The sequence below is a fragment of the Nocardia vinacea NBRC 16497 genome (assembly GCF_000308835.1).
Lineage (GTDB): Bacteria > Actinomycetota > Actinomycetes > Mycobacteriales > Mycobacteriaceae > Nocardia > Nocardia vinacea.
In genome coordinates this window covers 1-57,109 of the sequence record NZ_BAGN01000122.1, presented here as the reverse complement: position 1 = coordinate 57,109, position 57,109 = coordinate 1, and the positions used below count along the sequence as shown (strand labels likewise).

The window sequence follows — 57,109 nt, the reverse complement described above, 5'->3', positions numbered from 1 at the left end:
GTACAAGGTCGCCGACGCGCTGGTGCTGTCGAAACTGCGGGCCGCGCTCGGCCTGGACAACCTCGAGGTCGCCGCCTCCGGCGCCGCCGCGATCCCGGCCGAAACCCTCGAATACTTCCTCGGACTCGGGTTCACCGTCAGCGAGGTGTGGGGTATGTCGGAGACCACCGGCGTGGCCACCTACACCGAATTGGCCAAGCCGCGGCCTGGTTCGGTCGGCCGGGCCGTCGAGGGCCTCGAACTACGGCTCGGCGAGGACGGCGAACTGCTGGTGCGTGGCGCGATCGTCACCCCGGGCTACCGCAAACAGCCCGACAAGACCAAGGAGGCGCTCGACGCCGACGGATGGCTGGCCACCGGTGACGTCGCCACGATCGATGCCGACGGCTATGTGCGCATCGTGGATCGCAAGAAGGAACTGATCATCAACGAGTCGGGGAAGAACATCTCCCCGACCAATATCGAGAACGCGGTCAAGGCGGCGTCCTCGCTGGTCGGTCAGGTGGTGGCTATCGGTGAGGCCAAACCGTTCATCTCCGCGCTGATCGTGCTCGATCCGGACACCGCCGCGATCCGGGCCAAGGAATTCGACGCGCCCGCAGACGATTTGGCCGCGCTGGCCACCCGCAAGGAGATCCTGGACGAGGTGCTCGCGGCGGTCGTCGCGGGTAACCGCAAGCTGTCGCGGGTCGAGCAGATCAAGCGGTTCACCGTGATCGGCCAGCCGTGGGAGCCGGGCGGTGACGAGCTGACCCCGACCATGAAGCTCAAGCGTAACCCGATCGCGGCGAAGTACGCCGAGGAGATCGCCTCGCTGTACACCACGCCGCTGCCCGAATCGGTGGTGAACGTCTCGTAACGATCGGTGGCCCTGAGCAAAAGTTCAGGGCCACAGTCGTTTTCCCGGCAGATGCTAGGCGACCTCGTACTTGGCGACGATGGTGGCGCGGGCCACGGTGTGCGAGAACAGGTTGAAGCCGAGGAAGGCGGGTGTGCCGTTCTCGTCGATCTCCAACCGCTCCACATCCACCGCGTGCACGACGATGAAGTAGCGGTGGTACCCGTGTCCGGCCGGTGGCGCCGCACCGACGAATCCGGGGAACGCGCCGTCATTGCGCAATGTGACCGCACCCTCGGGCAGGACACCACCCTCACTACCGGCTCCGCGTGGCAGCGAGGTGGTGCTCACCGGAATGTTGGCCACCGCCCAGTGCCAGAAACCGGCGGCAGTCGGGGCATCCGGATCGTAGACGGTGACCGCGAAACTCTTTGTCTCCGCGGGGAATCCGGACCAGGACAGCTGCGGCGAGACATCCTTGCCGCCCGCGCCGAAGACGCCGCTGACCTGGTCGTTGCCGAAGCTCTCGCCATCGGCGACATCCTCCGAGGTCACCGTGAAGCTGGGCACCTCGGGCAGCGCGTCGTACGGGTTGTAAGAGTAGTCGGGCACGGTGGGTCCTTTCGATCGTCAGCTGTTCAACAGGAAGTGTTCCAGCACCCGGGTGCCGAATTCGAGTGCCTGCACCGGAACCCGCTCGTCGACACCGTGGAACAGTGCCGTGAAATCCAATTCCGGTGGCAGCTGCAGCGGTGCGAAACCGAAGCAACGAATACCCAAGCGGGCGAAGGCCTTTGCGTCGGTACCGCCGGAGAGCATATAGGGCACGGTCCGACCCTGCGGGTCGTGGGCGAGAATGGCGGCGTTCATCGCGTCGACGAGATGTCCGTCGAATGTCGTTTCGTAGGAATCGAGTTTGGTGATCCACTCGCGCTCGACATCCGGGCCGATCAGCTCGTCCACCTCACGCTCGAATGCGGCCTGTCGCCCCGGCACCACGCGACAGTCGACGACCGCCTCGGCGGTCTGCGGGATCACGTTCGCCTTGTAACCCGCCTGCAGCATGGTCGGATTCGCGGTATCGCGCAATGTCGCGCCGATGATGCGGGAGATCGTGCCCAACTTCGCGAGCTGACCCTCGATATCGGGACTCGACGGATCGAACTCCAAGCCGGTCTCCTCGGCGACCGCGGCCAGGAATTCGGCGACCGAATCCGAAAGCACCAGGGGGAAGGTGTGTTTGCCCAGGCGCGCCACCGCGGCGGCCAGAATCGTGACGGCATTGTCCTCGTGCAGGAACGAACCGTGACCGGCGCGGGCCTTGGCCCGCAACCGCATCCAGCCCAGCCCCTTCTCGGCCGTCTCCACCAGATACAACCGACGGTCGGTGCCGTCCGGGCGCGGCACGGTCAGCGAAAAGCCGCCGACCTCCCCCACCGCTTCGGTGATCCCGTCGAACAGGTCGGGCCGATTCTGCACCAGCCACTGCGAACCCCACTTGCCGCCGTTCTCCTCGTCGGCGAGGAAGGCGAAGACGATATCGCGCGGCGGCACCGTCCCCTCGATCTTGAACTGGCGCGCGATGGCCAGCATCATGCCGACCATATCCTTCATATCGATCGCGCCACGCCCCCACACATAGCCGTCGCGCACCGCACCCGAGAACGGGTGCACACTCCAGTCCGCGGCCTCGGCGGGCACCACATCGAGATGCCCGTGGATCAGCAGCGCGCCGCGGCTCGAATCGGCCCCCTTCAACCGCGCGAACACATTCCCGCGACACGGCGCGCCCGATTCCACGTACTCGGTCGTGTACCCCGCCTGATGCAACTGATCGGCCACCCACTGCGCACATTCGCGCTCGCCCTTGGTGGTCGCCAGATCCCCGGTGTTGGAAGTGTCGAACCGGATCAGCGTACTGACCAATTCGACCACCTCGGACACGGCACGAGATGTGGTGTTCGGACCGGATACTTCGCCAGTTGCAGACACGTACCCTTTCCTACCACCTGACACAGCCGCGGGGTGCCATCGCTGTTCTCGCGCGGCATCCGCCACGGTCTCGAGGTGCGCAATCGCGGGTCGATTCACGCTGATCGCAATCACGGTGCGGTGTGGTCGCGACATTGCGGGGTATGTCTCGGTCGACGCCTTCACCGGAAAGCCGTGCCCATGAAGTTCTCGAACCTGCCATTGCCGCCCATCGACAGCGCGACCGACTGGGTCGCCCGGCAGGTGCGAGCGCGGGTTCCCACGGCGGATATGAGCGACCGAGATCCCGCCTTCATCGCCTACGCCGTCGAACCGTCCTGGCAACTGGTCCGCGCCTACTTCCGCGCCGAGGTGCGCGGAATGGAGCAGATACCCGAAGACGGGCCGATACTGTTGGTCGGCAACCACTCCGGCGGCAACGTCTCGCCCGAGGCCCTCGTGACCACTCTCGCGTTCGCGCACTATTTCGGACCCGAGCGGCCCTTCTACCAACTCGCCCACAATCTGGTGATGGCCGTGCCGGTCCTCGGCTCGTTCCTGTCCCGCTTCGGCACGGTGGCAGCCGATCCCGACAGCGCCAAGGCCGCGCTGCGCAGTGGCGCGGCGGTGCTGGTGTATCCCGGCGGCGACTGGGAGGTACACCGCCCCACCTGGGAGGAGGACCGGCTCGATTTCGCCGGACGCACCGGATTCCTGCGATTGGCCTGGGACGAGCACGTGCCGATCGTGCCGTTCGTGAACTACGGCGCCCAGCAGAACGCTCTCATGCTCACCCGCGGCGACCGGATCGCCCGGCTGCTACGGCTGGATCGGACACTGCGGTTGAAGGTGTTCCCGATTTCGCTGGCGCTGCCGTGGGGGCTGAATATCAGCGACCTCGCCGGGCATATTCCGTTGCCCACGAAAGTGACGGTCGAATTCCTGCCGCCGATCGACCTGCACGAGATATTGGGGCCCGAGTTGGATGTGGATCGCGGCTACGAGTACGTCACCGGGATTATGCAGGAGGCATTGTCGAGGCTGGCCGAGGAACGGACGCTGCCGATCCTGGGATGAGCCCTCACGTGGGCAGGTGCACGCGCCCGGCACCGATCCGGTCGATGCGATCGCGGCCCCACGCGCCCAGCGGCTCCAGCGCCGCATTGAGGGCGATGCCCAATTCGGTCAACCGATATTCGACCTTCGGTGGCACCTCGCGATAGATCTCGCGATCCACGATGGCGTCCTCCTCCAGCTCCCGCAGCTGCTGGATCAGCATCTTCTCCGAGACGCCGGGCAGACCGCGACGCAGTTCACCGAAGCGGCGGACACCGTGGGTCGCCAACTCCCACAGGATCAGCGCCTTCCACTTCCCGCCCACCACATCCATCGCCGCATCGATGCCGCAGAAGTACGGTCCGGATCTCTTGGCACCCATCGTTACCTGTCCCACATGCGTATCGGTAAGTACTAGCTCGAATAGTAGGTACTCGTCGCCAGCTCGGGCAAGGCGAGCCCGCAACACCGAGAATCACCAGCTAAACCCGCGATTTGGTCAACGCCGCCACATCCGATAACCTTGCTGAGCACACCGGTCCGGGTGGCGGAATGGCAGACGCGCTAGCTTGAGGTGCTAGTGCCCTTTATCGGGCGTGGGGGTTCAAGTCCCCCTCCGGACACAGACAGTACGTCACGTCGCCCGCTCTACCTGCGGTTATGCAGAAAGGGAGGGTGACGGCGTCGAGCCGAATTAGTGCAGAACCGCAGGTGGGGGGTCTGTGGGGGTTCAATTCGGGTTCAGCTGAGAGAATCCTAAGAAACCGGCACGTCGGCCCGGTGAATCATGGACTGTCATATCACGGAAGTCTTTCCAGCTCTGCGGATATCGGTCGAGGCCTTCACTCAACTTGGGATATGCCCCGGGGCGCCGCGCCGATCAGAAGGGGGTCTTATCGGGTTCGCCGCCGCCGTGCTCGGACTGCCGGCAGTCGTCGCCCTATCCGCTCGGGTCGCCGCCCGGCGCTGAATCGCTGGCCCTGGCTGCGCTGTCGTATCCGTTCTGGATGTCGGCCCGCCGAGGGCGGTGCACTGTGTGCGGATCAGCGGGCGATCGAGATCGCGAAGGGCGCGAATCCGCTGGACCGAATCACGTGCGGTACGAACAGTATCGCGGCCTCCGTGGCGCGGGCGGTCTGGATCCCGCCGAGATCAGTGATCCACTCCTTGCGCCAGCCGAGGTTGATGAGCAGTTCACTGACGGTCTGCTTGGCCTGCGGGTCGTCGCCGGAGAGGAAGGCGTCGGGCTCCTGGGTGAGCGTGGCTGGCGCGGTCATCACCGGGAAGAGCATGGTGTTGAGTGTCTTGACGACGTGCGTTTCGGGGAGCGCTTGCTGGAGTTGCTCGGCGAGGCTCGAGCCGGGGTAGATCAGGTGGGCAGGCAGTCCGTCCGGTCCGTCGACGGTGGCGTTGGAGACGTCGATGAGGATCTTGTTGCGCAGTTCCTCGCGCAGGGCGACGAGCAGGTCCAGCGAGCCGGCTCCCGGGGTGGCGTTGATGACGATCTGGGCTGTCCAGGCAGCAGCGGCGGGGGCGCCCGGCGCGCGGTCCGCCACGGCCACCTCATGCCCTGCCCGGGTGAGGGCTGTAGCCAGATTGCCGCCGACGCGGCCGTTTCCGAGAACTGCGATCGTGGTCATGATGATCTGGTCCTTCCGTGTGTGCAGGTTGTGGTGCGCAATCAGCGTGAGAGCGTGGCGACGGCCTCGCCGTGGACGCCGGGCGCGGCGTCCAGGAGGCTCTCGCTCTGCGGGGTCCAGGGGCGGCCCTCGGCATCGGAGATCTGTCCGCCGGCCTCGGTGACGAGTAGCGTCCCGGGCAGCAGGTCCGCGCGGGCGCCGGCGAACTGCCAGAAGGCGTCGATCCGGCCGGCGGCCACGTTCAGCAGGTGCAGGGTCGCGGGCACGGCGGTGCGGACGACGAGCGCGTCGAAGAGCATCGCGGTGATCGAGGAGCCGACGCGCCGCACGACCATCTCGTCCTCGTCCGGCCGGGCCTGGCTGGTGGCCACGATGCTCAGGCCGAGGTCCGCGGTCTGGGAGACGTGCAGCGGTCGGCCGTCGAGGTAGGCGCCCGCACCGGTGAGCGCGGTGTAGGTCTCGCCGGTCAACGGCAGGTGGACTGCGGTGAGCACCGGCTGGTTGTCACGAACGAGGGTGGCGGTCACCGCCCACTCCGGCAGGGCGTGCAGGTGGTTGACGTTGCCTTCGGCCGGATCCACGACCCACCATTCGCCGGGCGGCAGCGCCCCGCCGTCGAGCTCGTTCTCCACCCAGCCGGCGTCCGGGCGCAGGCGCGTGAGGCGGGGGCGCAGGATGTCGAGGGAGGTGTTGTCGTTGGCGGCGAGCGCGCGCATCAGCTCTTCGCGGGTCTGGTAGCGGACCACCTCGCCGAAGCGTTCGCGCAGCGCCGAACCGGCCGCGTGCACAGCGATCGTGGTCTGGCCGAGCAGGTCGGCGTCGGAGGCGGCGATGTCAGTGGTCTGAAGCGTTTCGGACATGGTGGTACTCCCGTCTGAGGAGGGGTGATGAGGGGGTCAGGCGAAGCTGTGCGTTCTGTCTTGCGCTTTCGTCTCGAAGGTATGCAGCCTCTGAATTAACTTCAAGTGCATGTCAAGCATGGATAGGATTACTCACATGCAATTGGATTTGAACCTGCTCGCCGCGCTCGACGCGCTGCTGGAGGAGGGAAGTGTGGCCGGGGCGGCCGCGCGCCTGCACGTCACCGCCCCCGCGATGAGCCGGAGTCTGGGCCGAATCCGGCGCACGACCGGGGATCAGATCCTGGTGCGCACCGGCCACACGATGACCCCGACGCCGTATGCGATCGCCGTCCGGGAACAGGTGCACGAGCTGCTCCAGCAGGTCCAGGGGGTGCTGGCACCGAGCCGTGAACTCGATCTGGCAACGTTGGAGCGCACTTTCACACTCCGCTGGCATGATTCCCTGGTCGCCTCGAGCGGTCCCACACTGCTCTCGGCCGTGCGCGGACAGGCGCCGGGCGTGCGATTACGCTTCGTCGCGGAATCGAGCATCGACACCCCCGAGTTGCGGCGCGGCGAGGTCGACCTGGAGGCGAACGCCAACCGGCCGAGCGTCCCGGACATCCGTGCCGAGAACGTGGGCGAGACCCCGCTCGTCATCGTCGTGAGGCAGGGGCACCCCCTCACCCGCGTCAGGACCGTCACCGCGAAGGAGTACGCCGCCGCTGAGCACGTCACCGTCTCGCGACGTGGAAACCTCAGCAATGCCCTCGACGACGCCCTCGCGCGGCTCGGCCTCACCCGCCGCGTGGTGGCGACCGCACCCACGGAAGCGGCCGCGCTGGAGTTCGCGCGCGGCTCCGATCTCCTGATCTGCGTCCCCGAAGCCACCACGCGGTCAGCGGTCGCCGACCTCGGCCTGGTCGTGCTCCCCGTCCCGCTCGAACTGCCGTCGGCACCGATATACCTGTCGTGGCATCAGCGCTACGACACCGACCACGCCCACGCCTGGCTGCGTGGGCTGGCGCGAACCGCGCTGGCCACCGGCATCCCTGGATGACCTCTCTCGCGGCAGGGCGCCCATCACTTGGACCGAACTCCCTCGATGCCACCGAACACGCACTCGCCGCCCTCGATCCCCTCGGCTTCGACATCGACGTCATGATCACCATCGTCGATACGCTGCATGCCTTCGTCCGCGGCTACGCCATGGGCGAGCTCGCCCAGCAGGAAGCCGTCCGACCCTCGGGAGTCGGCATCCAGGAATGGATGGACGCCCACGCGCCCTACCTCGACAAAGTCGTCAGGGCCGGGCGCCATCCACTCCTCGCCCGGGTCATTCGTGATGCCGAACTTCCCCACGCGGCCGACAGCGCCGAGCGCGGTTTCGAACTGGGACTCGAACGACTTCTCGACGGATGGGAGGCCAACCTCCCAGTCCGGCCCTGACATTCGACAGCGCCAACTGGGTTCGTCGGGGAACCCCGCGCCCGGGCGCCGGTCTGTGCTGCGGCATCTCGTCGAACGGGTACGGCAACTCCAACCATCAGGCGCGCTCGGGCATGACGGTGGATGAGCGGTCGTGCCGCCGCCCGAATTTCAAGCGACAGAACGGCAGCTCACACCGCAGATTCGCCTGCCGGAACACACCGTTCCACCGGTCCGGCAACATCGGCATTCCCTGCTCGGTCAACCACAGCCACGCCGGCTCCGGGCCTCTCGGGGCCCGTCACGTACAACCACTGCCGCTTTTCCCGATGACCAACGCCGAATTCTTCCTCGATAGATCGTAAGTGCTTGTGGGTGCCGTGCTGGGTGGGACCGCCATTCCGGCCGGCTCCACCCCAGTTCAGTGTATGGCGTCGTACCACTGCTGCGGAACGGACCAATCCCATTGTTCCGCAGCGGATTTGCTTCGCATGTATTCGGTGTAAGCCTGCGTCCCGCCCTGGACCATACCGAGTGCGACGAATCCAGCCGCGAAGTGCCGCCACAGCGGCCAGCTCTTGATGCGTAAATGCATTACATCTCCTGACAGCCCGATACCGTTGCCGGCAGCGCGGATTCAGTTCGAAACCGTGCCATCGGTGGGCTGGAAACTCCGAACCGCGGCGTGGTCGAGAACCACAATCTCGGTCTCTGCGGGAGCCAGACTCTTCAGCAGGCCGTAATGCAAGTTCTGGTGCACCGGAGCCAGCCCTGCTTGATGAATCGGCACCGCAATACGCGGCGCCACCGCCCGCAAGTAGTCGATGCCCTCACCAATCTTCATCCAGGGGCCACCCGCTGGCAGCAAAAGCACATCGACGGACCCCGACGGGACGTCGAAAGCATCGCCCGGGTGGAAGAGGCTTCCATTGAGGACGTATCCGACGTTCGCCGAGACCGGAAGGTCGGAGTGGATACAGGCATGTTCACCGCCGACGACCTCGATCTCGACACCGCGCAGCGACAGTTTGTCCCCAGGCGCGACCACATGACCTCGAGGATGCCTCGGGATGTCCGGTCGGTCTGGATCAGCCAGGGCGGCGACGCTGTCTTGGCCCAGTACCAACTCGGCATCGAGGTTGTCGTCCAGCAGAGTCGTCAGGCGCTCGGCGTCGAGGTGGTCAGGGTGAGAATGCGTGATCAGGATCAGATCCAAGTCACGCAGGTGTTCGAAATCGCGCGAGTAGGCACCGGGATCGAACAGCACGCGAACTGGGCCTTCGGGCCCGGGGATGTCGGCCAGCACGCATGCGTGACCGTAGTGGGTCAGGTCCATCGTGATCTCCATTCACAGAGCGGCGATGACCGCGGCAATCAGGAAAACCAGCGCCGCGACCGCGACACCGGTGCGAACGAAGTGGAACCGGCGCCAAAACGCGCGTAGCGCTTCGGCACCTTCGGGCGGTGTGCCCTCCGCGAGGCGGCGGAATTTCGAGTTGATCGGTTCCCCCAGCAGGGCCGAACCGACCATGATCACCACAAGACAGGCCAATCCCAGCCAGCCGAGAAGCCGGGAATTACCTGAAGCGTGCGTCGAGAAAAGAACCGCACCGACACCGGACAACGAGACGAAGATGGGCATCATCGGATCGACGTGTTTGAGCGTGCGCCGAAAGTCCGTTGCGTACTCCACTACCGACATCCGATTCCACACCGCGAGCCGGTCGATGGCGATAACCCATATTCCGCCCGTCGCGAGCCCACCGAACAGCAGCATCAGCATCGCGCCCAGGTGGCCGAGAGCCGACATGATCAGCACTCTTCGGTTTCGGCGCGACCAGCAGCCGGGACGGTAGTCAGAATATTCTTCAACAATTTCGAATTACCTTCTCTGACAGACGATTTCGTCGCACGCGAGAAACTGCTCGGCAACTAGTGGGAGCCGAGCAGACGTCACCGACCGCAGGCGACGGTGAGACGGATCGGCGCATGCCGGGCAAGCCAGACCTGCAATGCATCGCAGGCAGGTTCGAGTGCCGTCGAGCCGAACGCACGACCCTGAACCACCTCAATTCCGTTGCATACTGCGGAACAGTGACCCGCTCCGCGCGACCAGATTAGCAAGCATAGCCAATGCCAGCAACCGTTTGCCGCGCCAGTCCGGCCTGTCCTACGCCTGATCCCGATATGGTTCGAGGGCGGCGACATGCTTGGCATCGGCATCGAATTTGACCAACTTCCGCCATTGGATGCGGACGCGATTGTCGTTCCACAAGGCCTCCACCGGGTCGATCCGGAAGAAGACTTGACTGCCCGCTCCGCCGGTTCGCTTGAAGCTCTTGAAGATGTCGGCCTCTTTCAGAAAGTCGAACTGCTCATGGCTGACCTCGATCGCGTGATCCATCTCGGTCGGATCGGTCACCCGGGTGGCGAGACCGCTCATCTGTAGCGCGCGCAGCTCGGTTCGGGCTGCGAACCCGTCCGCGGGGACGTGCTCGAGCGTGTATCCGACGCGGTTGTCCTGTAACAGTGCGGCGTACTTGCGTGTGTAGGTGAACGTGTGGAAGTAGACGGATAGCCCATCGGCGGCGAAATGCATGGTCGATACCAGCGGCGCGCCATCGAGGCCGACTACGGCCAGTGAACCGATCTCCTCGACGCGAAGCAACTCGCGGATCTCGTCCTCGACCTCTGCCGTGGTGGGTTCATTCGACGCCATGGTTTGCGTTTCCTTGTCTCGATTCCGTTGCCCTTCGCAATCGGATGAGACGAGAGCGTATCGGTACCGTGACGACATTTTGCCCGGGTTACCGGAAATGTCCTGAGAAACGATACAGCTCCGTCTCGATCTACCGAGAGGTGAGCAATGGTAGTAGCACCCTGTCGACGTAGCCGACCGCGTCACCCGCGAACGAAATATCTTCGACGAGTAGGCCTTTGACCATATGCCGACCAATCAGCGTCTCGAACAACAGCCGATCCAGTGCGGCATCGGTGATCTCGCCGCGGCCGATCGCCCGCTGGACGACATCTCGGCAGTCGGTCCGTCGCCGCAGCAGCGCATCGCCGCGCACAACCGCGGCGATATCGGGTTCCCGTTGCGCGACGACCAGCAGGCCAGCGAACGCGACCGAGCTCTCCGCCTCGGCGATCGTGTCGAACAGCTCCACCAGCCTGATCAGGTCGGACCGCAAATCCCTTGCATCGGAAGCCAATTCGGGATGAGCTGCGGAGCGAGCACGCAGTGCGGCGATGACAAGTGATGGTTTGTCGGCCCAGCGACGATAAAGAGTCATCTTGCTGGCGCCGGCACGGGCGGCCACGGCTTCGGTGGTGAGCCGGTCATAGCCGACCTCGCCGAGGATTTCCAGGGTGGCACCGAGGATTGCTGCGGTGCGCTCAGCCGCTCGGCCTCCGCCTGTCTGCTCAGCCATAGTGCATGTGACGCTACCGTACCGATCTTGACGGTATCGATGTGGGATAGTTGGGCCGATCGGGCACTTGATGCGCGGCAGTTTGGTATGTATCGGTATCGGGCGGTAACCCCGGAATTCGGCGACCTCCTTGTCGGAGCGGCGCGGCCGATCAAGACTTTCACTGCGACGATAATTTCAATGCTGCGACCGGGCAGCTGAGTACGGCACCTTGGACTAGGACCTTGTCGGACTCCGAGACCTCTGCGGTCCGAATCGTCAGTGCGCCCTCGTCGTCGACCGAAAAGAAACGCGGAGCAGCCGCCTCACACATGGCGTGGCCCTCACAGCGATTTCGATCGACCTCGATCCTCACGAGTCGCCCTCGCCGGTGAGCAGCACCGGCACCGATTCCACCCGCCTGGTAATGGTTCCCTCGCATTTCACCCAGGCGGCGTCCGGTGTCAGGCGCAAATCGGGATATGCGTCCATGAGCGCTGCGATCGCCACCCGGGCCTCGATCCGTGCCAACGGCGAGCCGATACACGCGTGGATTCCCCGTCCGAAGGCGAGATGGCCAGCGGCGTCGGGTCGATCCAACCGGTAGGTTCGCGAATCATCACCCCAACGCTTTTCGTCGTGATTGGCGGACTGGATATTCAGGTACACCTTCTTGCCAGCCGAGATCGGGCATTCAGCGAGTGTGATGTCTTCCAGCACCGTTCGAACCATGAACTGAGCCGGCGAGTCCAGCCGCAGTGATTCCTCGATCGCATTCGGCAGCAACGACCGATCCGCGACGACGGCGTCCCACCGGCTGCGGTTTTCGAGTAGTCGATACAGGCAATTGGCGATGAGCCCGCGAGTGGTGTCGGTGGCGGCAACGATGAGTTGGAAAAGATGCGAAACGACATCGAGTGTCGGCAAATCCGTCTCACCAGGGTCGGCGAAGCACAGATTATCCAGTACATCCTCATGACGGTCCTCGGGACGAGACCGCCGCCGCTCGACCAGTTCTACGAGGAAGGCGATCAGCGAGCCGAATTCGGGCAGGCTGTCGGTAGGCTCCGGGACAGCGCGCACGACAGCGTCGGACCATTCCTGCACATCATGCCACGCGGACTTCGGTACCCCGATCAAGGCGTAGAGGACTGCTGCGGGAATGGCGTGCACGTAGTCCGCGTACAGATCGACGCGGCCCGAATCGGGCAGCGCGTCAAGGGCTTTGCGGACGATGCTCGCCACCTCGGGCGTGAGTCTGCGCAGACGCGTTGGTGCCATATCTTTGAGGAGCCTGGTTCGCAGTGTCGCGTGCTCGATACCGTCAGCCTGGGTCACATTGGTGGCCGGAGTCTTTACGTCTTCTGTTCCCACCGAGAAGTTGCCGCGGCTGGAAAACCGCTTCGTATCGTCGAAGACCTCCCGGACCACATCGTCGGTGTTTGCGACGTAAAGGATTTCGCTCACCCGCCCAACGGGGCATCCTCTTCGAGATGCCTGCATGAGGTCATCGGGGTCTGGAATGTGCGCGGGGTTCAGCGGATTGAAGAACTCATCCGACTCGACCGAGGTTGCCATTGTGCTCCCTTTCCATAACTGCAAGTGTTCAAGATGCAGGCCCATTTGCTCCACGGTTGTGACCGGACGTCGGGCACGTGACCGCGTTGTCCGCGGCCACCCGAGCGGTCAGCGGAAGCCCGAGACCGAAGAGCTCGAGTCGGATTTCGTCGCCGGCGTTGATTTGTCCCACGCCTGCCGGGGTGCCGGTGGTGACGATGTCTCCTGGGTGGAGCGTGGTCACCGACGAGGCGTAGGAAATCAGCTTCGGCACATTCCAGATCAGATCTCTGGTATTGGCTTTCTGACGTAGCTCTCCATTTACCCGGCAACGCAATTCGACATCGCCTGGGTCGCCGAACTCATCGGCTGTGACGAGGACCGGTCCCATCGGGGTGAAGGTGTCGAACGATTTACGAGTCGAGCGATCCTCGCCGCCGCGCATCGTGATATCCAGCAGTCCGGTGTAACCGAATATGTACTCGAGGGCCCGGTGTTCGGCGACGTTGCGCGCAGTGCGGCCGATCACGACTGCGAGTTCGCCCTCCTGATCGAATCGCCGGTCATGGTAGGGCAGCTGAATGGTGCCGCCCGGATCCAGCAATGACGACGGTGCTTTGAGGAAGAATCCCAATGCGCCTACTTGGGCGTCGACCTTCATCTCGAGCTGGTGGTCGCGATAGTTCACGGGCGCGGCGATGATCTTCGATGGATTCGGTACTGGGAGCCGCAAGGCGATGTCGCGCAGCGCGGTGGCGTCATCGGACGCTGGAACCGACAGCGTCCCGTCCTGGGCCCAACGGTCGATGACCGTGCGCATACTGTCGGCGAGCGGGACCACACGGCCGTCTCCGAGCAACTGTCCCGCTCGGCCATCGTTGTACGAAAGCAGCCGCATATTGCGATCTCTCCTGACCAGGAACAAATGTGAATGCGGGGCTCGCCGAGTCGGATCGCGTTCTCGACGAGCCCCGCGCCCGGGGGCGATAGAGCTCCGGGCCCAACGCTGCCGTCTGGGAAGGGTGCGGGTGCCCCGACAACAGCAAAGTAGATCCGTAGCCCGCTTCGTGCACGGCAGTGGAAAGCTGGACTCCCCAGTCCTATTCAGTGATCAGGTGGCAGTGGCCAGCTCGAACTGCACTGCGGAACGTGAGCTGACGAATGGACGGATTCGTTCCACCAGGCTCAGGTGATCGGGATGTTCCAGATACGCGAACAGTGACTGTTCGCTGTCGAATACGGCGCTGACAGCGTAGGACACATTGCCGGGCCGCAGGCCGAGATCGCGACCGTGCCGATACGACACAATGCCGCGCAGCGACGACGACAGGGCATTCAGACCGTCCTCGAGTGCAGTCAGGATCTCAGCCGGAAGATCGTCGCTGAAGCCGAAAGCCACAATGTGCGCAAGCCGCATCGGTTCATCCCTTGGTCGAGTGGGCGCCGGTCATCAGCGCCGCGAGGTCATCGGGCTGCAGGAACGAGGGCGGCGGGGGTGGACCCCACGCATAGAGGCCCTGCAGCCCCTCCAGCACCTTCGGGCTCCACAGTTCGTCCTCTGGGACGGTGTCCATGTCGGAGTAGTACTCGGAGAAGTTGCCAGCAGGATCCTTCAGATACCAGAAGAAGTTCGCCCCGGCGTAGTGCCGCCCGAGGCCCCAGATGTGGCGCTCCGGATGATCTTCGAGCATATCGAAAGCACCGCGGCCGACCTCGTCGATGTCATCAACCTGCCAGCTGGTGTGGTGCATGAAGTTGACCGGAGCGGCCATCACCAGGACATTGTGGTGCTCGATGGAACACCGCATGAACGCAGCCTTGTCACCCATGTAATCGCTGACCTTGAATCCGAGACCGTCGCGGAAGAACCGCATCGTGGTCTCGAGATCAGTGCTACCGATGACGCAATGACCGAGCTTGCGCGGCCGCACTCGTTCAGTGCGAGAGATGAACGGAGCTCTTCCCCACCGGTCGATGCGCCCGGGCCCGTTGTAGGGCGTGGGCGACACCGGCGGTTCGACAACGATCCGTGGCCGGACCGCGACCCGCACGACGGTTCCCGTGACCGGTTCGACGGTCTGCACCGAATCCGTTTCCTGCCGGATCGCAACGCCCAGGGCGGTGAGTTTGCTTGCGACGGAACCGATGTCGTCCGCATCGTCGGCGGCGATCGACAACTCCATCAATCGTCGCAGCGGGGCGTGGACGAGTTCGAGTTGTTCGCCGCCGTTGACGGTGGCGAATCGGCCCCCACCGAGGTGTTCGAGTCCGAACTCGGTGTAGTAGCCGATGTTTTCTTCCAGGTTCGGTACACCGATGGTGAGTTTGCCAAGGCCGTGCAGTGCCATGATTGCGTCCTTACTCCGCAGCGACGAACTTCTGGTGCAACGTGCCGATGCCCTCGATCCAGGTGCTGAGGCTCTCGCCGGGCTGCAGGAACCGCTGGGGATCCCGCCCAACACCGACGCCGGCTGGGGTTCCGGTGAAGACGACGTCGCCCGGGTAGAGCGTCACCATCTGCGATAGACCCGAAATCAACTGCGGCACGGGGAAGATGAGATCGCGGGTACGGCCCTTCTGGACGTCTTCGCCGTCGATCGAGCACCCCAGCGTGAGATCGTCCCGATTCGCGAGCTCGTCCGGTGTGACCAGCCAGGGCCCCTGCGGGGAGAAGCCTGGGAAAGACTTGCCAAGGCCGAATTGTGGTGCAGGACCACGCAGCTGCGATACCCGCTCCGAGATGTCCTGTCCAACAGTGAGGCCCGCCACAGACGTCCAGACATCACCGGGTTCGACGCGGTGCAGCTCCCTCCCGATGATTACGACAAGCTCGACTTCCCAGTCGACGTTGCCACCCGCGGGCAACACAACAGTGGTATCCGGGCCGGTGAAGCTGGATACGTACTTTGTGAAGACCGGTGGAAGATGTTCGGGCGACTCGAATCCGGATTCGGCTGCGTGCGCGTGGTAGTTCAGGCCGACCGCGAACACCTGGCGCGGTGTCGGCGAAGGGGCGCCGAGCAGAGCCCGATCCAGGCCGAAGGCATGGGCTTGTAACGCATCCGCCGAAAGTGTGGTCGCCCAGTCCTTGAACTCGCCCCACTTGGCATAGACCTGGGCGAGGTCGGGACCGAAGCGCCCGTCGGACACGGCCGCGACCGGCGCGGCCTGTTCGGCCGCGTCGCTACCGAAAACAAAGACCGCGCGGCCCTCTAGATTCGCAATACGCATGAAGTGAGTTCTCCTTGAAGTAATTGGTCGAGTTGGAATTCAGGCAGCACCTGTAGCAGGCACTGCCGCTGTGTCGGCCCGCAGGCAGGACGCGTACTCGTCGACGAGTGCGGCGGCCTCATTCACCTGCGGCGCAGCACCATAGATGTAGTGGTCGGGCCGGATCAGCACCGCGGCAACCGAATTGGTTTCGAACCAGCGAGTCCACTCTCCGGTGAAGTCGCGCAGGTCGGGGTCACCGGTGGCGGCAATCGACTTCACGGTGATATCAATTCCCGCGAGGGACTGCCGCGCCAAGGCATCCAGCACCTGCTCGGCAGGCTGGTCGGAAGCCAACAACAGCACTGCGCCGCTCCCCGTCGCGGTGTCGAGCAGTTGCGGCGAGCGCTCGACCTCGACGGCGAACTGCGGGGCAAGGGTGCCGCCCAGGTCGCATCCGGCCAGCACGACTCCACTCCCCAGGACAGGGCGGGCGGTCACCGGAAGCACCTTCGCCGGATCGGCACCACCGGCGATCATGCGCTCATCCCGCTGTGCCGCCTGCTCCGGGTCGAGCACGCAGATCACCTTTCCCAACTCCACAGACATCGCGATCGCGTGCTGTAGGTGCAGGCTGCGCTCACTGGTATAGGTCTCGAGCAACGCGGGTTCGGAGACGCCACGCAGGACCCGATCCAGCTTCCATGTCAGGTTCGCCGCATCCCGCAGACCCGAGCACATGCCCTGTCCTGCGAAGGGAGGCATCTGATGGGCAGCGTCCCCTGCGATCGCGAGTCGGCCACGGCTCCACTTGTCGGCCCAGCGGGCGGCGAAGGTGTACATAGCATGTCGTTCCAGACGCGTGTTTTCCGGAGTTCTTCCCCACGCGCCGAGCAGCTTCCACGCGGTCTCGGTCGTACCGAGTGCGACGGGATCTTCACCGGGCAGGCGCATGAACTCCCAGCGACGCCGTGTGGGGCCGCCGGACACGATGGTGGTCGGCCGAACGGGATCGCAGAGCTGCCAATTCATCGGCGACCACGCCACGCGGTCGACGGGGATGGTGTCCACGATCAGCCAATCGAAGAAGAACCCCTGGTCTTCCATCTCGACACCCATTCGACTGCGCACGAAGCTGTTGGCCCCGTCGCAGCCGATCACGTACCGCGCGGTGAAGGTCCGGCTGACCTGAGTAGTCGCGGCGATTTCGCCTGGCTTCACAACTTCGGTATCGCAAGCCGATACCACGACATGATCCGCGTGCTCCTCGATGTCGATGACGTCCGCACCCCGCACCAACGCGACGCTCGACATGGAATCGAGGGCGCTGGCCAGTACCTGCTCCAGCTGTGGCTGCGAAAAGAAGTTCGCCGTCGGCCATCCATTCGGACCTGTTCCCGACCAGTCGATGCGCAGCAACGCCTCACCTGCGGCGTTGCGCCACTCATAGAAGTCCGGCACGGGTTCGGTGACGGCTTTGATCTCCTCGGTGAGTTCCATCGACTGGAACACCCGGCCGATCTCATCGTCGAAATGCACCGCGCGGGGTAGCGGATATGGCTCGGGCCAGCGCTCGACCACGACCACGTCGTGCCCCTTCTGCCCGAGCATGCGCGCAGTCGCCAAACCGACTGGGCCGGCACCGACAATCACCACGTCGTGATGTGAGTTCTGCATGGATCCTCGCTACGGGAGATACCCGATAGTCAATAATTCAGCCCTATTGAGCATGATTAATAGGGCTAGAATCGCTGGGCTGGTACGTTTTGTCAAGCCATCGGGGGGAATTGATTACGTTTGATTCGGTGAGATGCCGAAGCCGCGCGACAGGAAGCAGGGCGCAGTGACCGACCTAGCCGAGCAGATGACCAAGGGCGGGCGGGGCAGCCGCACCGAACGAGCCACCGAAGTCATCGCCGAGTTGGCTGAAAACGCTTCGGCCGGTGCACATCTGGGCACGAAGGTGGAGCTGCAACAGCGGTGCGGGGTCGCCAAGAGCACCTTCAACGAGGCGCTGCGTATCCTGCAGGCGCGCGGAGTGATCACCGTCCGCTCTGGGCCGGGCGGCGGGGTATTCGCGGCGAAGCCGAATCCTCTTGTAAGGCTCGGAAATTCGCTCTTGTCATTGGATGCCGCAGAGGCAGATGTGGCCGACGCGGTGCGCATCCGCGACGCATTGGACCCGCTGCTGATCGACGATGCCCTGGAATATTGCTCGGCTAGAGACATCGCGAGCATGCGCGCCATCCTTTCGAAAATGCGCCAAGCCGTCATCGACAATCGAGCTATCGACTTCGTACGCGCCAACTGGGCCTTGCATGCGGCGATCGCGCGCGTCAGCCCGCATACGCTCATGCGCTCGATATATCTGTCCCTGCTCGATGTCATCGAGTCACACACCGTGTCGGTGCTGCCGACGACCGCACAGTCCCTGCCCACATATATCGCCGAACGACTGCGGTTGCACGAGGAGTTGGTGGATGCGCTCGCCAGTGGGGACCGATTGCGGGCGAGGCAGCTGATCGATCAGCATCGCACCGCCGCGCCGCAGCCGGGCCTGCCGAAGTGAATCCGGCACTTAGAGCAGCCTTTTCGTTATGAATGGGCTCCGGATTCGGCCAGATTTTTGGCCGACGGCACGATGAACTCTTCCCATCCGAGCGCCTCGAGATCAATCTCCTCGGCCACAGTGCCGCATTCGCGGCAGGTGCGCGCCTCGGTATCGGAGTTGAATCGCGCGCAGGCCGTCGCGTAGACGCGGACGGCTTCGGCGTCGTTGTCGTGCACCCACTCCAGCCGGTGCAGCTCGGCGCCGCACTTCTCGCAGAACCAAGCGGCCCCCTCGAGCCCGAGCCCGAGCGGAACATAGGTCAACATCACGCCTTCCTCGATCGGCTCGATTCGGTGCGGCGTTCCGGCGGGCACGTAGACGTTGTCACCGGTGGTGAGGGTGAAGTAGTTGACGGAGCTGTCGTGCATCCGCACGACCGAACTGCCCGACATCTGCGCGATCACTGTGTCGTGTTCGTATAGGTGGAAGAACGGTTGCTTCAGCCAGTTTCGCGACAATGCGACCTGAGGATCCACATCGAGTGGCAGCACCGCGACATCGGCATAGTTCCCAACCTCTGCTGCGGCCTTGAATGCCGAGAGCATACGACGGCGTCCCATCAGAGCTTCGCCTCCTTCGCGGCATCGGCGAGTGCACGGTGAGCGGCGTTGGCCACCCGGGTCTGGGCGACCATGTTCGCCCACCGCCAGGCCTCGGTGTTGTGTGGCGTACTGACGTGACCACAGTTCTGGCAGGTCCGCCCCGCATCGGAGTTGCGGATATCGGCGAACTCCGCCGAACCGACCATCGTCGAAAACTGCCGGACCGCATCATCTTTCCGGCCGCCGAACTGCTCCGGATCGAAGTCTGGCGCCCCCTCCGGGGCGGCAGAGTAGGCGTGCCGCACGATCTCCTTCTTGCACTTCTGACATTTGGCCACCATCGCCTCCTCCTGCCCGGCTTCCGTCGACTGCAGCTGGGTGACGGTGACGAGGACGAACGCTTCCGGGTTCTTCTCGTCCCGCAAGAACGAGTTGACCCCGTGGAACTTCTGAGTTGCCATGATGGAACCGCTCTCGAGCATCGCCTCGTTCGACCCGAACGTAACCGCGACCTCCGAGACCGTGTTGGCGTGGAAGAAGTGGCCGTGATCCTTGTCCGGACCGCCCCACATGACCGCGCCGCACGGCACGATCGATCCGGCATCGTCGTACGGGAACAGCGGCATCAGTTGGGCGGCGGCTTTGGCCATACGCTCGTAGACACTGACCTTGAGCGGCTCCTTCTTGCCGGTGGGTCCGGGGATGCGCCGAGTCGCACCCAACTCCGGAATACTCACCGCCTCGGCAACTTCAGTCATCGTTTCGACTCCTCATGCTGTTCGAACCCGGGGTTATCGACACCCGGGCGATGATCGGCCACCCAACCGGCAGCCTTGGGACACCCATGCGGGGATGTGATCGACATCAGCACCTCCGTATGTGTCATCATACGTGACGGTGATCCACATCACGGAACAACTGTAGCAGCGAAGCGCAATGCCTTGCAAGAAACTTCCGAGACAGTTTCGGAAAGCAGAACACCCCGAGACGCAATCGCGTCCCGGGGTGTCCGAATACCAGTGTGATCAGCCGAAACTCGCCGCGAGTTGGCTGGCCGTGCGTATTGCCGCCGCCCCCGCGGCTCGCTCCCATTCGGCGCTCGCCCGCGCGCGTGGTGCGGTCACTGAAACGGCTCCTCGCACCCGCCCGTCGCGGTCGCGCACTGCGGCGGCCACCGCGCCGACATCGGGTTCACTCTCTCCGTCATTGACCGCATAGCCGCGCTGACGGATCTCCTCGAGCTGTTCGCGTAGGACGGACTTGCTTTGCAAGGTCGCCGTTGTCGCCGGCTCCAACGCCTCGTCCGGATAGATCTTGTCGACCTCCGCGTCGTCCAACTGGGCGAGCATGGCCTTGCCCGCTGCGGTCGCATGCGAGGGCAGCGTCCAACCGATGCGGCTGCCGGTGCGTACGGTCTGCTGGCTTTCGACACTGTCGATGAACACGACCTCCGCACCGCGCAGCAGGCCGAGATGGACCGTTTCGCCGATTTCGTCACGTAACCGCAGTAGAGCGTTGCGAGCGACGACCCGGATCTCGATGTTCTGCAACACTGCCAAACCGATGTCGATGAGAGCCGGACCCGGCTGATAGGCCCGTGAGAACTCATCCTGTTCCACGAACTGGTGATAGCTCAACGTCGTCAGCATTCGATGCACGGTTGAACGCGACAAGCCCATCGCCCGGCTGGCCTCGTTGACTCGGATCTTCGGACTCTCGTTGAACAGAGCCAGCAGTCGCAGGACATTGTCGACCGCGCCGATCATTCCGGACGGACGCTCCCCGGACCCCTCATCACCAGACTTGTTATTGACCTTCGATAACGCCTCGTCGGCGAAACCGTCGATCCCCTCGACACCCATCGCTATACGGTATCCCACCCGTACCACACCGCCCTTCCCCAATCGTTAGCCGACACCGATAAACAAACCGGTACCGTAGTCTCATGATACGGGCTAGCGATCCTTTCTGCGGAACAGGTTAGCGCTCTAACTTGCATTCGATCAAGTTATCTGCTCGAAATCCGGATCCCGGGCATCAAGCAACTCATGCACACGAGCCTTGATCCGTGACCCACGCCATGGCATGATTCGGAACAGTGTTCCTCAATGTGACACATTCTGAATCCCCTGCCTGATCTCTAAGGAAGACCAATGTCGCTGTTTCTGAGCATCCACCAGGCCCCCGGTATCTCCGAGGAAGAGGTCGCGGCCTACGGCCCGGAAGTCGCCAAGGGAGTACACGCGACGTTCCGCCACCTCTTCGCCAACGGCGACTCCGGCTATATCGTCACGCTCTACGAGGCCGACAGTGAGGCTGCGGTACGCGATGAGTTCGAACGCGTCGGCTTCCCCGTCGATACGGTCACCGAGATCGACATCGAATTCGACGCCGGCCAGCTGCAGCAGGCCACCGCCTGATGACCGCAGCAGTGAGTGCCGAGTCCGCGCAGCCCACCCTGGATCGGCCTGTCCAGCTGCACTTCCGCGGCGATTGGGGTCAGGCCAACATGCACCGCATCTGCGGGTGGATCGCCCAGGAGATGGGCGATCGCTGTCCCGATGGGTCCGGCTTCGCTATCTGGTCGGGCCGGGGTGGAACCGACCAGATCGACGCCCTCCAAGCCGACGAGGCCGACATTGCCGTTATCACGCCGACCGCCGCCGTGCGCGCGGTATGCGATGGCGCGGTGTCGATCGGTGGCCGGTCTGCCCAGTCCAATCTCCGAGCGCTGGGCGTCATCGGCCAACGCGATCGGCTCGTCGTCGCCGTCGATGCTGAGCTGCCGGTGCAGTCGGTAGCAGATCTGGCCTCGATCGCCGACCGCCTCGTCATCGCCACTTCCCAGGACGATGGTGTCAATCTCATCGGCTGGGCGGCTCATCATGGGCTTCGGCTCGCCGGCGCAGATCCGGAATTATTGCGGGTCGGCGGAGCGCAATTCCGCTACTCGGAGCGCCCGTTCCCCGCGATCCATCGCTTCGCCACTGGTGAGGCCAACGTCCTCATTCACGAAGCGATCATGACGCCCGCGTGGCAGCGCGTCGCCAACACCCGCCCCGTGCGCTATCTCGATTGGGGCACAAAGGTATTCGACGGATTCGCCGCCTTCGGATGGCCGACAGCACACATCGAGGCAGGCTACCTGCCCGGGTTGGAACAGCCACTGCGCACGCTGGACTTCTCCGACTTCGCCATCGTGTGCCGCGACGACCTCCCCGACGACGTCGCCTACCTCGCCACCTGGTGCATGATCAAAACCCGGCGCGCACTCGAAGTCCAATACGCCCACTTCCCGGCAGACCACACTCCGGTCACCTACCCCGTCGACCCCACCGCAATGGCCGACACCCCAATCCCCCTACACCCAGGCGCAGCCCGCGCCTACACCGACCTGGCCGGCGACACCGGCGACGGCCAAATCCTCATCTGGAGCTGACCCGGAATGCCCGTCACAGACCTGCTGATCATCGGTGCCGGACCCGCCGGACTGTATGCCTGCTACTACGCGGGCATGCGCGGGCTGTCTGTCACCGTGATCGACAGTCTTCCGCACCTCGGGGGACAGACCGCGGCGCTGTACCCCGAAAAGAACATCTACGACATTGCCGGATTCCCAGCGGTAACCGGTCGCGAACTCATCGCCCGCCTTACCGAGCAGGCCATGACCGCCGATCCCACCGTCCTTCTCGGCGAAGAGGGCCTGAAACTCCAGCAACAGTCCGACGACTCGTTCGTGGTCACCACAGCTGTGGGCGCCGATATCCGCGCCCGAGCCATCCTGCTCACCGCCGGCATCGGCCGCTTCACACCGCGCCCTCTTCCCGCGCTCGCCGGCTACACCGGTGCCGGGATAGAGCACGTCCTCGACGCACCCCACTCGTATGCGGATCACGATGTGGTCATCGTGGGTGGCGGGGACAGCGCGGTGGATTGGGCGAACGCACTCGTTCCGCACTCGCGATCGGTCACGATCGTGCACCGCCGCGCGCGCTTTCGCGCGCACGAAAGCTCCGTCGCCGCCCTGCGCTCCAGCACGGCCCGCGTGCTGATCAACAGTGAGATCAGCCAGGTCCACGGCGACACCACGCTCGAAGCGATCACTATCCACGACTGCGTCGCCGACACCACCGAACGGGTCTCCGCCACTCTCCTGGTGCCGGCCCTGGGCCACATAGCATCGCTCGGCGGCCTCACCTCGTGGGGAATCGATTTCCTCGGAAAGCACATCCCTGTCGGCACCGATATGGCCACCAGCCGTCCCGGCATCTACGCCGCTGGTGACATCACTACCTACCCGGGGAAGGTAGCTCTCATCGCGGTGGGATTCGGCGAGGCCGCTACCGCAGTGAACAACATCGCGGTGGCGTTGCATCCGGACGAGCAACTGTTCCCTGGCCACTCCAGCGACAAACTGCCTGAACCGGTGCAGTGAAAGGACATTCCTATGGCGTATGTAATCGATGAAAAATGCATCAACGAACTCGACGGCTCCTGTGTTGACGCATGTCCGGTCGACTGCATCTACGAGGGTTTGACCAAGCGTTACATCAACCCGCACGAATGCATCGAATGCGGAGCATGTCTGACCGAATGCCCGGTCTCGGCGATCTTGGCGCCCAAGGACATCACCGACCCCACATGGCGCGACGACAACGCGGCGTTCTTTGCGGTGCCCCTGCCGGGCCAGGACGAGGCGCTGGGTGATCCGGGCGGCGCGATGGGACTCGGCCCCGTCGGCGTGGACACCCCAATGGTCGCATCACAAGCTGACCGATAGCGCGGCGCCGCTTCGAAAAGGCAATAGTAGAAAGGGTTTTCAATGATGAGTGTCGTTGCCGACGTCATCCACGCCAGCCACGCCCTCGCGGCCGCGGGTCTGTCCGACATGGTCTGGGGTCATGCCTCGGTCCGCGACCCCGACGGCAAAGGCGCCTGGATGAAGGCATCGGGATACGGTTTCGAAGAGATCGACGCCGACCGCGTAGTGCTGGTCTCTCCGGACGGTGACGTGCTGTGGGGCAATGGCAAACGGCATCTGGAATTCCCGATCCACACCGAGATCCTCTCCCGGCGAACCGATATCGGTGCTGTTGTGCACACGCACGCGCCCGCGCTCAGCGCCTTCTCATCACTGCAGCGCGATCTGCTGCCGATATCCCACGATGCCGTGCCGTTCGCATATCCGCAGCTGCCACGGTTCACCGTCACCGGAGCGCTGATCGCGACCCAAGATCTCGGCCGCGCCCTGGCGGAGGAGCTCGGCGACGCCAATGGCATTCTCATGCCCCACCATGGTGCGGTGACTGTGGGCGCCGACATCGGAACGGCCGTAATGTATGCAGTACTGCTCGAACGTGCCTGCCGCACACAGCTTCTCGCTGACGCCGCCGGGGGCGTGCGTACCGCTTCAGATGAGGCGGAGACCCGCTTCAAGCGCGAACAGATCTGGAATCAGTCTCAGCTCAACGCCGGTTGGGAGTATCTGGTACGCCGCGCCGACACCGAGGCCTGACATGGCTGCGAACCGTCACACCCTGCGCGAGGCGATCGGAGAAGAGCTCGAGCGAATCGACCGGGTGGCGGCGCAGCTCTGGGATGGCGACTGCGATTTCACCGCCGACAGCGGCCACCCGGGCTGGTCCTATGGTCACCTCGCCACCCACATCGCCAGGGGCAGCGACTACTTGTCCGGCACGCTGCTGACCCTGTCCAGCGATGCCGACGCGTTACTGAGGAATGCTCTCGACCGATCGGCACAGATCGACCGCGAGGCCACACGTCCCGGCGCGGTCATCGTCACAGACTTCGAACAGGCAACTCATCGGTTCGTGCACGTCCTCGATGCAGTGCCGAGAGAGAAGTGGTCCAGCACTCTGGTAGCCACCGGCGGACGGTCGGCCTCAGTAGGCGACATCGCCGAATTGTGGCTACAAGAGATGCGAATTCATGTTCCGGCTTTGACGCTCGATCACATTGAGCACAGCGATACGCCCGACAGCCGATGCCTGATCATCGACCTGCTGCCCGAGACCGCGCAGCCGCCCCGGCGTGCCACCAAGCCCTAACTGTTCCGAGTTGCGCCGCGGCGATGTCGACGACCTCGCCGTCGCGTACTGATTTCGTGCCGCCACGTAACCCCGTGGCCGTAGTTGAAATGAGTTTCGTTGTACGACAAGGCTAATCCATTGCTCGCCACCGGCCCCGCTGCGTCCTTCAGTCGACAGGCCCGGATCGTGATAGCGATTTGTTTCCTCGTGCTCGTGCTCGAGACCTACGACCTATCCATGTTCGGTGGCATCGTGCCGGCGCTGCTGGAATACCGGCCATGGTCGCTTACTCCGAACGAGGTATCGAGCATGGCCTCGCTCGGCGTTGCGGGCATGCTGGTCGGGGCGCTGAGCACCGCCGCACTTGCCGACCGCTTCGGTCGCCGCAAGGTCATGATCGGAGCCATCGCCACGTTTTCCGTCGCCATCGGCGTCTCTGCCCTGGCATCTACGCCGGAATTGTTCGGGCTCATGCGGTTCGCGGTCGGCGTCGGGGCCGGCGCGCTGACCCCAACCGCCACTGCGATGTTGATCGAATTCGCGCCAGCCGGACGCCGAAACCTGACAACAGCGTTGGGATTCGCCGGACTGGGCACCGGCGGAATCGTGGCCGGACTATTGGCGGCATGGCTGGTGCCGCACGTCGGATTCCGCGGCATGTGCGTCAGCGGGTTCCTGCCGACCCTGGTGATACTGCCGCTCGTGCTGGGTTTCCTCCCCGAATCCCCTGCCTTCGTAGCGGCCCGCCGCGGAAGCCCACACGTCGAAATCGACACCGGCGCCGCATATTCGGTGCGTTCGAGTTCCCTCCGTGAGCGGGCGCGCGCAGTGTTCGGGGCGGGCAGAACCCCCGCGACTGTGCTGTTCTGGATGACCACCTTCTGCTGCATGCTGGTGGGTTTCGGCGCGAGCACCTGGCTTCCGGCACTGCTGCACTCGGCCGCCTACGGAATCGGCTCATCGCTGATCGTGCTGTCTGCCTTGAATATCGGAACCGTGGCCGGTCCACTGGCTTTGTCGCCGCTGGCGGACCGCTTCGGACCGAAACCTGTAGTGACGGGCGCGTTCTGCGCGGCCGCGCTCGCGCTGGTCGCGCTCTGCGCGCAGCCTCCGATCGCCATGGTCTATGTCCTGGCGGCGATGATCGGCGTCGGAAGCACCGGTAACCAGACCATGATCAACACCTACATCGGCTCGTACTACCCCGGATCCGTTCGGGCCACCGGGCTCGGCTTGGCTATGGGCATCGGGCGCCTCGGCGGGGTGGTCGGTCCGCTGTATCTGAGCACCTTGATCACCGCGGGCGTCGGCTTCAGCGGCAGATTCATCGCTCTCGCCGCACCTTGCCTACTGGCCGCGCTACTGATCCCACTGGTCCCGGCTCGTCCGAGCCGGGACGAGATCCAGCACGCGCCTTCGCTGACGAATTAGAAGGCATACGGGCCGAAGCGTCCCCAGGCTACGAGCGCCGCGAATATCAGCAACACGATATTCAGCCAAATCATCTTCGGCTCGTCGTTTCGGCGGCGATGGACCATCGCGGCACCGCCCATCATGACGGCCAGCCCGAGCGCGGCGACGGGCACCAGAATCGGCGCGATATTCAGTGCCGCAGGCAGAATCAGCCCGATCGCACCGGCGATCTGCAACACGCCGAGCACCTTGATCGCGCCGGGCGAGAAGTCCTCCGCCCAGCCCATCCCCGATGACGCGAGCTTTTGTTTGGATCGAACGATCTTCGTCAGTCCGCTCCCGACGAATACCACTGCGAGCAGACTCGCAACTACCCAAAGAACGACGTTCATAAGTTTCCTCTCACAACCAGGTCGGCGCTGCTGGATCGCCTTCGATTTCGACGTCCACGGCTCCGCGGCCGGTGGCCCAGCGCGCCACGGCGGCCGACGATCCCAACACCCGAGTCGCGATCGACTCGGATTCGTGGATCTCGATGGGCGGTCGACCGTCGATACCGAGGCACACGCCAGCCCCACGGTCCCGGGCACGCCACAACACCACGACATCGGCCAATACACCGTCGAGCACACTGCCGGGGAAGTCACCGAACCGGCCGCCGTTGCCGAGGTCCACCGCGTGGATCCACACCTCACGAGCGCGCATCCACGCCGTCTCGGAGGCGGGAACCGTTCGACCCTGGGCGGTCCGAACGAATGCGTCCCACGCACTGGCAGGCAGGTTCCGCCAGCGCTCGCCGAGGCGAGCGGCAGTGTGCGTGAACACGTTTCGGATTGCGGCCGGAGGTAGTGTGGCTCCCTCTTCGATTTCCCGGCTGCGCTGTTCCGGGGATTCGTACATCGGCGTCTCGACACCGCTTGCCGCCCAATCCAATAGCCGGCACAGCGCAGCCGCGTTGTAACCGACATGGGCTACCAGGTGGCGCCGGGTCCAGCCCGGCAGCAAGGTGCCACCGTCCAACTCGTCATCGGTGAGTTCGGCGAGACGTCGAGCGAAGTAGGCCGTGCCGCGATGGGCGATCAACAGTCGCTCCGCCAACGGTAGTGCGGCGAAATTCGTTTGCTCCGTACTCATTTGATGATGGTCTTGTTCCGGACCGACCCGAGCCCCTCGATGCTGACTTCGATCGTCTGGCCATCCTGGATGTAACGAGCGGGGGTCCGGGCGTGCCCGACTCCGCCGGTGGTACCGGTGCAGATCACGTCGCCTGGCTGCAAGGTCACGATCTGCGATATATAGGCGACGAGCCGTGCGGGCCCGAAGACCAGATCATCGGTCGTCGCCGACTGCATCAATTCGCCTTCCAGACGTGCTTCGATCCGGGTCCCCGGGACGTAGTCGGTGTCGAGCACCGGTCCGAATCCGGTGGTCTTCTCGAACCACTTGCCTTGGTCCCATTGCATCGACCGGTACTGGTAGTCGCGCATGGTGTAGTCGTTGACGACCGAGTAGCCAGCGATGAAATCCGCTGCCTCGTCCTCGGAAACCTGCCGTGCTTGCTTTCCGATGACCACAGCCAGCTCCGCCTCCCAATCCAGCGCCGCAGCGGCGTAAGCCGGGACCACCACGTCGTCGTACGGTCCGGTCAGCGACTCCACGAACTTCGCGAAAAGGGTGGGGTACTCGGGCTTTTCCCTCTTCATTTCGGCGATATGGGAGGCATAGTTGAGGCCGACACAGATGACCTTGCCCGGCCGCGGCACCACCGGCGCGTAGTCCACACCGGCCAGCGCGATGGTGTGCCCGGTCTGGGACGTTCCATCGGCGGCCGCAGCAATGGTCTTCCAGGCCGGGTCGGCGAGCAGGGCCGACAGGTCGGGGAAGCCCGCGATAACGGTGGCTGTCCCGTCGTCACCGATACGCGCGGCGACCGTGGTTCCGTCCAGCCGCAGAGTTGCTAATTTCATAGGTGTCATGCTCCTTCGACGACTAGCGAACGGGCGAGCTGCAAACGCTCCATGATGGGCGCGTCCGAGAACACGAAAAGGTCCAGGGATGACTCCGACTCGATCGACAGTGGAGTCCAGGAGGGCACCGTGACCAGATCGCCTTTGTGGACCGTATGGACGTCCGCACCGAGCTGGATTCGTCCGGTGCCTTCGAAAACCTGATAGACAGCCGAGCCGACGTCGCGACGAGTCCGAGTCCGAGTGCCTTCACGTAGTCGATGGAACTCGGCGCGAATAGTCGGCATGACGTCACCACCGGTCGTCGGGTTGGTATAGCGAACCGCGGCATGGCCGGGCTCGATGGTCGCCGGATATCCTTCGTCTTCGAGCTCGAACTGTTCGGCAAGAGCCCGGTCGGTGTACTCCCAGCGATACGCGGCAATGGGCGAACTAGCGGTTTCGTCCAAACCCACCAGCGGACGCAGGCCCGGGTGCGACCAGAGCCGCTCGGACCGCGAAACATCGGGTGTGGAGTCATCGGTCACCGCATCCGAGCCGAATTCGAAGAAACCGCTGTCCACATAGCGAGCGAACGGGATGTCGAGACCATCGAGCCAAGCCATCGGCTGATCGGTTTCATTGTGATGACCGTGGAAATGCCAGCCCGGAGTCAGCAGGAAGTCGCCGCGGCGCATTGCGACCGGATCACCGTTGACGACGGTCCAGACGCCTTCACCCTCGACGACGAATCGAAATGCGTTCTGACTGTGGCGATGTTCGGGTGCGACTTCTTTCGGCCCCAGGTACTGGATCGCCGCCCATAATGTGGGGGTCACGTAAGGGAGGCCGCCGAGGCCCGGGTTGGCCAGCGCGATCGCGCGTCGCTCCCCGCCTCGGCCGACGGGTACCAGGTCACCAGCCCGGGCCGCCAATGGGTAAAGCCTGGACCAGCGCCAGACGAAGGGCATCGCCTTTGAGGTCGGCGTCATCGGCATCAGGTCGCCGAGCTGCGTCCACAGTGGGTTGAGGTGCTCCTCCGCGAAATCCAGATACAGCCGTTCGAGTTCCAGATCCTTCCAGTCCGTGGACTGCTCGGGCGAGGTCATGTCTGAAGAACTCCTTGCCATCGAGCGGCGGTAGCCGCGAAATACGCCCCCCGTGGTCACGCTATCGGCGCGGGCAACGCATTCGGCAGTTCATTCCGCTCTCCAGAAAGTTCTCAGAATTCGATGTCGGCGATATCGGCCTCAATACTGCGAACCGTGCTCTGCATCTGTGCGATAAGGGGTCCACGCAGACGGTTTTGGTAACGCAGTACCGGGATGGCGACGGAGATGGCACCGAGCGCGTCCCCCGCGTGATTGCGAACAATCATCCCGAACGCGGCGATGCCGACCTCGGTCTGCTGCAGATTGATCGCGAATCCGGCCGTTCGGCAGCCTGCCAGCTCGCGAGTGAAGGCGTCGAATTGCTCGGCTGACATGGTCCGGTCCCCCGGCACGGAGTCGGCCTCGCTCCAGTCGTCAGGCCGCAGGTACAGCTGGGCAAGCACGTCCTTGCGCAGCTCGGCAAGCAGGATTTTGCCTCCTGCCGTGCGCTCGGCATCCAGGACTTGTCCTTGCCGATCGCCGACGCGCAGCATCTCGTTCGATTCGCAGGACAGCAGGAATCGCACCTGTGTACCTACCCGAATCACCAGGTTCACCGTTTCCCCGCAGCGGCTGGCGAGCGCTTCCATATGCGGGCGCGATCGTTCGGTGAACTCCCGTGTCCAGCCACGTCGCGCCGGACCGGCGCCCATGGCGGGCCCAGGGTGATACCGCCGGTTTTCGTCCTGTACAGCGAACCCTCGGTACAACAGCATGGCGAACAGTCGGTGGGCGGTCGATGGCGCGACACCCAATTCGGTAGCGGCCTCGCTCAATCGCACGGCGCCCACGTCGCGCAGTAATTGCACGAGTCGCAATGCGTTGTCGACAGACTCGAGCATGTAGGCCGGTTTTTCGATCATCGGTCGATGACCATGTTTCTGCATACTGGAATTGTATTGTCCATATGCAACCACACCGGCGACGGTGGTGGATGTGGACAGGACTCTATACAACGCGAAAATCGTGGTCGTGGGCGGCGGCATCGGAGGCGTCGCGGCCGCGCTCGCGCTGGCGACCAAGGGCGCCGAGGTAACAGTCCTCGAACAAGCTCCGAAGTTCGGCGAGGTCGGTGCTGGGTTGCAGATCGGACCACATGGTTCGCGAATTCTGTCGAAGTGGGGACTGTTGGAGCCCGCGCTGGCGATGGGCGTACTCCCGAAGAATCTGGTCTTCCGCGACGCCCTGACCGCCGAGTTGCTCACGACCGTCGACCTGGGTGAAGACTTTCGAAACCACTACGGTGGACCGTATTTCGTCATTCACCGCAGCGACCTACACCACCTGCTGGTCGAGGCAGCCCAGACCGCAGGCGCGCAACTCGTCACCGGTGTCACCGTGCAGTCGGCAGTCACCAACGGCGACCACGCCATCGTCAGTAGCACTGATGGGCGAACCTGGCATGCGGAGGTCGTCCTCGGCATGGACGGCCTGAAATCAACACTGCGCCAGAACCTTTCCGACGATGATCCCGTTCCTTCCGGCTATGTCGCCTACCGCGGCACCCTCGCCGTCGACCAGGTGGATCTCGCCTACGATCCCGACGATGTCGTGGGATACATCGGACCCGGCTGTCACTTCATCCAATATCCGTTGCGCGGCGGCACGATACTCAACCAGGTAGGCGTCTTCGAGTCCCCGGCCTTCAAGCGCGGCGCTACTGAGTGGGGCGGTCCGGACGAACTCGCGAACGCCTATACCCACTGTCATCCGAACGTGCGCGAAGGCGTCGAGCATCTCTGGAAAGATCGCTGGTGGCCGATGTTCGACCGCGAGCCGATCGACAACTGGGTCGATGGGCGGCTCATTCTGCTCGGAGACGCGGCGCACCCACCGCTGCAGTACTTGGCCTCGGGCGCGGTCATGGCCATCGAAGACGCCGATTACATCGCGGAGTACGCCGCACGCCGCTGCCCGGAGCTCGGAAACGAAGGCTGGCCCGTCATCCTCGCCGAAGTCAACAAGCACCGAGCACCCCGCTGCAATCGCATCCTGACCACCGGTCGCATGTGGGGCGAACTCTGGCATTTCGACGGAACTGCCCGCCAGGTCCGCAATGAACTGTTCCGGACCAGGGACACAAACAGTTTCAAGTACACCGACTGGCTCTGGGCCTACTCCCCCACCTACAGCTGATCCGGAAGCAACGATGAACACACCGGACAAAGTTGATTCGCCCCGGCCTCAATGGATTCCGACCGATCGTGACATCTCCGAGGCGCGAATCACCGATTTCGCGAAGTTCGCGACAGCCCGAACCGGAGTCGAATTCCCAGATTACGCCGCACTGTGGCAGTGGTCGGTCGAGGATGTTCCCGGCTTCTGGACGACCATCTGGCAATACTTCGACCTGGGCACGTACCCGGGTACGGCTTTGTCGCAGGCGGAAATGCCTGGCGCACAATGGTTTCCGGATGTCCGGCTGAACTATGTGGACCGCATACTCCGGCAGGCGCGAACGGACCGGCCAGCGATCGTATCGATCGATGAAAACGGCACGACGACCCCGATGACCTGGGATGAAATGCTCAGTCGGACATCCGCACTCGCAGCGAAATTGCGGTCGCTCGGAGTCCGTACCGGCGATCGAGTTGTCGGCTACCTGCCGAACATCCCGGAGGCAGTCATCGCCTTCCTTGCGACGTCCAGCGTAGGTGCGGTCTGGAGTGCCTGCGGCCAAGACTATTCAGCGAAGGCGGCGTTGGATCGATTAGGACAGCTCCGTCCTGTCGTATTGGTCACCGCGGACGGGTATCGATACGGCGGCAAGTCGCACAACAAGATCGCCGACATCGCCGAGCTGCGCGCCGGACTGCCGGAACTGCGCGCCACCGTCGTCGTGTCGACTATCGAAGAGACGGTTCCGGATGCTCTGGATTGGCAGGACATCACCCGAAACGGCGGCCGACTCGAAACCGACCAGGTCTCGTTCGACCATCCCCTGTGGATCCTGTATTCGTCCGGAACCACCGGCCTGCCGAAAGGCATCGTGCACGGCCATGGCGGCGTATTACTCGAGCATCTGAAAGCCATTGCCCTGCAGTCGGATATCGGCCCGCAGGATACCTTCTTCTGGTACACCAGCCCGAGCTGGATGATGTGGAACTATCAGATCGCGGGCCTGCTGGTCGGCGCCACCATCGTCTGCTACGCGGGCAGCCCAGCGCATCCGAGGCCGGATGCGCTATGGGAGATGGCGGCCAGCACCCGAGCAACAGTGCTGGGGACGAGTCCGGGATACATACTCGGGTGCATGAAGGCGGGCGTGGCCCCCGGAGAAGACCACGATCTATCGACACTGCGATCGATCGGAATCACGGGCGCCGCGCTGCCTGCGTCGTCATCGATATGGTTGCGCGACAACGTCGGAGCGCGCATCCAAGTCGCCTCCATCAGCGGCGGCACGGATGTGGTTTCGGCGTTCATCGGTGCTGTGCGAACTGTGCCAGTGTGGCCAGGTGAAGTATCCGCCCCCTTCCTGGGCGTGGCGTTGGATGCTTGGGACCAGCACGGTTCTCCTGCGCACGGCGACGTCGGCGAATTGGTCATCAAGAAGCCGATGCCATCGATGCCCGTGGCGTTCTGGAACGACCCCGACGGATCCCGTTATCGCAGCGCATATTTCGAGATGTATCCCACTGTGTGGCGCCACGGCGACTGGATCACCATCACCGACCGCGGCAGCATCATCGTGCACGGCCGCTCCGACTCCACCTTGAACCGCAACGGTATTCGGATGGGAAGCGCGGACATCTATCAGGTGGTCGAACACATCCCCGAGATCAGCGAAGCCCTGGTCATCGGCGCCGAGCAACCCGACGGGGGATATTGGATGCCGCTGTTCGTGGTGCCCGCTCCGGGGTGCGAATTCAGCCCTGATCTGGTCGAGCGGATCAACACCGAGATACGTACGAAACTTTCGCCTCGTCACGTTCCCGACGAAATCATCGCCGCACCCGGCGTTCCGCACACGCGCACCGGCAAGAAACTGGAAGTACCGATCAAAAGGCTGCTGCAAGGTGCCGATCCGGCCCGGGTGGTCGACCGCAGCGCAGTCGACCACCCGACGCTCCTCGATTGGTACGCCCGACTCCACCTGCGCGAGTCAGTGCGCGAGCGTAGATCTCATCCCGTCAAAAGAGCCGAGTAGAACCGTGACCAAAAACTTGAAGTCCGCGCGTTCCACGACTGCGGACACCGACCGTGTCCAAAGCGTTCAGAATACCGTCCGCAGCATCATCACCGACGTTCGCCAACGTGGCGACCTCGCAATACGCGAATACTCCAAGCAGTTCGACAACTGGGCACCGGCGAACTTCGCACTGAACCACGACCAGATCGACGCCATCATCGCCACGGTTCCGGACCAGGTGCTCGCCGACATCCGAACCGTCCAAGATCGGGTACACACCTTTGCTCGGCATCAGCGGAATTCCCTGGCCGACTTCGAGATCGAGACCGAACCGGGAGTATTGCTAGGGCAGAAGTCGATTCCGGTCGGCTCCGTCGGAGCATACGTGCCTGGCGGCCGCTATCCGCTCGTCGCGTCGGCACATATGACGGTGGTGACAGCGAAGGTCGCGGGTGTGGAACGCGTTACCGCGTGCACTCCGCCCATCCGCGGCGAGATCCCTGCGGCGACCGTCGCCGCACTACATCTCGCGGGCGCCGATGAGATTCTTCTGCTCGGTGGCACGCAGGCGGTTGCCGCGATGGCGGTGGGGACGGAGTCCATCGGGAAGGTCGACATGCTCGCAGGACCGGGCAACGCCTACGTCGCCGAGGCCAAGAGACAGCTGTTCGGCACGGTCGGAATCGACTTATTCGCCGGCCCCACCGAGGTCCTCATCATCGCCGACGAACATGCCGACCCGCTCGTGGTGGCAGTCGATCTGCTCAGTCAGGCCGAACACGGACCCGATTCACCCGCCGTCCTCATCACCACGTCCGAAACCCTCGGACAGAGCGTGATCGCATTGATCGAGAAACTCCTGATCGACATGCCCACCGCCGACTTCGCTGCGCCGGCCTGGCGCGACCACGGTGAGATCATCGTCGTCGAAAACCTCGAGGCCGCATACGTTCTCGCCGATAGCTATGCCTGCGAGCATGTCCAGATCCTTACCCGCAATCCACGCGAAGCGTTGGACAAGATGCGCAACTACGGTGCGCTCTTCTTGGGCGAGGGAACCTGTGTTTCTTACGGCGACAAGGTGATCGGCACCAATCACACGCTGCCCACCGGCGGTGCCGCGAATTACACGGGTGGTCTCTGGGTCGGCAAGTACCTCAAGACGGTCACCTACCAGGAAGTCACCGATCCCGCCGCCAGTGCGGCCCTCGGCCAACTGTGCGGCCGCGCCGCACGAGTGGAATCCTTCGAAGGACACGCACGATCCGGCGATATCCGGGCACACAAGTTCGGCGGAGCCTCGCTGTCATGGATCCACTGACCCAGGCGAGTTTCGGCGCTCTCAGCCTTGCTGGTCGGCGTGCGGTGGTCACCGGGGCGGGCAGGGGAATCGGGCGCGCGGTTGCGGAGAAGCTGGCGGCCAGAGGTGCGGAAGTCGTCCTGATTGCCCGCAGCGCTGAGGAGATCGAAGAGCTCGCATCGTTGATCGGTCGAAACGGCGGGAAGGCGTTGGCGGTACCTGTCGACGTCACCGACGACCATGCGCTCGAGAGCAGCTTCCAGGAACTCGGCGCGCTCGACATTCTGGTCAACTCCGCGGGCACGAATCGGCCCAAACCGATGCTCGACGTTACGGTCGATGATTTGGATACGCTGCTGAACCTGAATGTCCGCGCGGTATTTCGTGCCACGCAACTATTCGTCCGCCAGGCTATGGACCGGAACGCAACCGGCGTCATCGTCAACGTATCGAGCCAGATGGGTCATGTGGGAGCTCCGGATCGCACACTCTACTGCGCTACGAAACACGCGGTCGAAGGACTGACAAAGGCGCTTGCCGTCGAACTGGCACCTGCGGGCGTCAGGGTTGTTTCGGTGGCGCCGACCTTTATCGAGACACCGATGACGCGCCCCTTCCTTGACGACCCGCAGAGCCAGAAGACACTTATCGACAAGATCCCGATCGGTCGTATCGGAACAGTCGAGGAAGTTGCAGAAGTAATCGCGTTCGTCGCATCGCCCGCCGCCACCCTGATCACGGGTAGCAGTGTGCTGGCCGACGGTGGATGGACAGCCCAGTAACTCATCCGAGAATAGAAATCCTTTCGTGTTCAAGGAATATCTCGTACTGACCAGCAGAGATCCGCGCAGGAATATCGAATGCCAGGATTATGTGATCGATAGGCACGCAATAGCCGTACTGCGTCACCATGCGTTCGAAGGCGTTTTCCGGAGATACATCATTAACCGGACAGTTCAGCCCGACACGGCTTTCACGCGGCACACTCTCTATGCTCAGCGAACGGAAGTTCCGATGATCGTTGAACACGTCTGCGACGACGCGACGTTGTTCCGCAAGGCGCTTCAGAACGAAGATCACAAGGCGGCGACAAAGCCTGACGAAGAGTACATTGCCAGCGAGTTCCTCAGCGGGCCACCGATGGCGATCGAGATGGACGAACGAGTGGTGCTGTGCGAGTCGCACGTCAGCCGCTATCGCGTGTTCGATTTCCTCGTGCGCCGTCCCGAAGTCGATCGGTCCGAACTTCTCACCTGGATAGACCACGAGGCAGAATTATTGGCCGGCTCGAATGAATTTCGATCAATAGCTTCGAGAAGGGTCCACAACATTGCCGAAAGTGGTGCCGCCCTTTATGCCGAGAGCGGCGGCACCGGCGCGTCGACCGGCCAAGACTATGGCGCGATTGTCGAGACATGGGTCGATTCCTTACAGGATTTCTCGACCGTGCTCCCGTCGATGATGCATCGGTACGATAATTACGTAGATCCTGCGGCGAGCTTTTCGGTCGTGACCACCGAGCACGTATTGATCACCGACCAATCCTAGGCCACGCTGAACGACCGGGGGCCGGGATGTGCCATGAACGAGCACGGTCCGCCCCTCGGCCGGGCGGGGGCAGCGCGCAGGTCAGTCTCACCGACCGGCGCAACCGTTGGGTCAACGCGTGCCGAGATGCCATCGCTGCGGAACCGACCAATCCCACTGCGTCAGTGGAAATTTCGAGCGCTTGTACTCTTCATCGGCATGGGTTGCCCCACAATGGACGGAGCCCAGCGCGACATTCCGCAGTTCAGGTACTGCCACGAGTTCGCGATAATTCGATCCATTTCACACCGATGCGCGGTTACTTCCTGCGTTGGAAACGCTCTGCGGCACGGCATGGTCAAGAATCACAATCTCGGTTTCCGCTGGCGCCAGGTTCCGCAGCAGAGCGCAATGCATGTTCTGGTGGACCGGAGCGAGGCCCGCCTGGTGGATCGGCACGGCTACCCGCGGCGCCAGTGTCCGCAACCAGTCGATGCCCTCGCCGATCTTCATCCAGGGACCACCGATCGGGAGCAGCAGTACGTCCACCGCAGCACGGATTTCATCGAACGCGTCGCCCGGGTGCAGCAAACCGCCGTTGACGATGTAGCCGTTGTTCGGTGTCGTCGGAACCGCGGAATGGATGCAAGCGTGTTCACCGCCTGTCACCTGGATATCGATACCTCGCAGTGACAGCTTTTCACCGGGTGTGACGACATGTATCCGGTCCGCTGCGATTTCGGCTCGATCGGCGAGCGCGGCGTGGCTGGCGGCGCCGAGGACGAGTTCGGCTGTGGGGTTGTCGGACAGAAGTGTGACGAGTCGATCAACGTCCAAATGGTCGGGATGAGCGTGTGTGATCAGTACGAGGTCGATCCCGCGCACGCTTTCGAAGTCCAGTGAATACGTCCCGGGATCGAACAGGACGCGTCGGATGCTGTCCCCGACCGTTATGTCGGCCAGTACACAGGCGTGACCGTAATGTGTGAGATTCATGCTGCTAATGCCTTCATCTGGTGGGTGATCAAGGGTTCACGACAGTCATCCACATGGGATGGTCGCGTTGCTGCATCTGCTGGACCGCCGTGCCCGTGTCGACGAGCGCAAAGCGCTGCGTGATCAGTTCCTCGGCGTCGAGAACGCCGGTCTCGAGTAGTTTCAGCACGTCCAGAGCATCGTTGCGGGTGCAGGCGCGTGTTCCGATGAATCGCCAGCAGTTGACCATCAAACCCAATGGCGGCACCGGAATCGGCGTGGTGTTGCCTCCCATATGGGCGATCACACCCCCGGTTGCCAAGGCGGTCATCGTCTGGCCGGTTGCGGGGCCGGTGGGGATGTAGTCGATCACCGCGTGCGCGCCCTCCGGCGCCAGCCCGCGGAGACGCTGGGTGAGGCCGCCGTTCGATTCCCAGTCCGCTGGAAGTTCTTCGAGCGCAACGGTATCGACGTCGACCCCGCGGGAAAGCCGTGTTACCGAATCCAGCCGGTCTGCGCTGCGCGCCACCAGAATCAGTCGGCCGACACCGAAGTGCTCGGCCAGCTTGATCGTTGCGGTGCCCATGGTGCCGGTCGCCGCGGTAACGATCACGGTCGCGCCCAGTGGGAGATCGGATAGTTTCAGGATGCGCACAGCGTTGGCCAAGTCGTGTACCTTCGCCCCGACATCGAAGCTGACGTTGTCGGGCAGCGGGTCGATCAGCCAGTGCGGCACGCGCACATATTCGGCGAGACCGCCGTTGTGGTATCGCTCGTAGAGCGGCATCGGCACGCTGCTGAACGCGGCGTGGCCGATCATGGCCTGTTGGGCGCACATCATGTCGCGGTCGGTACGGCAGTAGACGCAGTTGCGGCAGTTCAGGTTCGGATGCACCCGGACGCGATCACCGACGGTGATGCCGGTGACCTGAGTACCGAGCGCGGCGATGGTGCCTGCGGCCTCGTGTCCCAGGGTTGTGGGGAGATGCTTGAACGCCCCCATTGCCAGCAGTGACATCATCCCCGGTGCCAATCCCGCGGAGAAGACCTTCACGATCACATCGTCGGGGCCTGGTTCGGGCACCGGAATCTTTTCTACTACAAGGCGGTTCGCGTCGGCGTGGGCTCGTGCCGCGAGCATGCTCATGCTCGGTTCCTTTCGATCGCTGCGGCGAGCCGCTCGGGTGAGAACGAGTCCGCGGTCCGATCGGTCTCGGCGATCTGCGGCAGTTCGAGATGCGATTGCAAGCTAATGTGTGTGGACGACTCGTCGGCGATGCTGGCATGCGCGACGCCGAGCGGGATTCGCACGAAGTCGCCGGGCCGGAGTTCGACGATGCCCCGCTGGGTCAGCAACGTGCGGGTGCCGCGGATCTGATACTGGATCTCGTCGGCGTCGAGCGTGCGCCGGTATCGCCGGATGCCACCCGCCGGATTCACGGTGACGGTTCCCAGACGGACCGTCGACGCGGTGTAGAGCCAGCTGTAGCCGATATCGTCGCTGATCGACAAGACCGTCATCCGGTCGGACTCGGAGTGCACGCGGTCGAGCAACAACGTCTCGTCCGTTGGAAAAACGGCGATGTCGTGTCCGGGTGTCCCCATGCACTGGGTGACCGCCTCGTTGACTTCCCCCGGCTGCCAACCCGCGAACGGCGGCGACATCGGCTGCGAGGTCCGCACCGGTGGGGCCAGCTCCTCGACAGGCGCGGGGATGTAGAACAACAGATGGCTCTCGGTGCGACCGTAGTTGTCGTGGGCCACACCGCGCGTGATCCGGGAGAACTCCCCCGGCCGGTGCTCGACGATGCCGAGTTCAGTCATCAATGTGCGTTCACCGTCGATCTGGTAGGAGATCTCGTCGACATCGCAGTTGCGGTGATAGAACGGCTGCCGATTGTCCATGGTCTGCCATTCGACGCGGACCTGGGCATTCTCGTAGACGCCACGCGGCGGGGCGAAAGGCTGCGCCCGGTACTCCGGTGGGTAGTGCACGACGGGCAGGGGTTCCTGGTCTCGCCATAGCTTGATCGGCATCTTGCTGGGATACGGGGGCGCCAGCAGCAGCTGCTCGTCACGGTCGATGCTGCGCAGCGGCCTATCGGATCCGATGATCATGACGTCTTCGACTACGACGCTCATGGAGACCTCCTCGTCTCGATTGGGGTTGTGCCCCAGAGATATTCAGCTGTCAGTGCGCCCGGATCAGGTTGCGGATCGACCCGACACCGTCGATCTCGACACTGACCTCGTCACCGTCCTTCAGGAACAGCTGCGGGTCGCGCCGATAGCCGACACCGCCCGGAGTGCCCGTCAGGATCAGATCGCCAGGACGCAACGTGGTGAATGTGGAGATGGTGGCGATAAGTCGCGGGATCGAGAAGATGAGCATCGACAGATCCGACTCCTGGACCGTCTCTCCATTCAGGACCGTCCGGATCCCGGCATGATCCAGATCGACCTCACCCGGAGTCACCAGATAGGGGCCGAGGGGAGTGCTGCCATCCCATGCCTTGCCCTGCATCCACTGATGGGTTTTGTACTGGAAGTCGCGCATCGTGATGTCGTTCGCGACGGTGTAGCCCAGTACATGGTCGAGCGCATCGTCTTCGGAAATCCGGCGCCCGCCACGGCCGATCACGACCGTGAGCTCACCTTCATAGTCGACCTGCGACGATTCCGGAGGCAGCACGATGTTGTCGAAAGCGCCGAGCAAGCTGTCGGCGTACTTCGCGAACAGGACCGGATAGGTGGGCAGCTCACGTTTCGACTCGGTGACGTGCTCACGGTAGTTGAGTCCGACACAGAAGATCTTCGACGGGTTCGGCACCACCGGCAACAGCCGCACCGAGTCGATGTCGACGGCGCTGTCGGTCATGCGAGTCGCGGCAGCGAGAACATCCAGGTCAATTGCCGCGCCGATTTCCTCGAGCCCGTTCAACGGCACCAGAGTCGATCCCTGCACCTCGCCGACCTGTCGCTGTCCGCCCTGCTCATAAGTCGCATATGCCATTGCCTATTTTCCTTCGCTGGTGTGACGCCACGAGGCGAGCTGGCCGCCCCAGAGGTTGACGGTGTTGGGGATCGGCTTCCAGCGGCGCGGCACGTAGGTGACGCGGTCGTCGTGGAACTTCTCCATCTCCGCCGACAGTTCGATGTGGTTACCGGCGGGGTCATCGAAGAACACGAACAGGTTGTTGCCCGGACCGTGTCGCCCTGGACCCCATGTGACATCGACGCTTTCGTCGGCCAGGCGATCGCACCACGCCTTGAAGTCGGCCCACTCGAATAGATCGAAAGAGTAGTGGTCGATGTCGCCGCCGCTGCCGACATTCACCACTGCAAGGGTGTGGTGGTCGCGGTCGCTGCGCAGCCAGGCGAAGCGGCCGTCGTCGAGCTGATCGGAGATGCGGAAGCCGACAACGTCAACATAGAACCTGGCCATTGCCTCGACATCATCGGTGCCGAGGGTGATGTGCTGATACTTGATCGGCCTGCGACCGGTATCGGCGGCCATCTCACCTTGTCGCTGGACCGTGGTATGGAAATGGACCTCGGTACCGTGCGGATCGGCGACGGCGATGCCATGCGAGTCGCCGACGGCAGCATCGATATGAACCGAGTCGAGCTCGCTGACGGTGTAACCCGCGGCGGTCAGGCGCTTGGCGATACCTTCGACGCCTTGGGGATCGCGGACCTCGAAACCATAGTGGCGCAACCCTTTCTGCCCCTCGACCAAGTCGATGACATGGTGTCCGGCACCCCATCCGAGCCGCAGTCCACCATGGGCGAGTTCCTCGTGCACCACCAAGCCGAGCACGCGACCGTAGAACTGCGCCGTGGCAGCCACATCCGGTACGGAGAATCCGATGTGCGACACCGCTGTTCGTGTCAGAGTCCCCGCCGCATCACGTTCCGCTAGCACGATTCGCTGTGGTTTATCCATGGCTGAATGCCCTCTCTGTAGAAGAAGTCGCCGCCGATCCGGGTGTCCAAGCCAGGACTCGGGCAGCGATATCGGTCGAGTCCTGCGGTGCCCATGCGGCCGCGACGAAATGGTCCGGCCGGATCAGCACGAACCTGCCCTGGTAGCGGAAGAACTCGCGAACCAGCGCACCGTCGACGTCGATGAGTACGCGTTGAGACGTCCGCGGCAGATTTTCCCGGGTAACCACGAGTGCATGACGAGCAGCCAGTGCCTCGGAGATGGGTTGTATTGCAGCCCAGTCGGATTCGGGGACATCGACACCGATCACAGCCCAGCCGTCGCCGAGTACTTCATCGAGGCGGCGCAGGTCGTGAGCGACCGAGTCGAAGACAAGCGGCTGACCGATCGGTAGTCCCACATCGTCCGACCCGCCGTCAAGAACCACCAGGCCGGCGGTGTAACGCTGTCCAGGCCGGTACCGCATCTGCTCGAGGTAGGCGCGGCCCTCATCGGTCTGCAACGCTCGCCGCACGGCGTCGTCTCGACGGCGGGCCAGCCCGGGCGACGTGGTCATCACCACGCGACCGAGCCGTTCGGACATGCGCACCGTCGCCAGCGCGTGCGGCGCGCGTTCGGTCTGATAGCTGGCCAGCACCGACTCATCGAGCCGACCCGCGAGAACGTCGGCGACCTTCCAGGTCAGATTCGCCGCGTCGCGGATTCCGGAGTTCAGGCCCTGCCCGGCGAAAGGCGGCATCATATGCGCGGCATCGCCCAGCAGAAGAGACCGTCCGATCATCCACTCGTCGGCGACGACAGCGTTGAACCGATAGTTGACCGCACGCTCTACCTGATGCGGCTCGATCAACCGGTAACGCGCGACCAACCGCTGGATGAGCTCGAACGACGGCTGCTCCCCCGCCGCACCCTCGCCGTCGAAAAGCCGGAACTCGTAGCGACACCGCCCATCCAGGCCCGGTACGACGACATACGGCCTTTCCGGATCCCCGTGATGCATCGCGAACCGCTCGGTGTGTGGATCATCGAGAGTGTCGACCACCAGCCACACATCCGAATAGCTGCGGCCCGTCATGTCGATGCCCTGCAGCAATCGAGTCGCCGAACGTCCGCCGTCACAACCGAGCACATAATCGGCGTCGAGGAAGTGCTCCACACCAGCGGATTCCACCCGCATACGCATACGGTCGGGATGCTGCTCGAAACCGGTCACCCGGGTCCCGAAGCGCAACAACACATTTGGTGCTGCCGCCAGGGCGGACACCAGTGCGCGCTCGAGATCGGGCTGGGCAAAGGGATTCTTGAATGGATATCCAAAGCGCAAAGGCTCGGATCCCCGCGCATGAAACAGCACATCGCCGTTGCGGTCGTAGTAGCAGGTTCCGGTGCCCGGGACCACGATCGGCAGGATCTTGTCCACGATCCCGGCCTGCTGGAACACCCGCAGCGATTCGTCGTCGATGCTGATCGCCTTCGGCTCATCGCTGGTGGTTTCGTTCTGCTCGAGCACCATCACGTCGACACCGCGGGCAGCGAGCAGTGCGGCGGCCGTGAGGCCTACCGGCCCCGCGCCACATACCGCGACATCCACTCTGCCCAGCGACTGCGTTGACGCCACGGACTCACCTTTCGACCTCGGAAACCGATACGACCACAGTAGGATGGTGTCCTGTGCAATAAAAACAATGTCCTGATTTACAGGACCTATCTACATTTGGGAGCCTACGTGACACCGGCAGAAAACCGCCCCACCGCCGGATATCGGGAGCGCAATTCGACCGCAGACCGAGCGCTGGACATACTCGGGCTCTTCACCAGCGACAAACCGTCGTGGTCCGGCGCCCAAATCGCCGAACAGCTCGGGGTGGCCCGGTCCACCGGGTATCGCTACCTGCAGAGCCTCGTCGGTCGTGGGTTCCTCGAGGAGGCACCGCACGGCTTCCGGCTGGGCCCTCGCATATTCGAACTCGCTCGCGTGGCCCGTGCCGGGGTCGGTTTGTCAGAGGTATCACTTCCGGTGATGCGCACGCTGTCCGAGCAGGTCAACGAGACGGTGCTGCTCACCCGCCGCTCCGGCCGCTCGGTGGTCTGTCTGGACCTGGTCGAAGCTCGTCGCGCCGTGCGACTCACGTACGAACGTGGCCATGTGCTGCCCATCAACGCAGGTGCCGCGGCGGAAGTTCTGCTGGCGTGGGCCGACCCTGCGGAAGTGTCGGCAGTGCTGAGTTCCGCTCCGCTCGAACGATTCACCGCAAAGACCCTGACGAACCCAGACGATCTCCGGGCGCGCCTCGTCCAGATCCGCAAGCGCGGCGTCGCGGTGTCCCAGGGTGAGCTCGACGAGCACATTCTCGGTGTCGCTGCGCCGATCCGGGATGCGGTCGGCTCCGTCTGCGCCGCCGTCAGCGTGGCCGCATTGGCTGTTCGGGTGCCTCGCGCCGAATTGGATTCGGTGAAGGTCGCGGTCCGCGATGCGGCGGTCGACATCTCACGACGGCTCACCTTGGTTGACGCCTGAGCACCGCTACACCCCCAGGGCATCGACGCTGTAGTCGATGCCTCTTGCCTCGGTCATTAACTCCTCGCGAATAACCTGCGTTTTCTGCAGAGCGGAATACCGTTGCTCGCTCCTTGTGACTGAAACCACAGTCGTGTGTGTGCGGTGATGACCCGCGCGTACGCAGGTCACGGACCACGCACCGATCTGGCCCTGGGCCGCATAAGGGACCAGACCTGCTTCAGCAGCTGGCGAATCCATCAGTGCCGTGGTCACTTAGCGATGCGCGGCAATATCAGGAGTTGTTATGGCGCCGAATGAATTTCACCGTTTGTCCGTCAATATGGATCGCTGCGAGGGCTACGGCATGTGCGAGCAAGTCGCACCAGCACTGATTCATCTCGATGACAACGACGAGCCGGTCATCGACCTTGCTGAGATCTCAGCAGAGCAGAAACCGCTCGCCAATGCCGCAGTGCATGCCTGTCCGGTTGTAGCACTGAGCCTTTCGAGCTCGGTCGAACTTCCGTGACCGCTCGTCGAATTGTCGTCGTCGGCGCGTCACAGGCGGGCTGCGCGACAGCGAGCGCCCTACGCAGGTTCGGGTTCGACGGCGTTATCACCATGCTCGGCGACGAGCACCATCCGCCTTACACCCGGCCGCCACTGTCGAAGGGTGTGCTGACCGGATCCGAAACCGCCGATAGTGTGTTCCTGAGCAGCAACGCCGACATCGAGCTGCATACCGGCGTCGCCGCGGTTGGACTGGATCGAGACAGACAACGAGTGCGGCTCGATGATGGCGAAACCATCGGCTACGACGGCCTTGTCATCGCCACAGGGGCTAAGGCACGTCGGTTATCCGGGCAACCCGCGAGCGAAATCACCCTGCGTACGCTCGACGACGCCGTGTATTTACGCGAGTGCCTCGACAGCGTCTGCAGCGTAGCCGTCGCAGGTGGTGGATTCCTCGGGATGGAGGTGGCATCGTCGGCGGCCACCCTGGGTAAATCGGTCACCGTAGTCGACCAGATCACGCCGCTGGCTGGCCGTCTCGGTCCCCTGTTATCCGACATGTGCCTGACCGCGGCCGCGGAAAAGGGCGTGAAAATTCTCGTGTCCCCTGCCGGGGTGCGCATCGCCAATGACGCCGCGGGTCGACTGCAGGCAACCGATGGCACCACGCTGGCCGAGGCCGACATCATCGTTACCGCGATCGGCGACGTCCCCAATATCGAGTGGCTGCGCGACAGCGAGCTGCCATTGGACAACGGGGTGATCGTCGACCGTGCCTGCCAGGCAGCACCTGGCATCGTCGCGGCTGGCGACGTCGTCAGCCTGCCCGGCGGCCCCGGCAGGCGGCGGGCGCGGAGTCCACATTGGTCGAATGCATTGTCACAAGCCACGATTGCGGCAGCGACGTTACTGGGATGCACACCGGACTCGAAGCTCGGCAGTACTCCCTCGTTCTTCTGGACCGAGGTCTTCGGCCTGCGTATCCGCTTGGCCGGACAGCTGCCACCGGTGGGCGAGCCGACCGTCGCCGACGGCTCGATCGAGGACCGACGAGCGCTGCTGGTGTGGCCGCCGGCCGATCCCGAAACCGCCTTCGGCACCGCAGCGGCGGTGAACTACCCGATTTCGGCACCCAAACTCACGAAACTAGCCCAGCATCCACCCGAGCACTGAGAGATACCGTGACCAATTCCCTTGCCGCCATTCCCATTTCAGATATCGACATCTTCTCCGAAGAAGTGATGTCGAATCCCTATCCGGTATTTCGCACGCTGCGCGACGCGGGGCCGATTGTCTATCTGAGCCGCCACGATGTATTCGCCGTGGCTCGCTACCAGGAAGCCCGCCATGTCCTCGGCGATTGGAAGTCGTTCTCGTCCGCCGATATTGCGTTGAACAAGCAGTTCAACGAGTACATCGGGGAGGGCATTATCCGGGCTGATCCACCGATTCACGATGGTCTCCGCGGCGTGCTGTCGTCCAAGCTGGCTCCTCGCGCGATTCGAAACCTCGCACCAGATATCGCGCAACGGGCAGAAAAGATCGTCGACCAGGTGATAGCTCGAGGCTCTTTCGACGCGGTAAAGGACTTCGCGCGACGGTTTCCTGTCGAGATCGTCGGCGACCTGATCGGACTGCCCCTACGCGGACGAGAGCAATTGCTCGATTTGATCGATGCGAATTTCAACTGCTTCGGCCCGGCGAACGATCGCACCTTCGAATCTCTTCCGAAGCTGCAGCATCTGGCCGAATACGTCATGCTCAACACCGCCCGGGAGGAGTTGGCCGAAGACAGCCTCGGCAGGGCCGTCTATGACGCGGTCGACGCGGGCCAGGTCCCCGCCTCCGCTGCCCCGTGGCTGGTGATGACGTACGTGACCGCGGGGATGGACACCACGGTGCACGCGCTCGGTCACACGATCTGGCTGATGGCCGAACATCCGGAACAGTGGGACGCACTGCGGGCGAACCCGGCACTCATCCCGCAGGCATTCCGGGAGGTCCTGCGTTACGAATCACCGGTTCAGGTATTCGGCCGAACCGCCCGGGTGGACTGGGCCGTCGAGGATTCCACGGTTCCCGCGGGTTCCCGATTGGCAGTCCTCTTCGGTTCGGGCAACCGGGATGAACGCAAATGGACCGACGCCGAACGATTCGACGTCCAGCGCAGCAATATCGACCATCTCGGATTCGGCTACGGCCTGCACGGATGCGCCGGCCAAGCGCTGGCGGCTCTCGAAGGTGAAGCGATCTTGCGCGCAATGGTCGCTCGTGTCGCGCGAATCGAGGTCGGTACACCCGTCCGGCATTTCAACAATATCCTGCGCGGCCTCGAATCGTTGCCAGCGAGGCTGACAGTCGGCTGAGCTGTCCTACTGCGCAAGAGGTTTCGCAGGAAGACGGGTGATGCCCCCCGATCGGGTGGGCATCACCCGTCTTCCTGCGAAACGAGCCGCTGATCCGATGTCATCAATCGGAATATAGGGCCACCCGTCCCACCAGGTCTGTGGCGTTCTCCAGCAGAGCGTGCGCGGCGGCCGCCTCCGACAGCGGGAATCGAGCCGCCACCCGGATGCCGATCAACCCGCGCGCCAGCAGATCCAGCACCACCAACGCATCCTGGTGGCGCGCGCCACGCACGCCGACCATGCTCATCTCCAGTCGGGTGAAGTCGTGCATCGTCAGAGGTATCGGCCCGTCGCCGCGCTGTGCACCGGCCGCCGGGCAAATCTGCCCGCCCAGTCGCAGCGAATCGATGGCCAGCCGGAAAAGTTCGGCATTGCCGCTGTAGTCGACGGCATGGTCGACACCTGCACCGCCACTCCATTCCCGGATCCGGGCGACCGCGACCTCGCGATCATCGCTGACCACGACCTCCTCGGCTCCTATCTCGTGCAACGCATCGATCATTGCCGGAAAGCGGGTCGTAACGGCGACCCGGGCACCTGCCAAGCAGGCGAGCCGAATCGTCGCCTCCCCCATCCCTCCAGACGCACCGCACACCAACACGGTCTCCCCCAACGCCACACGCAGGCGGTCTCGAATCACCCGATGGGCGGTGGCATACGGCCACAGCGTCAGCGCGGCCTGTTCCATGTCGACATGCTCCGGCACAGGCAACCACAGGTCCTGGTCACGGATGAGATATTCAGCGTAGGAGCCGAGTCCGGCATGGCCGGGGACATCGATACCAGTGGACAGGTTGCCCAGCCCCCGGTATGTCTCGGGCGAGCGCGGGTTCTCCGGATGCACAACGCCGACCACGTGCTGACCAGGCCGGAACCCGGATACATCTGCGCCGACAGCAATCACTGTTCCCGATGCCTCCCGGCCCAACTGCTGCGGCATCGGCAGCGCGCGGCGTCCGGGTAGGTTCACACCCTTGACCTGACCGCTGCGGTATCTCAGGTCCCACCCCGATACCGACACCGAATGCACAGCGACCAGCACATCCCGCCGGCCCACTGGTTCGAGCGGAAAGTCGTTATATACGAGGCATTCTGGTCCACCGTGCTCGAATATCCGCACCGCCTTGGTAGTCGTCGGCAGCGCCACGTTCAGCTCGTCAGGCAACGCACACGCCCGGTACAGCGACGCGACGGAGCGCATGGCGAGTGCAGCGGCTCCCGACCGGATAGGCTGCGGTCACCGCGGCGAAGCCCGGGTCCGAGACCGCATCGAACAGGGCCTTGCCGGACTCCCAGACCGCGAGGTTGATCAGCACGCCACTGCCGCTGGTGCCACGATAGAGCTGGGCCTGAATAAACCCCGGCTGCTGCTTCATAAAGGCACCTGTCTGCTGGTAGGCCGCGATCGCCTGCTCGACTGCGCCCTCGGGTGCTATCAGGACATCTAGCAGCATGAAATCGCTTTCAGTGGAAGCGAGTTGGCTGGCGACGGGCAATTCCGGGGTCAGCTCGAAGAACTCGATGGCCGGGCCGGCTGAGTCACCGGGCTCCTGAAAGCCCGCGGCTGCAGTATCCCATGGCGCACCCAGGCAGATCCCCGGCACCGCGACAGGGCGCACCAGGTGCGGATACGCCACGGAGCCATCTGGATACGCGGGCAGCAGGCCTTGGAAGTCGGGGCTGACGAAGGCCTCCTGAAGAGCCTTCGTCGATTCCCACACGGCGACATTGGTAAGTACTCGGCTGTCCGCTGTGCCTTGATGCAGCTGGGCTGAAATGAATCCGGGTTTGGCTTTCATAATGTCGGAATCCTGGCGCCATATCTCGATAACGTCCTCCACTCGGCCCTCCGGGGCCAGGAAAGTGTTCACTATGATGACCGGTTCGTCGCCGGCTTCATTCAGCTGCGCCAGAAATGGCGCGTTGGAATCGAAATCATTCAGTGTGATCATCTAGGTTTCTCCTCGTCATTGAGCAGATCGATGCGGCGCGGCAGCATGTGATCTGGGCCACCCCATCATAAAATGGGTCCTACCTCACGAAAGCTTCGTCCTGAATTACAGGACTCATAGCAAAGTATCCAGCGAGGATCAAATCTCCTGTGCATCCAAACGTTTCGAAGTCGAGCTTGCGAGCGCATCCAACGGGCGCTGGATCCGCGGCAGCAGAACAGCGGCCAACAGCCCGATCCCCGCAATTCCAGTGAGCAACCAGTAGGCACTTACGTACGCGTCGTCCAAATAGAACGGAACACCTTGCAGCACGACCTGATGAGTAGCAAGCACGGTGAACAGCATCTGATAACCGAAACCGCCGACGATTTGCAGGACCAGGTAGGCGATGCCGTTGACGGTCGCCTGGTCATCGGCGGTGACAACCGAGACGACCATCGCGGTGCCACAGGCCATCACTACACCGCCGGCAAGGCCGACCAGCACAGAAGCGACGATGACCTGCGCAGTGTCGTGGTGATAGCGGGCGAATACCGCCAGCCCGACCACGAGCGCGGCAGCGCCTGCCAGCCAAAGCGGCCGGGGGCCGACATGTTTCAGCAGAACGCCAGTTGCCACGGCCGCCGCGACGGTGGCCGTCCCGGCCGGTATGCCGACGACCGCGTAATGGGTGGCCGACCACCCGAATCCGTCGGAAACGAAAGGAATTCGGGGGTACTGAGCCAAGAACGAAAGGACCGTCGGAGAAACGATGAACGCGAATTGAACGAACGCAGCAGTAATGATTACGATCGCGACCGGGCGTCGAGCCAGCATCCGCACGTCGACAATCGGATGGGCAGACCGCAGTTCGACCGATACGAAGGCGGTCAGCGCGACAAGGCCCACAAGCAGCGGCCAGGCTGTCCGCGCAGCGGTCCAACCCAAGCTGTACAGATTGCCGCCGCCGTATGCCAGGAGTGCGACTCCTGCGCCGAGCAAAAGTCCACCGAGCCAATCGAATTCGTCCGTGAACCGTCCGCGCCGCGGGGTTTCCGGCATGAGCGCCAGCATGCCCATCGCGATGACTGTCAGGCCGGTCAGCAACCACATCGCACTGCGCCATCCGAAGGAATCGATCAGATGGCCGACAACCAAGGGGGTCACCAGGATCACGAGTCCGACCGAGCCCATGACCACGCCGTATGCCATCGTTACCCGTCTAGCCGGGAAACACTCCCGGATGCAGGCGGGAATCAGCGCCACGATCGGTCCGTAGAGACCGGCTATCGCCCGACCGATGAGAAGTACAGCGAAACTCGGAGCCAGCGCGGACACGACATCGCCGATGATGCCGGCGGCTGCGAGTATCAACATCACGCGGCGCTTGCCATGGACATCGCCGAGCTTGACGGCGAACGGCAGCGTGAACAGCGATACCAGCAATGTGGCGAGATTGAACCAGACGATGTCGGTGGTGCGGAAGTGTTCAGCGATATGCGGCTGCGCTACACCTCCGGCGATGCCGGCGACCGATAACAGCTGGGCGGGCAAAATCAACGCCAGCATCAGTGGAAAACCGCCGGATCGCTCAGCGGCGGAACCGATTTCGGTCGATGCAGAGGGGATTGTGTCAGACATCGTAATTCTTTCTGGTGGTACGGCATGCGGGCAGCCGAATATCCGCTACCACTCGCGACATGCATCGGCAGATATCTCGCGCACACAGGGACGCCAAATCGCACGGATTCACCGGCGCGAGAACAGAGACCCGCTCCTGTCACATTTCAGGCGGGCATGGAAATCAACAACAGTAAGGGCAGAGCAATGCGCCCACCAATCTGTGCGTATGGGAAACGAAAGATATTGCGAATTCGGGGGGTGTAGGCGCCCTCGGCGCGACAGGGCGGCCGAGGTCGGCAGCATGCACCCCGTTGAGTTCTCCTGATGTGTTTCATTATACGGAACGGTGTTCATGAGTGTGACACCAATCACGGCGTCGCGCAAGAGGTTTCGGAGCATCGAACACGGTCCATTCCGCCGGCACCAACGTGCTTTGACACACCAAATCGCAATTGTCAAAACATGTTTCGATTTTCAGAACATAGGGTTGCGCGCATCTACTTTGCGGGGCACCCCGGATGCGACTATTTGTCCGATCGCCATCACCTTCACCGCTACCTGGCGGTCGAGCGAGCCCTCGACTTACTGATACCCGATACCTAAACCGCCCCGGCCGGTCTCCTGCGCATCATCGAACCCGGCCGCAGCCAATTCCGCCGCGATACCGAACTGCTGGTCGCGGTGCGTCCCCTCCGGATCGTGAGACACCGACCGCTGATTCACCCACGCGACCGCGAAACAGCCCCGCGGCACGCCACCGTGGAGTCGACCCAGCCGACAAGACCTCGCCGCAGCCACTCATCCATGCCACCCTCTCGACCTAGGAAGGGGCCCCGACGATTCGAGGACAGTCTTCCGACGGGCAAGAACCGACGACAGCATAGGCGGGACGACTATCCGTGATATGCCTGGTCTCGCCCTTCCATTCCAACCAATCCGAGTCCGGATGCGCTACCTCGGCGGGCACAGCGACTTGCTGCTACTAGCAGCACTCCAAAGGGCGTGTCTTGGAGGAACCCACCGTAGCGTCTCTGGCATTGACATCGGGTTCGATGAGTTTGCTGGAGATGCTGGGAAAGGGTGAGAATTGTCGCCGGGCGCGCCGCATTGTGCGGTAACCGGCGCGGACGATCTGAGCGCGGCATTGGCGTCGGTGGTGCATGTGGTCGCAGTTGCCGCTGCGTTTCCAGTGTGCTTTCGAAGCTGCCGGGCGAGGACTTCACATCATTCTCCTCGGCGTTCTCTGGATGAAATTCTCGGCATGCCGGTGCTCATTCTTTGGCGATACGCTGAGGGTGGGCGAAAGGTGAGCGCATGTTGCCTGACATCCGGAGGCCTGCTGGTCGCATCGCATCGCATCGAGCCGATGACCGACGATGATCCGATGCGGACGCGCCGTGAGGTCATGACACCGCTCACGGCGGAGTTGGCTGCGGCTGGTTTCGAGGACGCCGTGGAGATTGGGCGCGGTGGTTTCGGTGTCGTGTATCGCTGTTGGCAGCCGGGGTTGGACCGGACGGTGGCCGTGAAGGTACTGACTGCGGAACTGGACGATGACAATCGGGCGCGGTTTGTTCGCGAGCAGCGGGCGATGGGCCGGTTGACCGGGCATCCGAATATCGTCACGGTGCTGCAGACCGGCGCCACCACGAGCGGTTGCCCCTATTTGGTGATGCCGTACTACCCGCTGGATTCCCTGGATGCGTGGATCCGCCAGCATGGCCCGCTCTCAGTGGAGAAGGTGGTGTCGATCGGGGTGAAGATCGCCGGGGCCCTTGCCAGCGCGCATCGGCTCGGTATCGTGCATCGGGACGTGAAGCCGGGCAATATTCTGCTCACCGAGTACGGTGAGCCGGCGTTGACCGATTTCGGTATCGCGCGCATCGTTGGTGGGTTTCGGACGGCGGCAAGGATTGTGACAGGGTCGCCAGCGTTTACCGCACCGGAAGTCCTCGAGAGCGGGCCGCCGACCCCGGCCGCGGATGTGTACGGGCTCGGCGCCACCTTGTTTTGTGCGCTGACCGGGCATGCTGCGTTCGAACGGCTGAGTGGTGAGAGCGTGGTGACACAATTTGTCCGGATCACTACCCACCCGGTTCCAGACCTGCGGGACACCGGCATCCCTGAGGATGTGTCGGCCGCAGTGGAGACGGCGATGAACCGAGACCGCAATGAGCGGCCGTCGGCGGCGTCCCTGAGCGAGATCCTTCGCCAAATCCAGCGGAGTCATGGATTCGCAAGTGGTGAGACGGCATTGCAGGCTGAACCGGATGTCGAGTACCAGAAGCCACCGGTGCCGGTTCGCCGGGCACCGCTGGCAGCGGGTGTCCGGGGCACCACAGGCAACCTGCCGCTCGAGCTGACCGATTTGATCGACCGGCGCAGCGAGTCGGCTAAGGTGCACAGCCTGCTCTCGAAGTCCAGGCTGGTGACGTTGACTGGAATCGGAGGTGTCGGCAAGACGCGGCTCGCCTTGCGGGCCGTTTCGAGTGCGCGACACGATTTCGAAGGCGGGACGTGGTTGGTCGAACTGGCGAACGTGTCCGACGCCGCGCTGCTGCTCGATGTGGTCGCGGCCACCCTGGGTCTGCGAGACGAGTCGGCCACACCGCGAGTCAATATTCTGATCGGCTTCCTGAGCTCACGAGAGACCCTGCTTGTCTTGGATAATTGCGAGCAAATGGTGGAAGCTGTCGCGGAGCTGACCGAGACGTTACTGCGAGCCTGTCCGGATCTCCGGGTCCTCATCACGACCCGCGAACCGCTGAACATCGCAGGTGAAGCGGTACTGCGGGTGATGCCGCTGACGGTCCCAGATACTGACCGGGAGCCGACGCTGATTGAGCTGCCTCGATTCGATGCAGTGATGTTGTTCGCCGACCGTGCCGCGGCGGCGGTGCCAAGCTTCGAACTCGACGAGGACAACAAGGCCGCCGTGGCCCGGATCTGTGCCCATTTGGACGGGTTGCCGCTGGCGATCGAGCTGGCCGCGGCGCGAATGCGCACGATGTCTCCCGACCAGATCCTGTCCCGGCTCACCGACCGCTACGCCCTACTTACCCGCGGCAACCGCACTGCCCCGAGGCGCCAACAGGCGCTGCGATGGAGTATGGACTGGAGCTACGGGTTGTGCACTCCGGCCGAACAGCGGCTGTGGGCGAGGCTGTCGGTGTTCGCCGGCAGCTGCGAGCTCGATGCCGCCGAGCAGGTATGCGGCACCGACCTCATCCGTGGCTCGGAAACCAACGCGCTCGAGCACAGTGTCCTCGATGTGCTGTCTGCCCTGGTCGATAAGTCCATCCTGATACGGGAGCGGTCCGACACTATCGTCCGGTTCCGGATGCTCGGCACACTTCGAGACTACGGTCGACAGAAGCTGCGAGAGTCCGGCGAATACCAGGACCTGCGCCGACGACACCGCGCCTACTACCAACAGTTGGCACTCGATGCAGAAGCTGGATGGATCAGCCGCCAGCAGCTCGAGTGGATGAGCCGCCTCGACAGGGAGCTGCCAAACCTGCGCGAAGCGCTCGAATCCTGTCTATCCGAGGACACCCAGGAAGCAGCTGCAGCGGGGTTGTCCACCGCTGGGGCACTGTTCGAGTTCTGGGGATTTCATGGCCTGTATGGGGAAGGTCGATCCTGGCTGGACCGCGTCCTCGCCCACCGGAAGTCGCGATCGGTACCTGGTCGTATCAAGGCCCTATGCGTCGGCTGCCAGATGGCCGCGCTGCAGGGAGATTTCCAATCCGCAGCCGACCTCTTGAGGCAGGCGCGAGTGCTCGCCGAACAGGCCTCCACCCCTGCGATCCAGGCGCAGATCGCCTACGCCGAAGGCATTCTCGCGTTTGGTAGTGGCGACGGGGCGACCGCATTGTCCGCCCTCGAACGTGCCATCGAGATGCTCAGCTCGAACACAACGGGGCATCTCTATGTTAGTGCTCTGACCATCTTCGGGTGGGCATACGGACTTTGCGGCGATACAACTCGGGCGATCGAACAGTACCGCCGAGTACTTTCCATCACCGAAGCGCAAGGCGAACTACTGTATCGCTCGGCTGCGTTGCGCAACATGGGGATTGCCGTATGGCAGCAAGGCGAGTGGGACCGCGCTCAACAACTGCTCCAGGAATCGCTGCGAGTCAACCGGGGGCCCAATAGCTCGGTGGTCGCCGCACTCAGTCTGGAGGCGTTGGCCTGGACTGCCGCCGACCATGGCGACTCCGAGCGCGTGGCTATTTTGCTAGGAGCCGCACAGGGGCTCATGCGTGTGGGGACTACCACGGCCACCTTCCTGAACATCGCCCGCTTTCACGAGCAGTGTGAGTCAATGGCGCGTCGTAGCCTCGGTACGCGCAAATTCGACGCGGCCTTCCGGAAAGGCGAGGCGATGGGGATGGTGACTGCTGTGGCCTACGCGCTCGGTGAACAGTGCACCGACACACGGCATGGATCAACAACATTGACCAAGCGTGAGCGGCAGATCGCCGTCCTAGTCGCCCAAGGACTCAGCAACAAGCAGATCGCTGCCAAATTGGTGATCTCACAACGCACGGCCGAAGGCCACATCGAACACATCCTGACCAAACTCGGATTCACCTCGCGCGCCCAGATCGCGGCCTGGATCGTGGCGGAAGCCAGACCTGAAACGCCTTGATACGACCGGTACAGTCCCGCAAGAGCCCAAGAACATTGATTGGACATTCAACCCGGCGCGCAGTTTGTCGAAATCATCCGCGCCGACGAAGGATCGGGTGGCGAGAGCGGGCAATGTCGAAACCAGAGCGTGCACCCCGTCCCGCATCCACGCCGGGCTCGAACAACACCACTGCCGCGTTGAGCCGCCACACCGCCAACATAGCGATCACGAAGTCGGGCTGACTGGACGACCTCGCCGCCACACGCTCCCCAGCACGCACTCCTAGATTCCCAAGATCGCCAGCCATCCTAGCGGCCAACGACTCGAGTTCTGCATGCGTGTATTCGCGTCCATCGAAGGCGAGCGCGACACGATCTGCGGAACCGGTCAGAATGGTCATGTCGCGACTCCGCCCGGCTAACGTATTGGGTGCAAAGGCTCGGGCTTTCGCTCGTTGGGTTCATGAAGGCGCAAACTGCGCACGCACAACAATGTTGACGAACGCACTGTACTTATCGCTCCGCTCAAGCTCAGGAATCCGTTCGGACGGGCGCGCCAGCCATTATCAGGCTGAACACCGTGATATCGCGCAGCAGTGCGGGGCCGCCGAAGCGGACATTCTCAAGTCGTAGGAATGTTCCTCCAGCCATCGTAAAATTCTATCGGGCTATGTTGCAGATCACTGCTGGAAGCCGAAGTTCGCTGGGCTTGAGGGTGGTGCCGCCCTGGAATGGGTGGAAGGCCAGATAGAAGCCCCGAATGGTCAAAGGGCAGTACACTTCTGACCTGGAGACCTACGCTGATCCCCCTGGAAGAGATCGGTATGGAGCTGGACGCGCGCGGCCCTCTATCCGAGATGCGCCGGCCGCCTGGGCTCATCGAGGAATCCTAGCCAAACTGGCTTGCGTGAGATCGAGCGCCGCCAGCACCGGCAGGGATACGAAAGTTTCTCGTACAGTGTGGTATTCGATGTCGAGACCGACCCCGGGGGGCTATTGATGGTTGAGACCGAGGAAACGTACAGTGACAGACTGTTGCGCGCGCTGCGCCGCTGGATCGAGGTGCAGGACACCGCGGCTCAGGTGGCGATGGTGCACCTGCATGTCCGTTCGTCCTGGGATTCGAACGATGGCTCGGAGCCGGTAATTCTGCACGAGTTGCCCGTGCTCGAGCTCACGGAACTGCTCGATGAGGACGCGACGGCCCGCGTGGGCAAGGCCCTCACCGGGACACACGACAGCGGCATTCGATACTCGGCGTCCAGGATGGCCTATCTCGAAAGGCCGCGATACCACCGTCATTTGGAAGGCCGCGGGCTCGCCGAACCGTTGTTCGCCGCCGAGCTGTTCAGCGAGGTCACCCGGCTTGCGGCCGCGGCAGCCGAACTCGTCACCGACAGCGGCGCCGCACTCGGTCGCGGGCTGGCGACCGGCCGGTTGATCGAAACCGCGCGGGACGAGAGTGCCGGTGTGGCAGAGCAACTCGCGGACAAGGTCGAGCGATTGCGAACGATCCTCGAGGAGGACGTAGCGAGCCTCTCGGCGGATATTCAGGGCCTCGTCGGGCAGATCCACAACGAGGCGGCCACCGTCTGCGCCGGCACCTTCGACGGTCCGACCCTGATCGAGCAGGCTGTGCTCGTCTACGCGCTGCCTCGGACACATGGACCGGGCCGCTATCACGTGCGCGTCTACGCGCCGACCGTGGACATCCGCCTCGTGGTGCTCGGCGACCTCACCGACAATCGTTCGACCAGCCTGACCAACGGGATCGACGAGGTGGCGAAGATGGTGAGCCACAAGCTGCTCGGCGACATCGCGTCCGATCGGATCATCTGGGCCACCTACGACGCCGCCGGCCAGTTCGGATATTCGCGGGAGTCCGGTAGCGAGCGTGATATGTGCTGGATCAGCAGCCTCACGGATCCTGACGCACTGTCCGGATTCC

58 protein-coding genes and 1 tRNA gene (1 of these 59 cut by a window edge) are annotated in these 57,109 nt (G+C 63.4%); 24 read left to right on the top strand and 35 right to left on the bottom strand.

What is annotated here, in order from left to right; genetic code table 11:
- Positions 1-859 carry the final stretch of an AMP-dependent synthetase/ligase gene (locus ON44_RS16885; protein WP_040691084.1) on the top strand. 974 nt of this gene lie to the left of the window's left edge, so 859 of the gene's 1,833 nt are visible here — the last part of the coding sequence; its start codon lies beyond the left edge, outside the window; the stop codon is at positions 857-859.
- Between the two features lie 54 nt (positions 860-913).
- Here ON44_RS16885 and ON44_RS16880 read toward each other — a convergent pair whose 3' ends face one another.
- Together ON44_RS16880 and ON44_RS16875 are read right to left on the bottom strand one after the other, a co-directional pair.
- Positions 914-1,450, bottom strand: a complete 537-nt coding sequence (locus ON44_RS16880) for a YbhB/YbcL family Raf kinase inhibitor-like protein (RefSeq protein WP_040691082.1) — start codon at positions 1,448-1,450, stop codon at positions 914-916.
- Between the two features lie 18 nt (positions 1,451-1,468).
- Positions 1,469-2,830, bottom strand: coding sequence for a M20/M25/M40 family metallo-hydrolase (locus ON44_RS16875; protein ID WP_083897936.1), 1,362 nt, complete (start codon positions 2,828-2,830; stop codon positions 1,469-1,471).
- A 180-nt stretch (positions 2,831-3,010) separates the two neighbouring features.
- Here ON44_RS16875 and ON44_RS16870 point away from each other — a divergent pair, with 180 nt between their 5' ends.
- Positions 3,011-3,886: a lysophospholipid acyltransferase family protein gene (locus tag ON44_RS16870; RefSeq protein WP_051182112.1), complete on the top strand. Its 876-nt coding sequence runs from the start codon at positions 3,011-3,013 to the stop codon at positions 3,884-3,886.
- 4 nt (positions 3,887-3,890) lie between these two features.
- Here the strand turns inward: ON44_RS16870 and ON44_RS16865 are convergent, their stop codons facing one another.
- Entirely contained in the window at positions 3,891-4,247 is a 357-nt protein-coding gene (locus ON44_RS16865; protein ID WP_040691078.1) for a winged helix-turn-helix transcriptional regulator, read from the bottom strand.
- A 156-nt stretch (positions 4,248-4,403) separates the two neighbouring features.
- On the opposite strand from ON44_RS16865, the gene ON44_RS16860 reads away from it, so the two are divergent.
- A tRNA-Leu gene (locus ON44_RS16860) sits at positions 4,404-4,488 on the top strand.
- Between the two features lie 420 nt (positions 4,489-4,908).
- On the opposite strand, the gene ON44_RS16855 is transcribed toward ON44_RS16860, so the two are convergent.
- Both ON44_RS16855 and ON44_RS16850 read right to left on the bottom strand, forming a co-directional pair.
- Positions 4,909-5,505 carry an NADPH-dependent F420 reductase gene (locus ON44_RS16855; protein WP_040691076.1) on the bottom strand — a complete coding sequence of 199 codons (597 nt, stop codon included), beginning with the start codon at positions 5,503-5,505 and terminating at the stop codon, positions 4,909-4,911.
- A 41-nt stretch (positions 5,506-5,546) separates the two neighbouring features.
- Complete coding sequence (locus ON44_RS16850; protein ID WP_040691074.1) at positions 5,547-6,365, bottom strand: 3'(2'),5'-bisphosphate nucleotidase CysQ; 819 nt, start codon at positions 6,363-6,365, stop codon at positions 5,547-5,549.
- A gap of 136 nt (positions 6,366-6,501) precedes the next feature.
- On the opposite strand from ON44_RS16850, the gene ON44_RS16845 reads away from it, so the two are divergent.
- Together ON44_RS16845 and ON44_RS16840 are read left to right on the top strand one after the other, a co-directional pair.
- On the top strand, positions 6,502-7,407 hold the full coding sequence (locus tag ON44_RS16845; RefSeq protein WP_040691071.1) for a LysR family transcriptional regulator: 906 nt from the start codon (positions 6,502-6,504) through the stop codon (positions 7,405-7,407).
- Positions 7,404-7,796: a TetR/AcrR family transcriptional regulator C-terminal domain-containing protein gene (locus ON44_RS16840; protein ID WP_051182111.1), complete on the top strand. Its 393-nt coding sequence runs from the start codon at positions 7,404-7,406 to the stop codon at positions 7,794-7,796. Before ON44_RS16845 ends, ON44_RS16840 begins: the two co-directional genes overlap by 4 nt.
- 400 nt (positions 7,797-8,196) lie before the next feature.
- On the opposite strand, the gene ON44_RS50260 is transcribed toward ON44_RS16840, so the two are convergent.
- From ON44_RS50260 to mhpA, 12 genes are all read right to left on the bottom strand, one after another.
- Positions 8,197-8,370 carry a hypothetical protein gene (locus ON44_RS50260; RefSeq protein WP_157187191.1) on the bottom strand — a complete coding sequence of 58 codons (174 nt, stop codon included), beginning with the start codon at positions 8,368-8,370 and terminating at the stop codon, positions 8,197-8,199.
- A gap of 42 nt (positions 8,371-8,412) precedes the next feature.
- Positions 8,413-9,111, bottom strand: a complete 699-nt coding sequence (locus tag ON44_RS16830; RefSeq protein WP_051182125.1) for an MBL fold metallo-hydrolase — start codon at positions 9,109-9,111, stop codon at positions 8,413-8,415.
- A gap of 12 nt (positions 9,112-9,123) precedes the next feature.
- The gene (locus ON44_RS16825; RefSeq protein ID WP_157187190.1) at positions 9,124-9,585 is read right to left on the bottom strand and encodes an anthrone oxygenase family protein; all 462 of its coding nucleotides are present in this window, start codon (positions 9,583-9,585) and stop codon (positions 9,124-9,126) included.
- A gap of 360 nt (positions 9,586-9,945) precedes the next feature.
- On the bottom strand, positions 9,946-10,494 hold the full coding sequence (locus ON44_RS16820) for a pyridoxamine 5'-phosphate oxidase family protein (RefSeq protein WP_040691065.1): 549 nt from the start codon (positions 10,492-10,494) through the stop codon (positions 9,946-9,948).
- A 130-nt stretch (positions 10,495-10,624) separates the two neighbouring features.
- Complete coding sequence (locus ON44_RS50255) at positions 10,625-11,209, bottom strand: TetR/AcrR family transcriptional regulator (RefSeq protein ID WP_051182110.1); 585 nt, start codon at positions 11,207-11,209, stop codon at positions 10,625-10,627.
- A 160-nt stretch (positions 11,210-11,369) separates the two neighbouring features.
- The gene (locus ON44_RS53455; RefSeq protein ID WP_281005199.1) at positions 11,370-11,630 is read right to left on the bottom strand and encodes a ferredoxin; all 261 of its coding nucleotides are present in this window, start codon (positions 11,628-11,630) and stop codon (positions 11,370-11,372) included.
- Positions 11,561-12,766, bottom strand: a complete 1,206-nt coding sequence (locus ON44_RS46845) for a cytochrome P450 (RefSeq protein ID WP_157187189.1) — start codon at positions 12,764-12,766, stop codon at positions 11,561-11,563. The genes ON44_RS53455 and ON44_RS46845 overlap by 70 nt, the downstream gene beginning before the upstream one ends.
- A gap of 28 nt (positions 12,767-12,794) precedes the next feature.
- Entirely contained in the window at positions 12,795-13,643 is an 849-nt protein-coding gene (locus ON44_RS16800; protein WP_040691058.1) for a fumarylacetoacetate hydrolase family protein, read from the bottom strand.
- A 213-nt stretch (positions 13,644-13,856) separates the two neighbouring features.
- Positions 13,857-14,162 carry a Dabb family protein gene (locus ON44_RS16795; RefSeq protein ID WP_040691056.1) on the bottom strand — a complete coding sequence of 102 codons (306 nt, stop codon included), beginning with the start codon at positions 14,160-14,162 and terminating at the stop codon, positions 13,857-13,859.
- A 4-nt stretch (positions 14,163-14,166) separates the two neighbouring features.
- Positions 14,167-15,093 carry a VOC family protein gene (locus ON44_RS16790; RefSeq protein ID WP_040691052.1) on the bottom strand — a complete coding sequence of 309 codons (927 nt, stop codon included), beginning with the start codon at positions 15,091-15,093 and terminating at the stop codon, positions 14,167-14,169.
- Between the two features lie 10 nt (positions 15,094-15,103).
- Positions 15,104-15,976, bottom strand: coding sequence for a fumarylacetoacetate hydrolase family protein (locus tag ON44_RS16785; RefSeq protein ID WP_040691049.1), 873 nt, complete (start codon positions 15,974-15,976; stop codon positions 15,104-15,106).
- Between the two features lie 39 nt (positions 15,977-16,015).
- The gene (gene mhpA, locus ON44_RS16780) at positions 16,016-17,632 is read right to left on the bottom strand and encodes a bifunctional 3-(3-hydroxy-phenyl)propionate/3-hydroxycinnamic acid hydroxylase MhpA (RefSeq protein WP_040691048.1); all 1,617 of its coding nucleotides are present in this window, start codon (positions 17,630-17,632) and stop codon (positions 16,016-16,018) included.
- A gap of 166 nt (positions 17,633-17,798) precedes the next feature.
- Between mhpA and ON44_RS16775 the strand changes: the two genes are divergently transcribed.
- Positions 17,799-18,524, top strand: coding sequence for a FadR/GntR family transcriptional regulator (locus ON44_RS16775; RefSeq protein ID WP_245567193.1), 726 nt, complete (start codon positions 17,799-17,801; stop codon positions 18,522-18,524).
- Between the two features lie 26 nt (positions 18,525-18,550).
- Here the strand turns inward: ON44_RS16775 and ON44_RS16770 are convergent, their stop codons facing one another.
- From ON44_RS16770 to ON44_RS16760, 3 genes are all read right to left on the bottom strand, one after another.
- Positions 18,551-19,126, bottom strand: a complete 576-nt coding sequence (locus ON44_RS16770) for a cupin domain-containing protein (RefSeq protein WP_040691045.1) — start codon at positions 19,124-19,126, stop codon at positions 18,551-18,553.
- A complete protein-coding gene (locus ON44_RS16765) occupies positions 19,126-19,866 on the bottom strand; it encodes a hypothetical protein (RefSeq protein WP_040691044.1) in 741 nt (246 codons plus the stop codon). Before ON44_RS16765 ends, ON44_RS16770 begins: the two co-directional genes overlap by 1 nt.
- A gap of 267 nt (positions 19,867-20,133) precedes the next feature.
- Positions 20,134-20,970, bottom strand: a complete 837-nt coding sequence (locus tag ON44_RS16760; protein ID WP_051182108.1) for an IclR family transcriptional regulator — start codon at positions 20,968-20,970, stop codon at positions 20,134-20,136.
- Between the two features lie 291 nt (positions 20,971-21,261).
- Here ON44_RS16760 and ON44_RS16755 point away from each other — a divergent pair, with 291 nt between their 5' ends.
- The 7 genes from ON44_RS16755 to ON44_RS16725 all read left to right on the top strand — a co-directional run bounded on the left by ON44_RS16755 (position 21,262) and on the right by ON44_RS16725 (position 26,589).
- Positions 21,262-21,528, top strand: a complete 267-nt coding sequence (locus tag ON44_RS16755; protein ID WP_040691040.1) for a nickel-binding protein — start codon at positions 21,262-21,264, stop codon at positions 21,526-21,528.
- Positions 21,528-22,547 carry a type 2 periplasmic-binding domain-containing protein gene (locus ON44_RS16750; protein ID WP_051182107.1) on the top strand — a complete coding sequence of 340 codons (1,020 nt, stop codon included), beginning with the start codon at positions 21,528-21,530 and terminating at the stop codon, positions 22,545-22,547. Before ON44_RS16755 ends, ON44_RS16750 begins: the two co-directional genes overlap by 1 nt.
- Positions 22,548-22,553: 6 nt before the next feature.
- On the top strand, positions 22,554-23,543 hold the full coding sequence (locus ON44_RS16745; RefSeq protein ID WP_040691038.1) for an NAD(P)/FAD-dependent oxidoreductase: 990 nt from the start codon (positions 22,554-22,556) through the stop codon (positions 23,541-23,543).
- 12 nt (positions 23,544-23,555) lie between these two features.
- A complete protein-coding gene (locus ON44_RS16740; protein WP_040691036.1) occupies positions 23,556-23,888 on the top strand; it encodes a ferredoxin family protein in 333 nt (110 codons plus the stop codon).
- A gap of 42 nt (positions 23,889-23,930) precedes the next feature.
- Complete coding sequence (locus tag ON44_RS16735; protein WP_218007589.1) at positions 23,931-24,623, top strand: class II aldolase/adducin family protein; 693 nt, start codon at positions 23,931-23,933, stop codon at positions 24,621-24,623.
- A gap of 1 nt (position 24,624) precedes the next feature.
- Positions 24,625-25,176: a maleylpyruvate isomerase N-terminal domain-containing protein gene (locus ON44_RS16730; protein WP_040691035.1), complete on the top strand. Its 552-nt coding sequence runs from the start codon at positions 24,625-24,627 to the stop codon at positions 25,174-25,176.
- A 99-nt stretch (positions 25,177-25,275) separates the two neighbouring features.
- Positions 25,276-26,589, top strand: a complete 1,314-nt coding sequence (locus tag ON44_RS16725; RefSeq protein WP_218007588.1) for an MFS transporter — start codon at positions 25,276-25,278, stop codon at positions 26,587-26,589.
- Here the strand turns inward: ON44_RS16725 and ON44_RS16720 are convergent.
- From ON44_RS16720 to ON44_RS16700, 5 genes are all read right to left on the bottom strand, one after another.
- Positions 26,586-26,963 carry a DoxX family protein gene (locus ON44_RS16720; RefSeq protein ID WP_040691033.1) on the bottom strand — a complete coding sequence of 126 codons (378 nt, stop codon included), beginning with the start codon at positions 26,961-26,963 and terminating at the stop codon, positions 26,586-26,588. The two genes, ON44_RS16725 and ON44_RS16720, sit on opposite strands and share 4 nt — an antisense overlap.
- Positions 26,964-26,973: 10 nt before the next feature.
- A complete protein-coding gene (locus ON44_RS16715) occupies positions 26,974-27,705 on the bottom strand; it encodes a maleylpyruvate isomerase family mycothiol-dependent enzyme (protein WP_040691031.1) in 732 nt (243 codons plus the stop codon).
- Entirely contained in the window at positions 27,702-28,538 is an 837-nt protein-coding gene (locus ON44_RS16710) for a fumarylacetoacetate hydrolase family protein (protein WP_040691029.1), read from the bottom strand. Before ON44_RS16710 ends, ON44_RS16715 begins: the two co-directional genes overlap by 4 nt.
- 5 nt (positions 28,539-28,543) lie before the next feature.
- Entirely contained in the window at positions 28,544-29,626 is a 1,083-nt protein-coding gene (locus ON44_RS16705) for a cupin domain-containing protein (protein WP_040691027.1), read from the bottom strand.
- 113 nt (positions 29,627-29,739) lie between these two features.
- A complete protein-coding gene (locus ON44_RS16700; RefSeq protein WP_040691022.1) occupies positions 29,740-30,555 on the bottom strand; it encodes an IclR family transcriptional regulator in 816 nt (271 codons plus the stop codon).
- A 49-nt stretch (positions 30,556-30,604) separates the two neighbouring features.
- On the opposite strand from ON44_RS16700, the gene ON44_RS16695 reads away from it, so the two are divergent.
- The 5 genes from ON44_RS16695 to ON44_RS16675 are packed head-to-tail and all read left to right on the top strand — an operon-like array spanning position 30,605 to position 36,648.
- Positions 30,605-31,804, top strand: coding sequence for an FAD-dependent monooxygenase (locus tag ON44_RS16695; RefSeq protein ID WP_040691198.1), 1,200 nt, complete (start codon positions 30,605-30,607; stop codon positions 31,802-31,804).
- A gap of 13 nt (positions 31,805-31,817) precedes the next feature.
- A complete protein-coding gene (locus ON44_RS16690) occupies positions 31,818-33,818 on the top strand; it encodes an acetoacetate--CoA ligase (protein ID WP_051182105.1) in 2,001 nt (666 codons plus the stop codon).
- Positions 33,819-33,822: 4 nt separating this feature from the next.
- Positions 33,823-35,121, top strand: coding sequence for a histidinol dehydrogenase (hisD, locus tag ON44_RS16685; RefSeq protein ID WP_040691019.1), 1,299 nt, complete (start codon positions 33,823-33,825; stop codon positions 35,119-35,121).
- Entirely contained in the window at positions 35,109-35,882 is a 774-nt protein-coding gene (locus ON44_RS16680; protein ID WP_051182104.1) for an SDR family NAD(P)-dependent oxidoreductase, read from the top strand. Before hisD ends, ON44_RS16680 begins: the two co-directional genes overlap by 13 nt.
- Positions 35,883-35,907: 25 nt before the next feature.
- Complete coding sequence (locus ON44_RS16675; protein WP_157187188.1) at positions 35,908-36,648, top strand: EthD domain-containing protein; 741 nt, start codon at positions 35,908-35,910, stop codon at positions 36,646-36,648.
- A 282-nt stretch (positions 36,649-36,930) separates the two neighbouring features.
- Here ON44_RS16675 and ON44_RS16670 read toward each other — a convergent pair whose 3' ends face one another.
- The 6 genes from ON44_RS16670 to ON44_RS16645 are packed head-to-tail and all read right to left on the bottom strand — an operon-like array spanning position 36,931 to position 43,166.
- Positions 36,931-37,623 carry an MBL fold metallo-hydrolase gene (locus ON44_RS16670; RefSeq protein WP_040691015.1) on the bottom strand — a complete coding sequence of 231 codons (693 nt, stop codon included), beginning with the start codon at positions 37,621-37,623 and terminating at the stop codon, positions 36,931-36,933.
- Between the two features lie 28 nt (positions 37,624-37,651).
- Positions 37,652-38,749: an alcohol dehydrogenase catalytic domain-containing protein gene (locus ON44_RS16665; protein ID WP_040691012.1), complete on the bottom strand. Its 1,098-nt coding sequence runs from the start codon at positions 38,747-38,749 to the stop codon at positions 37,652-37,654.
- Positions 38,746-39,744, bottom strand: a complete 999-nt coding sequence (locus ON44_RS16660) for a cupin domain-containing protein (RefSeq protein ID WP_040691010.1) — start codon at positions 39,742-39,744, stop codon at positions 38,746-38,748. Before ON44_RS16660 ends, ON44_RS16665 begins: the two co-directional genes overlap by 4 nt.
- 49 nt (positions 39,745-39,793) lie before the next feature.
- Positions 39,794-40,615, bottom strand: a complete 822-nt coding sequence (locus ON44_RS16655; protein ID WP_040691008.1) for a fumarylacetoacetate hydrolase family protein — start codon at positions 40,613-40,615, stop codon at positions 39,794-39,796.
- Positions 40,616-40,618: 3 nt separating this feature from the next.
- A complete protein-coding gene (locus ON44_RS16650; protein ID WP_218007587.1) occupies positions 40,619-41,482 on the bottom strand; it encodes a VOC family protein in 864 nt (287 codons plus the stop codon).
- 58 nt (positions 41,483-41,540) lie between these two features.
- Positions 41,541-43,166, bottom strand: a complete 1,626-nt coding sequence (locus tag ON44_RS16645; protein WP_245567191.1) for a bifunctional 3-(3-hydroxy-phenyl)propionate/3-hydroxycinnamic acid hydroxylase — start codon at positions 43,164-43,166, stop codon at positions 41,541-41,543.
- 108 nt (positions 43,167-43,274) lie between these two features.
- On the opposite strand from ON44_RS16645, the gene ON44_RS16640 reads away from it, so the two are divergent.
- The 4 genes from ON44_RS16640 to ON44_RS16620 all read left to right on the top strand — a co-directional run bounded on the left by ON44_RS16640 (position 43,275) and on the right by ON44_RS16620 (position 46,927).
- A complete protein-coding gene (locus ON44_RS16640) occupies positions 43,275-44,066 on the top strand; it encodes an IclR family transcriptional regulator (RefSeq protein WP_040691001.1) in 792 nt (263 codons plus the stop codon).
- Between the two features lie 286 nt (positions 44,067-44,352).
- A complete protein-coding gene (locus tag ON44_RS16630) occupies positions 44,353-44,577 on the top strand; it encodes a ferredoxin (protein WP_040690995.1) in 225 nt (74 codons plus the stop codon).
- A complete protein-coding gene (locus ON44_RS16625) occupies positions 44,574-45,734 on the top strand; it encodes an NAD(P)/FAD-dependent oxidoreductase (RefSeq protein WP_040690993.1) in 1,161 nt (386 codons plus the stop codon). The genes ON44_RS16630 and ON44_RS16625 overlap by 4 nt, the downstream gene beginning before the upstream one ends.
- A gap of 8 nt (positions 45,735-45,742) precedes the next feature.
- Entirely contained in the window at positions 45,743-46,927 is a 1,185-nt protein-coding gene (locus ON44_RS16620) for a cytochrome P450 (protein ID WP_051182103.1), read from the top strand.
- A 103-nt stretch (positions 46,928-47,030) separates the two neighbouring features.
- On the opposite strand, the gene ON44_RS16615 is transcribed toward ON44_RS16620, so the two are convergent.
- The 3 genes from ON44_RS16615 to ON44_RS16600 all read right to left on the bottom strand — a co-directional run bounded on the left by ON44_RS16615 (position 47,031) and on the right by ON44_RS16600 (position 50,541).
- A complete protein-coding gene (locus tag ON44_RS16615; protein WP_218007586.1) occupies positions 47,031-48,170 on the bottom strand; it encodes a quinone oxidoreductase family protein in 1,140 nt (379 codons plus the stop codon).
- Entirely contained in the window at positions 48,127-48,921 is a 795-nt protein-coding gene (locus ON44_RS46840; protein WP_051182102.1) for an antibiotic biosynthesis monooxygenase family protein, read from the bottom strand. The genes ON44_RS16615 and ON44_RS46840 overlap by 44 nt, the downstream gene beginning before the upstream one ends.
- A gap of 138 nt (positions 48,922-49,059) precedes the next feature.
- Positions 49,060-50,541 (bottom strand): MFS transporter, encoded by a 1,482-nt coding sequence (locus tag ON44_RS16600; RefSeq protein WP_083897926.1) that lies wholly within the window; start codon positions 50,539-50,541, stop codon positions 49,060-49,062.
- A 1,135-nt stretch (positions 50,542-51,676) separates the two neighbouring features.
- On the opposite strand from ON44_RS16600, the gene ON44_RS16595 reads away from it, so the two are divergent.
- On the top strand, positions 51,677-55,180 hold the full coding sequence (locus ON44_RS16595; RefSeq protein WP_306306489.1) for a protein kinase domain-containing protein: 3,504 nt from the start codon (positions 51,677-51,679) through the stop codon (positions 55,178-55,180).
- A gap of 73 nt (positions 55,181-55,253) precedes the next feature.
- Here ON44_RS16595 and ON44_RS48345 read toward each other — a convergent pair whose 3' ends face one another.
- Positions 55,254-55,562: an AMP-binding protein gene (locus tag ON44_RS48345; protein ID WP_083897925.1), complete on the bottom strand. Its 309-nt coding sequence runs from the start codon at positions 55,560-55,562 to the stop codon at positions 55,254-55,256.
- Positions 55,563-56,160: 598 nt separating this feature from the next.
- Here ON44_RS48345 and ON44_RS16590 point away from each other — a divergent pair.
- Positions 56,161-57,109 (top strand): hypothetical protein (locus tag ON44_RS16590; RefSeq protein WP_157187187.1); only part of this gene is annotated, 949 nt, incomplete at its 3' end.

Coding starts and splice junctions, on each gene's coding strand:
- ON44_RS16670 (WP_040691015.1), bottom strand. CDS start 37,623: ATGAATCTCACACATTACGGTCACGCCTGTGTACTGGCCGACATAACG.
- ON44_RS16800 (WP_040691058.1), bottom strand. CDS start 13,643: ATGCGGCTGCTTTCGTACAACGATGGCCGAGCGGGACAGTTGCTCGGA.
- ON44_RS16830 (WP_051182125.1), bottom strand. CDS start 9,111: ATGGACCTGACCCACTACGGTCACGCATGCGTGCTGGCCGACATCCCC.
- ON44_RS16715 (WP_040691031.1), bottom strand. CDS start 27,705: ATGAGTACGGAGCAAACGAATTTCGCCGCACTACCGTTGGCGGAGCGA.
- ON44_RS16825 (WP_157187190.1), bottom strand. CDS start 9,585: ATGTCGGCTCTCGGCCACCTGGGCGCGATGCTGATGCTGCTGTTCGGT.
- ON44_RS16855 (WP_040691076.1), bottom strand. CDS start 5,505: ATGACCACGATCGCAGTTCTCGGAAACGGCCGCGTCGGCGGCAATCTG.
- ON44_RS16680 (WP_051182104.1), top strand. CDS start 35,109: ATGGATCCACTGACCCAGGCGAGTTTCGGCGCTCTCAGCCTTGCTGGT.
- ON44_RS16785 (WP_040691049.1), bottom strand. CDS start 15,976: ATGCGTATTGCGAATCTAGAGGGCCGCGCGGTCTTTGTTTTCGGTAGC.
- ON44_RS46845 (WP_157187189.1), bottom strand. CDS start 12,766: ATGGCAACCTCGGTCGAGTCGGATGAGTTCTTCAATCCGCTGAACCCC.
- ON44_RS16615 (WP_218007586.1), bottom strand. CDS start 48,170: ATGCGCTCCGTCGCGTCGCTGTACCGGGCGTGTGCGTTGCCTGACGAG.
- ON44_RS16790 (WP_040691052.1), bottom strand. CDS start 15,093: ATGGCACTGCACGGCCTTGGCAAACTCACCATCGGTGTACCGAACCTG.
- ON44_RS16700 (WP_040691022.1), bottom strand. CDS start 30,555: ATGCAGAAACATGGTCATCGACCGATGATCGAAAAACCGGCCTACATG.
- ON44_RS16630 (WP_040690995.1), top strand. CDS start 44,353: ATGGCGCCGAATGAATTTCACCGTTTGTCCGTCAATATGGATCGCTGC.
- ON44_RS16660 (WP_040691010.1), bottom strand. CDS start 39,744: ATGAGCGTCGTAGTCGAAGACGTCATGATCATCGGATCCGATAGGCCG.
- ON44_RS50255 (WP_051182110.1), bottom strand. CDS start 11,209: ATGGCTGAGCAGACAGGCGGAGGCCGAGCGGCTGAGCGCACCGCAGCA.
- ON44_RS16600 (WP_083897926.1), bottom strand. CDS start 50,541: ATGTCTGACACAATCCCCTCTGCATCGACCGAAATCGGTTCCGCCGCT.
- ON44_RS48345 (WP_083897925.1), bottom strand. CDS start 55,562: ATGACCATTCTGACCGGTTCCGCAGATCGTGTCGCGCTCGCCTTCGAT.
- ON44_RS16745 (WP_040691038.1), top strand. CDS start 22,554: ATGCCCGTCACAGACCTGCTGATCATCGGTGCCGGACCCGCCGGACTG.
- ON44_RS16765 (WP_040691044.1), bottom strand. CDS start 19,866: ATGACTGAAGTTGCCGAGGCGGTGAGTATTCCGGAGTTGGGTGCGACT.
- ON44_RS16690 (WP_051182105.1), top strand. CDS start 31,818: ATGAACACACCGGACAAAGTTGATTCGCCCCGGCCTCAATGGATTCCG.
- ON44_RS50260 (WP_157187191.1), bottom strand. CDS start 8,370: ATGCATTTACGCATCAAGAGCTGGCCGCTGTGGCGGCACTTCGCGGCT.
- ON44_RS16795 (WP_040691056.1), bottom strand. CDS start 14,162: ATGCGGCTTGCGCACATTGTGGCTTTCGGCTTCAGCGACGATCTTCCG.
- ON44_RS53455 (WP_281005199.1), bottom strand. CDS start 11,630: ATGCGAGGGAACCATTACCAGGCGGGTGGAATCGGTGCCGGTGCTGCT.
- ON44_RS46840 (WP_051182102.1), bottom strand. CDS start 48,921: ATGATCACACTGAATGATTTCGATTCCAACGCGCCATTTCTGGCGCAG.
- ON44_RS16665 (WP_040691012.1), bottom strand. CDS start 38,749: ATGAGCATGCTCGCGGCACGAGCCCACGCCGACGCGAACCGCCTTGTA.
- ON44_RS16735 (WP_218007589.1), top strand. CDS start 23,931: ATGATGAGTGTCGTTGCCGACGTCATCCACGCCAGCCACGCCCTCGCG.
- ON44_RS16705 (WP_040691027.1), bottom strand. CDS start 29,626: ATGACCTCGCCCGAGCAGTCCACGGACTGGAAGGATCTGGAACTCGAA.
- ON44_RS16710 (WP_040691029.1), bottom strand. CDS start 28,538: ATGAAATTAGCAACTCTGCGGCTGGACGGAACCACGGTCGCCGCGCGT.
- ON44_RS16655 (WP_040691008.1), bottom strand. CDS start 40,615: ATGGCATATGCGACTTATGAGCAGGGCGGACAGCGACAGGTCGGCGAG.
- ON44_RS16755 (WP_040691040.1), top strand. CDS start 21,262: ATGTCGCTGTTTCTGAGCATCCACCAGGCCCCCGGTATCTCCGAGGAA.
- ON44_RS16720 (WP_040691033.1), bottom strand. CDS start 26,963: ATGAACGTCGTTCTTTGGGTAGTTGCGAGTCTGCTCGCAGTGGTATTC.
- mhpA (WP_040691048.1), bottom strand. CDS start 17,632: ATGCAGAACTCACATCACGACGTGGTGATTGTCGGTGCCGGCCCAGTC.
- ON44_RS16840 (WP_051182111.1), top strand. CDS start 7,404: ATGACCTCTCTCGCGGCAGGGCGCCCATCACTTGGACCGAACTCCCTC.
- ON44_RS16750 (WP_051182107.1), top strand. CDS start 21,528: ATGACCGCAGCAGTGAGTGCCGAGTCCGCGCAGCCCACCCTGGATCGG.
- ON44_RS16845 (WP_040691071.1), top strand. CDS start 6,502: ATGCAATTGGATTTGAACCTGCTCGCCGCGCTCGACGCGCTGCTGGAG.
- ON44_RS16865 (WP_040691078.1), bottom strand. CDS start 4,247: ATGGGTGCCAAGAGATCCGGACCGTACTTCTGCGGCATCGATGCGGCG.
- ON44_RS16820 (WP_040691065.1), bottom strand. CDS start 10,494: ATGGCGTCGAATGAACCCACCACGGCAGAGGTCGAGGACGAGATCCGC.
- ON44_RS16850 (WP_040691074.1), bottom strand. CDS start 6,365: ATGTCCGAAACGCTTCAGACCACTGACATCGCCGCCTCCGACGCCGAC.
- ON44_RS16770 (WP_040691045.1), bottom strand. CDS start 19,126: ATGGGACGCCGTCGTATGCTCTCGGCATTCAAGGCCGCAGCAGAGGTT.
- ON44_RS16760 (WP_051182108.1), bottom strand. CDS start 20,970: ATGGGTGTCGAGGGGATCGACGGTTTCGCCGACGAGGCGTTATCGAAG.
- ON44_RS16730 (WP_040691035.1), top strand. CDS start 24,625: ATGGCTGCGAACCGTCACACCCTGCGCGAGGCGATCGGAGAAGAGCTC.
- ON44_RS16870 (WP_051182112.1), top strand. CDS start 3,011: ATGAAGTTCTCGAACCTGCCATTGCCGCCCATCGACAGCGCGACCGAC.
- ON44_RS16740 (WP_040691036.1), top strand. CDS start 23,556: ATGGCGTATGTAATCGATGAAAAATGCATCAACGAACTCGACGGCTCC.